The organism is Thermosynechococcus sp., assembly GCF_046299655.1.
Lineage (GTDB): Bacteria > Cyanobacteriota > Cyanobacteriia > Thermosynechococcales > Thermosynechococcaceae > Thermosynechococcus.
The window spans coordinates 53,771-110,103 of sequence record NZ_JBKBHZ010000008.1; the positions used below are offsets into that span (position 1 = coordinate 53,771).

Consider the following 56,333-nt stretch of genomic DNA (forward strand, 5'->3'; position numbering starts at 1 on the left):
GCGTGGAAATGCTGACGATCCTCACCCCCCAGCAGGTGAAGCAACTGCAAGGATCGCCCTAAGCGGAGCAGCTTTTCAGCTAACAAGCCGAACTTTAGGATTGGCTCAAAGCAGAAAATCTTCAGGTGGCTGGTGAGGGGTCACAATTGGTAGCACCTGTTCGAGATTGCCAGCAGGATGGGCAATAATCTGATGGGAAATAATGGCCTGCCCCTTGAGCGATCGCGCTGCTCGAACCGCCGCATTCACATCTGCAACCGCTCCGCGAATCACCACTGTCCAGTAGCCCGCCCCAATCCCCTCACAACTGACGAGGGTGACCTGAGCTGCTTTTACCAATGTATCGGCCACCGCAAGGGCTGCCGGATACCCCAAGACCTGCACCATGCCCACCGCCTCTGCGGCCATCACCATTTCCCTTTCCACGTCTCCCATATTTTAGAAACTAGAAAAGAGTGGTATCCTACTTTAGCTTGCTACAAGCAGAACTAACAGAATTAGTTAACAAAAACTGTCAATTATAGAAATTTACAAATTTACTACATCAATTTACCACATCGAAAAGTGTAATCTCATTCAGAAGTCTCTCCTTTGCCAGTTCTGCATATCGAGGAGCTATTTCAACACCGACGCCTTTTCGTTTATTAGCAAAGGCTTCTACCAGTGTTGTACCACTGCCACAAAAGGGATCGAAGACAGTATCCCCCGGAAAACTGAAGAGTTTGATACATCTTCTCGGTAGCTCCCTTGGAAATGGGGCAGGATGACCAATCTTTTTTTTACTCTCACCGCTAAATGTCCATAGGCCATTTGTCCATTCCATGAACTCTTCTCGCGTGATGTCAGGGTTTTGATTGGATTTGCGCCGCCATTCCTCCTTATACAGCACGACAATTAACTCTACTGGAGCAATCACATAGGGCGCTGAAGGCGACATCCAAGACCCCCAAGCGGTGCGGCGTGAAATATTCCCTTCATTCCAGACAATGGTGGATTGATATTTCCAACCAACCTCTTGGGCTAAAACGGTCAAGTCGGCGCCTACACTGTGCTGCCCGCCTTTGTTCTTATCCAGTGGAATATTGAGACACAATCGCCCGCCTATTTTTGTCCAATTAAAACAGTTTGACATCCAAACTCTACTAAACTCTAGATAATCACTGTAGGGGACATCATCTTTCACTGAATGATATTCAAGACCAACATTATAGGGCGGAGAAGTCACAATTAAGTCAATAAAAGGCTCAGTAAATAAGTCCGAATTAAGGCTATTGTCAAGGAATAACCATATGTCTTTCATTTGGAAAAATGCTTGTTTTTTAGAGATTATTTCCATTGATCTTCCCGTACTAATCTTTCAATATCTGGTATTAAATCTTTGATGGATTTTACTTTGTCAGCTCTATCAAAGTCCTGTTTTGCGATATAAACACCGTCGAGATCATATTCTAGTACAATGCGTGCCTTTCTGGGATTAGATTTTGAAGATATCTCATTGTCTTTATCAGGTGTTACCATTAGCACTTTTATGTGCTTTGTGGTATTAAAACTAGCTAGCTTTAGTTTCCAGTAAGGAGTTTCAGTGTATCTCTCACGAAAAGAATTTTTAACGGAAATAATCACTATTACTCGGCAGTTATTTTTGGAATAGATAACAATATCACTATCTGGTAGTAGTGAGTATTCACCAAAGAAAACTTCTATATTCCTTCTGACTTTTTCTAATTCGAGGGTTTTAGGATTGATTAACTCGCGATCAGAGGTTATTCCTAATCCATGGCTATGACAAAAATCTTGCAAAAGTCTTTTGGTAATGTCTTCTAATGCCCCACCAATAGTTGAAACCCATGCTTGTCTTGCCATTTTATCGTTTTTATAGGAGTGATTGGAATAAAATTGACTTCGCTGTTGATCTAGAAACTCATTTAATTTTTCAAACGCTGCATCCCCATGCTCCTGCAGAAAGGCTTCAAAGCTCTCAAGAATTTTTTCCTTATCCATTTACTCTATTTCAACTCTACTTCAGAACTTTTGATCGTTAGTTTGAAGAGCTAGAAAATAAGGAAAGAGGTATTGCATCCTTGCCTCAAAAGATCAAAACATTGCTCGGTTTATTATTTCATCTTTTGTGGCTATTTTCAAGTCTGTTCTGAAGTGCCTCGGCTCTTGCGGCTGTCCAGTTCTCAATTCGCAGCTGCTCTTCGAGTTCTAGCTGACATATTTTTTCACAATATGGGAGACTTGTTTTATTAGCTTAATTAATCAGAATTTAGCTTGTAGAAAAATAAAACAATACATAGAAAATTTTCAAACCAAGAGTTTCTAGATAATGTATGTGAAGTGAACAGAAGGTGATTGTGTGCGTTAAAAACGCTATGTCAGAAGAGGGTGAAGGGGATCCTGAACTAGAGATACATTGATATAGGCTAGAGAAAAAGTGCCCTAATTTCCTTGAGGAGGAGTGAATTCCATGCAGACTACGGGGGCGATCGCGAAGCCTGCCGTTCAGGCATTCACCGAGCTAGAGGAAGTTCTGACCCACAATGGCATTTCTGCCCAACAAGCCCTCACCCTTTTGACAACCGCTCTTCCCTTAGCCACAAATAATGATCCTCAAGAACCGTTGCCCCCTCTACTCAGGGCACTACAAACGGCTAGCGATCGCCTCCGCCAACAACAGGTGGGGGATACCGTCACCTATGTGATCAACCGCAACATCAACTTCACGAATATCTGTGAGCAACATTGTGGCTTTTGTGCCTTTCGTCGCGATGCCACCGCTGCCGATGCTTACTGGCTTGATATGGATACGATTCTGAACAAAGTGGCTGAGGCCGTAGCTCAAGGGGCAACGGAAATCTGTATGCAGGGCGGACTCAATCCAGCGGCTAAAGTGGGCGGCTCCACCTTGCGCTATTACCAATCCCTTGTGCGGGAAATTAAAAGCGCCTTTCCTGCAATCCATCTCCATGCCTTTTCACCCCAAGAAATTCAATTTATTGCCCGCGAGGATGACCTCTCCTATGCCCAAGTGATTGATGTCCTGCATCAGACGGGGGTGGACTCCATGCCCGGTACAGCTGCCGAGGTGCTCGTGGATCGGGTGCGCTCAAGAATCTGCCCGGAGAAAATTAACACTGCCACTTGGCTGGAGATTGTTGAGACGGCGCATCGTTTGGGGGTCTGGACAACCAGTACAATGCTCTGTGGCCACATTGAAACCCCCGCAGATCAAGTGGCTCACCTGCAACACCTGCAGCAACTTCAGCAAAAAGCCCTAGAGCGCGACTATCCCGCCCGCATTACGGAGTTTATCCTGCTGCCCTACGTGGGGGAACTTGCTCCCAAGGCAATGCGACAATGGGTAGGACACCACCAACCGCAGTTATTACCGACATTGGTGCTGACGGCAGTGGCGCGGCTCTTTTTGGGGCAGTGGATTGTCAACCATCAGCCCAGTTGGGTCAAGCTCGGCTTGGAAGGTGCAACAGTGGCACTGTGTTGGGGCTGTAATGATTTAGGGGGAACACTAATGGAAGAACACATTACCTCCGTGGCCGGCGCCCAAGGAGGCACAAGAGTTGACCCAGCCGATCTGGTGGCAGCCATTCGCTCCCTGGGACGGGTACCTTGTCAACGCACTACTCTTTATGAGCCTGTGGGAGAGCTGTAATGACCACTGAATCTCAGTCTTCTCTGCAATCGCGCCGTCGGTTACGCCCTTGGCTAGTAGGGGGGGTTGCCGTGGTCGTTGTAGGGGCGGCCGCTGCTGCTGGTGTTTTCCTATGGCAACGCTTTGCGCAACGCCCGATCGCCCCAGGGATGGCGATCGCCCCCAATAGTGCCCTATTGACCCTCACCTTACCCACGGATCCCAAGCCTTGGGAAGCCCTTGCCAAAAGTGGCCTGCTGCAAACCCAACCCTGGTTGAACCCCACCTATGATCCACTTTCGCCAGAGGGGGTGAATCTTGCCCAACTGGATTACCTCAAGGATGTGCGTCCCTTTATTGGTGACCAAGCCACGCTGGTGCTCTTGCCCATTACCCCAGAGTCTGTTAGAGAATCGCCGCTGCCACCCCATGTGTGGATTGTGCCGACCCTTAATGTCCCGATGGGGGAGCAACTACTGCAAAGGGTGATGGGTGACCCGATCGCCGACATCAAGGGCGTGAAAATCTTTAAGGCCAAGGGGATTCTACCAGACCCCAATAGCGGCGCGATCGCCCTCCTCAAGCACGCAGACAAAGCCTACATCATCTGGAGTCAGCACCAGAGTGCCCTGCAACAAGTCATTGCCACCGCCCAAGCCAACAACGGCATTGCCAGCCAGCCCACTTATCAACAGGCAGTAAAAGGGTTATCGGATCATCGCCCTTTGGTGGAACTCTATTTGAACTTGCCCGCCTTTTTGGCCAGTCAGATGGCCGCCCCTGAGGGACGTCTGCCTGAACCCCCTCGCGAGCTACAGGGGATGGTGCTCACCGCCGACCTGACCCCTGAGCAGATTGAGCTAGAGGCCGTGACGTGGCGTTCCAAACAGAATCAAGCCTTAGTCAGTGAAGGTCAAAGCCGTGAACTCAGTCGTCTCGTGCCTGAAACCACCCTTGCCTTTTACAGTACAGGCTCCTTCAGGAGTTTGTGGCAGAATGCACCTGCCTCCATTAAAGAGACAATCGCCAACACGGTTCAAGATCTCACTGGCCTCGATTGGCAACAGGCTTTTGTGCCTTGGATAGATGGCGAATTTGCCACTGCTTTGGTGTCTGTTCCTGCGCTGAGAAATGCGCCAAGTTTGCTCTTCCTTGCTCAGACGAGCGATCGCCCCCAAGCTAGTCAAACCCTAAGCCAACTCGATACCCAAATTCGCGATCGCCTGCGGTGGCAAGTGCAGCAAACGACAACAGAACCCCAACCCATCACCACTTGGCGGATTCCCCCCGGCCTCCCTGTGGGACAGCATGGCTGGCTCAATGACAAGACTCTTTATTTGGGACTCGGTCCTTTAACCGATATGAGTCGCCCCCCTGAACGCTCCCTTGCCGACTCTCCCCTTTACCGCGCGGTGCTCCCTGATCCTAAAGGCACACAGTTTTACCTGAATTTGAGTAACCTAGGTTTATTGCAAAATAACTTGCTTTTACCCCAACTCGCACCAGAAGTGGCGCGATCGCTCCAACCCTTTGCTGCTCTAGGGATCACCAGTCAGGTGCGGGAGAATCAATTTACCCACTACATTGCGCGGATTCGCCTAAAGTCTGCTTCACTGCCGTAGATCTAGTCTAGACTCAGCTCAAAAGGGACTCGGCATTGTTCTCTTGTCATCTCAAGGAAGTCACTCAATCCCTGTGGAACCAGATGTTTTGCTGAAACGATATAGTGGTGGCGATCGCGATTTTGCGGGGGCACGCTTGCGCCGCGCTAACCTAAGTCGCTGTATTTTGACAGGGATTAACCTTTCCCGTGCTGACCTCACCGAGGCTGCCCTACAAAGCGCTAACCTGCAGGGGGCGGATCTGCGGGGGGCAATTCTCAGCGGCGTCAATTTGAGCCAAGCGGATCTGCGGGGGGCAGATCTGCGGGGAGTAATTCTCATCAGTGCGGATCTGCGCTGGGTGTCCCTGCGCAACGCCAACCTCACGGGGGCGGATTTAACCCGCGCCAACCTTGCCAATGCCGATCTCAGTGAAGCCAACCTGACCGGTGCCCAACTGAGTGAAGCCATTCTGCGGGATGCCAACTTGACGCTGACAGATCTCACCCTTGCTGAACTGGAGCGGGCAAATCTCATCCGTGCCAATTTGACGGGGGCCTACCTGCGCGGTGCGGATCTAGCCGATGCCATCTTGCGGGAAAGTCAACTTGTGCAGGCTAATTTGCGCGGTGCTAATCTCAGTGCCAGCGATTTACAGCAGGCCAACCTAGAACGGGCAATTTTGATTGGGGCGAATCTGCGTCGTGCCCGCCTAGAGGAAGCCCATCTTCGCGAAGTAGTCTTCAAAGAGGCGAATTTACGCCATGCCTGTTTGGACAACGCTAACCTTGTGGGCGCTGATTTGCGGGGGGTGAGCCTTGCTCAAGCGCTGCTGCGCAAAGCGGATCTGAAGTCAGCGATTCTCATTGGTGCCAACTTAATGGGGGCCAATCTCAGCGGTGCCGATCTGCGGGGCGCCAATCTCATTGAAGCGATTCTTACCGGTGCCAGTCTCAATGGGGTGGATCTCAGTGCTGTGGATATGAGCGAGGCGATTTTACCGGATGGCTATCTTGCGGAATAGTCTCAAGGAAAGACCGTTGCTGGTGTAGAGTAAAAGGTTGGTGAGAGAGAGACAGGCATGGCAACCACGTATCGCATTGCGGTTTTGGCGGGGGACGGAATTGGGCCAGAAATTATGGCTGTTGCCCTCGATGTGTTGCGGGCGATCGCCCCGCGCTTTGACTTAGAATTTGAGTTTGTGCCGGCATTAGTGGGGGGAGCAGCCATTGACGCCGTGGGAGAACCCCTGCCAGCCGCAACCCTCGAAACCTGTCGCCAAAGTGACGCTGTGCTTTTAGCCGCCATTGGTGGCACGCAGTGGGATAGCTTGCCGCGTCATCTGCGCCCGGAAACAGGATTACTGGCTCTGCGCGCTGGTTTAGGATTATTTGCCAACTTACGCCCCGCTAAAGTCTTTCCCCAACTCATTCACGCCTCCTCCCTCAAGCCAGAGGTGATTGCCGGCGTCGATCTGATGGTTGTGCGTGAACTCACCGGTGGCATTTACTTTGGTCAACCACGGGGCATCTTCACCACGGAAACCGGGGAGCAGCGGGGGGTCAATACCATGGCCTACACCGCCACGGAAATCGATCGCATTGGGCGGGTGGCCTTTGAAACTGCGCGTAAACGGCAGGGCAAGCTCTGTTCTGTGGATAAAGCCAATGTTCTTGAAGTTTCCCAATTGTGGCGCGATCGCCTGACGGCCCTCAGCAAGGAATATCCCGATGTGGAACTCACCCATCTCTACGTGGACAATGCCGCCATGCAACTGGTGCGCGCCCCAAAACAATTTGACACGATTGTCACCAGTAACTTGTTTGGCGATATCCTCTCCGACATTGCCGCCATGCTCACAGGCAGTATTGGCATGCTCCCCTCCGCCAGTTTGGGGGAATCGGGGCCGGGGCTGTTTGAGCCGGTTCACGGCTCTGCCCCCGACATTGCCGGCCAAGACAAAGCCAACCCCCTCGCCATGGTGCTCAGTGCTGCCATGATGCTGCGTTATGGCCTCAACCAACCCGCCGCAGCGCAGGCGATCGAAGAGGCAATGACGGCCGTTTTGGATCAAGGCTACCGCACCGGCGATTTGATGTCTGAGGGCTGTACCCTTGTCGGCTGCCGGGAAATGGGCAACCTTTTGATCAAGGCATTGTCCCAATAGATTGAGGGAGATAACAGGCGCTGGGGCGGCCTGACCCGCTAGACACCAATTAGCTTATTGCGGTCAAAATCCTGAAGGAGGCTCAGGGGTTCAATGCGAGCAAACTCTTGACTATGGCGATGCGCCAAGTGCAGTACCCAGGGCAGGCGAGCATGGCTGAAGGCACTCCCCGGATGTAGCTGGGTCAGGTGGTAGGTTTGAATGGCCAGTAGGTCTAGGGAAGTGTCCCCATACTCGTGAACCACCCGCAGAGGTCGAGCACTGCCGAGTTCCTGGCCCCTACTTTTGATGGGTTGGCTGCTAATGAGAATAAATGAGCGCTCTTGGTCCTCAAAAACCACGGTTCCCTTTGGGGCAGAAACATATTCGTGGTTCTCTTTTTGAGCAAGCCGCCCCGCCCCTGATTTGCGCACACTGAGAATATCTACGGCAATTCCTTCTTTCGTGAGTTCCTGGATGGTGGGTTGAAACTCGTCCTCACGTGCCAGGCCATCGCGCAGCAGCAACACTTTGGTGGGGTAGCGATTCTCATATCGGAAAAACTTATCTATGAGCTTGAGGACGGTTTGCCAGATTGCCTCACCACTGATTTTTTCCCCCCGTTGTGCCGTCGGCAGTTCCCAGCCTAGGGATTGACCATTGGCAAATACGGCAAAGGCAGGAGTGCCAAAGTATAGGGAACGATTGGTGCCTGTATCAAAACCGATGATCAGTTCTGCGTGCCCCGGCTTTGAGGGCGGTTGTAGGTGGATGGGTTGCCACTTGGCTTTACACAGAAGTCCTAGAACGATGTTGAGGGCTTTGTATGGGTTGAGGTTTTCAGGAGTAAAAAATTGCGTGGCAATGCCTACTCGCAGGGCTTCATTGCGAATACGCTGCTTTTCTAAAGAGCGAGGCATCATCACAAGGATGGTTTGAATTCCCTCGTCAGCCCATGCCCGCCAAAATTGATGCCGTGCTAGAGCGCTTTCCCCCATCTGGGAGCGGGTGCGAAAGGATTGAATTTCTAGGGATTTGCCGTGGATGCGACTCAAAGCCCTCAGGGGAGTGGTAATTGCAGGCGGGCAGGTGGGTGCTTCTGTGCACAGGTTCAGTAGGCCAAATTTTTCTTCGCCACAGCGGGCGCAGCCTTTGTGCAACACGTCAGCAACCTTTTCCACTTCTTGTCCGTCCTTGCCTAGAAGAACGGCACGGGGCAGGAGATAGGCGGTTTTTTGGACAGGGCCTTGGGGAGGAGCTACTTGGTAATAACTTCGACAAAGCCACTCCACGAAGGGTTGAACCCCTTGCAGCCGCGTCTGCACCGGTAGGCGAATTTTTTGAAACACAGCCTCCACCGCCTGCTTTAACTGGCGATCGCCACTGGCTTGGAGTTCGCTGAGCATCTCCAGGGTCAGGCTGGGGGTAAGGCGACAGGAGAGGTGAGGGATGGGTTTGCCGCTCCGGGAATTTCTGACATAGACCACTTGCGAGTTTTGAATTTCTGCCTCCGTGGCACCTTCAGCACGGTGGTACTCCGCTAAGGTTTTGTTTAACCCCTCTAGCCACACCGTCTCAGGCCGCTCGCCGCTGCCTAGGCCCACAAATTGCCAGCGATAAAATTGGTTATTTTTGCGATAGGTATTGCGCACCCAAGAGAAAGACAACTCTGGATATCGGTCTAACCACTGCTGCAACGTCCATGGGCTGTGGAAATGGTAATGGTAATCCACCTCAATGTAGAGATTGGCCGCTGTGTCCACAATGAGATCAAAACAGTACCCCCTGATAACTTGCCAGCCTGCATGCTCAACTTCTTCTGGATCGCTTTTTTTCCAAAAAAGAATACTGTTATCACTACCCTTTTCGACAACGTGGGCTTGCGATTGGCGAGCACTTCGCTCTAGGGTGCGTCGCAGTCGCGATCGCTGGAGACTTTCAAGCGCCTGTCGCTGGTTAGGGTCACGGCAATCTAAAATTATTTGCTCAGGATTTACTAGCCTCCATGTTTCCCCCTCAAAATGGAGCGGGGGCGTTCTCGCAGCGGATTCCTCAATCAGAATGTAGGTTTGCCAGCGGCTCGCTACTGCCTCTAGGCGATAGCAAATCCGATTAAGTGCTTGGGCTTCTTCGCCAATGTCGGGATGCTCTGTCCACTGGCAGGTATAGCGATAGACCCTTCGCTCAGCCTCACTTAGGTTTTTAATCAAAAAACGATTGAGTCGAACGGTTTGGGAGGGGAGATTCACAGAGCCACTGACAAAAGGAACAACAAGGGGAAAGCATCTAGGCTTCTTTCATCCTAACGCAGAGAGGGCTGAGCAGAGCCTAGTTCAAACTAGTTTTTTTTAGCCAGTAAGGCCTCCACCTGCTCAATGCTGAGGGGTTGTGAGAAGTAATAGCCTTGGGCATAGTCACAGCCAAGTTCCCGCAGTCGTGTCACTTGATAGGGATGCTCTACCCCTTCTGCTACCACTTCCAGATGGAGAGCCTTGGCAAGGCTCACAATGGCATCAATAATGGGGGGCTGTTGTGCGGTTTCGGTGATGAGCTTGACGAAGCTGCGATCTACCTTGAGGCTGTCAAGGGGAAGATTGGCTAGGTAGCACAGAGAAGCATGGCCGGTGCCAAAGTCATCAAGGCTTAGCTTGATCCCTTGCGCCTTGAGTTGCAGCAACCTGTCGCGCACCTGTTCAGGCTGGTCAATGCCCACACTTTGGGTGATTTCGAGGTGCAGACGGTCAGGAGGAATCTGGGTTTGCTCCAACGCCGCCACTACCTGTTCGACAAGGGCAGGGTGCATCAGTTGCCGATTCGATAAATTCACATTCACAGACAACTGCCAGCGGGAGAATTGCTCCTGCCAGTGCTGAAGGTCGCGGCAAGCCCGCCAAATCACCCAATCGCCAACGGGCAAAATCAGTCCCGTTTCCTCAGCCAAGGGAATGAAGCGATCGGGCAATAATAAACCTTGGGTAGGATGTTGCCAGCGAATCAGGGCCTCAAAACCGTAGAGACGGTTATCACTAAGGCGATAGATAGGCTGATAAAGGAGGGTCAATTCCTCTCGCTCAATGGCTTGGCGCAATCCGACTTCAAGGGAGAGGCGATCGCGCGCCATCAAATGCATGTCTTCACTAAAGACTTGATAGCGATTGCCCCCTGCAAGCTTAGCGCGATACATGGCAATGTCGGCATTGCGCAAATAGTCTTCTGCCTTCTCTATGTGGGGCGATCGCGTGGCCACACCAATACTGACCTGTAGCGTAATGAGTTGATCTTTGATCCTAAAAGGCTGGCCGAGGGCAGCGCGAATGCGATCGCAAACCCCCAAGGCATCGCTGTTATTACTAATGTCATCCAGCAAGATGACAAACTCATCGCCACCAATGCGAGCCACCGTGTCATCGGGGCGAACAATGCGGGTGAGGCGATTGGCCAACTCAATGAGAATCACATCTCCGCAACTGTGGCCAAGGCTATCATTGATGACCTTAAAGCGATCAATATCAATAAACAAAATGGCGAACTTATAGTCAGGGCGACGACGAGCATGGCGAGCTGCCTGTTCAATGCGATCAAACAGGAGTGTGCGATTGGCTAAGCCCGTCAATGAATCATGGAGCGGATCATACAGCAAGTGTACCCCTGCCAGTTGATGCTCCGTTAGGTCGGTGAGGGAGCCGGCCAGGCGACAGGCATTGCCATAGGCATCCCGCAGTACCAAACCCCGTGCTAACACCCAGCGATAGGAACCGTTGCGATGCTGAATGCGAAACTCTTGCTGGAAATGGGGCGTTTGCCCACGGATATGGAGCATGAGATTTAACTTCACGCGCTCCACATCTTGGGGGTGAATTCGCTTCAACCAGTCATCAATGTGGTTGCCGATTTCATGCTCCTGATAGCCAAGAATCGTTTTCCAGCGGGAGGAATAAAACGTCTCATTGGTCGTGAGGTTCCAGTCCCAAATGCCATCATTGATGCCACGGGTGAGCAGCGCATAGCGATCGCTTGTCTCCAGTAACGCTGCCTGCGTTAACTTGAGGTCTGTAATGTTGTAGCCACACATCAAACCTCCCCCACTGGGAAACCGCACAAATGCCCAAATTATCTCTAGGACTTGACCATGGGCACTATGAACTGGAATTTCCTGCCAACCCGTGGGGGGATGAACCATCCAGTAGCGAATCTGCCGCTGGGTTCGCGGATCGGGAAAGCAGTGACTCAAGAAGTCGCGCGACAGTAAGTCTCCGGTCTCCCAACTCAACTGGGTGGTCACCTCTTGGTTAATTGAAACGATTCGCCCTTCATTGTCATAAAACACAACGAGGAGCGGTAAACGGGCACAGACACTCTGCAGGAGCTTGTAGGAATCTGCATTTGCTGAAGAATCGAATTCCTGGCCCGCTGGCTTACCCATGACTGGTTGCTCAAAATTTGAAAACGAGGAGAAGGGATGGTGTTCCATAATACTATGCTAGCTGAAGTCTGCATACAGCGGCAGTGGCCGGTCGCTCACCCTGCCAATATTTTGGGCAAAATCGATCTCCCTCCTAGAGTCCTCAATGTAGTCAAAGTGGTTATCAATTTTTACCCGTGTTTGCCTAGGCAGTAACAGACTGCTGCTGGGGGTGCGATGGAGTGTATTTTAGACCTAAAATCCAGAAAATTTGCTGGGTAATTGCTTCATATTGTTCAATGGAAATCAGATCTTTTTTCTGATGTAAAAGAATCAGCCGACTCAATTGTTCAGTAACAGAGGCCAATTCCTCTGGGTCAGGGTAAAGACTCTCCAGTACAGCGTATAAATCTGCTTCTGCATTGGCCACCAGTCCTGCACCCTCATAGATAACAGGCTTGAGAAGTGGCTCGTATTGCCGCAACAGTCGCCGCAGGTAATAGATCATTGAAATTGATAAACCGCGGATTGCCATTGAACCAATCTCCTTAGTTCTAGGTTAGAGAACAGCAAAGTTACTCACTAATCCTTGAGTTGGCAATAATTAAACCTTGCATCTATGGCAAGAGTTGTTATCTCAACTACAATTCGTCAACTGACTCACCAGCTAACTTTGCGCTTAGGGAACCCGTTTTTGGACTGGCCTCGGTAAGTTGTCAATAAAATAGCTTAGGAGTCTTCCACCATTCTGTCAATTAATTTTTGTATCGGGGAATACAAAACCGCTGTACTTTTAGAGAATTTAAGATTTAATCAATGTTTTATAGATGGCTTAATTAATGTTCATCAATTTATTCGAGAAATATCCATTAAAATAATGTAAACAATTAATTTTGAGATGTTTGAATCTTACCTTGAGACTGATGCCCACTGATGACCCCCTCGCTAAAGCATAAATCTACTCTCAACAGGAAATTTATCAATCCAAAGCTAGCTAAAAGAGCGCTTTAACCTTGGAATTGTTTCTAAATGATCCCAGAACCTTGATCCCTCATTCTTCAATGCTGCACAGTCGTTCTTGCTGTTTAATGACTGAACGGTTAAATAGTTCAGAATCATTTAGGCCTCCTAGGAACCTTAACCGTTTTCCTGCTAGAACTCTTCCAGCGCCAAAGAGAGGCCTGAAATTTGGCTAAGACCTAACGGCAAAGTCTGCCGCTCCGGACAGTTTAACCCACTGTAACTTGCAATTGAGAGCCAGAAGAGAAAAGCGTTCTGACGCTTCCGGCTGTATCCATAGCCATTTACGTTAAATTTTGGCAGGGTATACTAGTTTACTAGTGCACAAAAAAGCCCACAATCACTAGCGGGATAAAGAGACTCAGGGTAACAATGAGCAGTAAATTTTCTGGCTCGACGTTAATGATCGTGGGTTGATTGGGTTTCTTTTGGGGGATTGGATCGGTCATGGCAGCATACCCAAGGGATACCCCTAGCCTAACAAACCCTGTCACAGCACTCGTATATGTTGATGAATTGAAAGAATCCGCTATGATACTTTCAGGTGCCCAACGGAGCGGGGATCCCTATGCAGTGTCCCTATTGCCACCACACGGATAGTCGCGTTTTAGAGTCTCGATCGGCAGAAGGGGGTCAAAGTATTCGGCGGCGTCGGGAATGCCTTAACTGTGGCCGTCGCTTTACCACCTATGAGCGGATTGAGTTTGTACCCATTACCGTCATTAAACGCAATGGCGATCGCGAGTCTTTTGATCGCTCCAAGTTGCTGCGGGGGATTATGACCGCCTGTGGCAAAACCAACATTCCCCAGCAAAAAATTGAAGCTCTGGTGGATGATATTGAAGCAGATTTACAGTTGCGATCGCGCCGCGAAGTCACTAGTGCAGAAATTGGGGAAGCAGCACTGCAACGGCTGCGTCATCTGAGCGAAGTGGCCTATGTTCGTTTTGCCTCGGTTTATCGCCAGTTTCAAGGGATCAGTGATTTTGTTGCCGAATTAGCTCATCTGCAAGAGACCCCTGTTTCCCCAGAGTTGGTGACGGCCTCCCACTCCTAGAGGGATTTCATCGGCAAATCAGCATTAATCGTGTCAATGAGGCGCTGCTCCTCGTCATTGATCTGGTCAATGTAGTGCTCAAAAATTTGTGCCAAACGCGGTTCATAAAAGCGGTGCAGGCTGTAGTTGGGAGTGGCTGGGAAGCCCCGTCGTTTTTTATGGCGTCCGCCGGCACCGGGGTCGAAGCGCTGAATGCCGTTGGCGATCGCCCACTCAATGGGTTCGTAGTAGCAGGCATTAAAGTGCAAACAGTCAATTTCGCGAGCACTGCCCCAATAGCGACCGTAAAGATTAGTCCCCTTGGTAATACAAAAGGACATGCCAACAGGACGCTGTGCCTCCCTCGCATAGGCCGCAAAGAGCACGACACGGTGGCGGTAGCGATCGCTGAGGGCTTCAAAAAACTGCCGTGTCAGATACTTGCTGCCCCACCAGCCAAATTTGTCGCAGGTATCGGCATAGAAATCGTACATTTGTCGCAGAAGGCTGCGGCTGACCTCATCCCCCTGATGAACCCGAAACGTCAGATCCGCTTGAGCCACGGCTTTGCGTTCTCGCTTGATATTGCGGCGTTGATTGGCGTTGAAGTCCGCCAGATAGTCGTCGAAGGTCTGATAGTTGCGATTGTGCCAAATGTAACTATGGTGGAGCCATGCCCGATAACCGTAGGCTTCGGCAGCAGGTTGCCATTGGGGATCCACGTAGAGAAAGTGGCAACTGGAAAAGCAGTGACGCTGACAGAGGCGATCAATTTCGTAGAGCATCACCCTCGTCATCATGGCCACATCCACCCCCTCGGCTATGAGAAAGCGATAGCCCACCGCCGGCGTAAAGGGTGCCATCCCCAGCAGCTTCGGATAGTAGCGAATGCCTAAGCGCGCGGCTAAATCGGCCCACTGGTGATCAAAAACAAATTCCCCTTGACTATGCCCCTTCACATAGAGGGGAGCGGCCGCGACCAGTTCCCGCTGACCTTGGCGATCGCGCCAAACTAGCAAATGATGGGGCAGCCACCCCGTTTGGGGTGTAGCGCTGCCGGAGGCTTCAATTTGATGCAGCCATTCCCATTCAAAGAAGGGGGTTTCTAGAGGTAAGGCCAGGGCATCCCACTGCGCTTGGGGCACGCTGGCGATCGCATTGACCCACTGAATCGTTAGCTCTGGTGCCAGTGCCGCTGCAAACTCTGCCATGTTCTTCAGGGAAACTGCGCCTCTGTTGTACTATAGCAAGCGTGTCAAACAAAAACACTGCCATCGGGCATCAGTGCCTCCTCCAGGCAAGCCTCCAACAACACAGCACTACTGAGATCGGCGCGCATCAGGTTAGCTTGACGCAAATTGGCGCCCTTGAGATTCGTGCGGGCGAGGTAGGCATCAATCAGGCGAGCTTCCTGCAAATCAGCCCCTGTTAAATCCGCACGCCGCAAATCCGCCTTATTCAAAACTGCTTCCCGCAGGTTCACCCCTTGAGCTTGGGCATCATCGAGCCGCGCCTCCGAGAGAACCGCTTGACTGAAATCCGCGTGATTGAGAATCGCTCCCCGCAGATCTGCTTGGGCCAGCCGTGACTGCCGTAAGTTGCTGCCCACCAGATTGGTCTCGTAGAGAATGGCCCGGGTGAGAATCACCCCCTGAAGATTGGTATTTTCCAAATTGGCTTGGGCGAGGTTGACACCGTTGAGGTTCGCCTCCTTGAGATTGGCTCCCTTGAGGTTCGCCCGTAATAAATCTGCCCCTGCCAGATTCGTTCCCTGGAGATCCACTTGGCGCAGATCCGCACCCACCAAACTAGCTCCCTCCTGATAGTTCTCTTTGCGAAAATTCGCACTGCGCAAACAAGAGCCGGCCAAAACGATATGACTTAAATTTGCCTGTCGCAAGTCACTACTCAGCAAGTTGCAGTCGCGAAAAACCGCTAACGTGAGATCCGCCCCTTGTAAATTGGCGCGATCAAATACACACCCATGGCATTGGGCCTCATGAAAATGACTCTCCTGAAAAGTTGCTTGGGTAAAGTTACACCCCTCCAGTCGTGCGCCGGTCAACAGGGCATAGCTAAAGTCCGCACGGCCAAAGTGACAAAATTGGAAATGTACCCCCTGCAAACTGGCGCCTCGTAAATCAATGCCAATCAAATCAACACCTACAAGACGAACGCCCGCCAGATTTACCGTTTGAAAATCGGTTTCGCCCTTGGCATAGCGAGCGAGCAACTCTTCAGCGTCCATGTCAATCTAAAGCAGGGAGCAACGCTGTTATTCCAGAAACGCCTATAATTAATATTGCCAGCCACCATGCCGGAGAGCGTAATAGTGCAAAATTTCCTCAAGTCGTATTTGCGTATGTGGCGAAGAAGTGGGGGACACGGTCACGGCAATCCCTTCAATTTGACTCAGATCATAGTCAAAGTGGGAACAGGTTTGGGGTAGCAGCCGCACAGACACCCCCTCCAACAGCTGCAGGTGAGCCGCCAATTCGCGATAGACGGCCAAGGGCATCCGCGGGTTATAGTACACACGTTCACTCATTAGATTGGGTAGGGGGGGTCGGCAGGGCACAACAATTGACATCATTCAAGCACACCTTACCCCACGCCAATGCCCAGCGCACCAGTGCCACTCGATTTTCTGATTTTGTTTTCATGAGAATATTACTAATGTGGTTATCTACCGTGCGCTTGCTGATGTCTAGTTTGGCGGCAATGTCTTGGTTGGTTAACCCCGCCGCCACAAGCTCCAACACCTGTAGCTCACGCTCCGACAGCAGTGAATACTCCAACCGATCGTCTTGCGGTATAGACATCCCTAGACCCGTATAATTACTTAGAGCTTTATACTCTTTATACTAAATTGTAGTTGACGACTTCCCTCCTTGCTGCTCTTTTAGCCCAAAACCATCCCATCCCTTTTCATGTGCCCGGCCATCAACGGGGTCGAGGCATGGAGCCGCTGTTGCGTGCCCTCTGGGGAACCGCCTTAGCTCACGATTTGAGTGAGTTACCCGGCCTTGATCATTTGGCTCAGCCGACAGGGGTCTTGGCGGAGGCACAGGCGACGGTGGCGGCGACGGCAGGGAGCGATCGCGCTTGGTTTCTGGTGAATGGTGCCACCAGTGGTCTTTTAGCGGCACTTTTAGCCACCGTCGGTTCGGGCGATCGCGTTCTGGTGGGTCGCAATGTTCACCGCTCAGTGATTGCGGGACTGGTGTTAACGGGGGCGAAGCCCGTCTATTTGGGGGTGACTGTTGATCCGCAGTGGGGTCTGCCGTTACCTGTTACCTGTGATGCGGTTGCCGCCGGCTTGGCCGCCTACCCCGATGCCAAGGCGGTTGTAGTTGTCAGTCCCACCTATGAAGGCCTCTGCTCACCCTTGGTAGAGATTGCCCAATGCGTCCATGACCACGATTTGCCCCTCATTGTGGATGAAGCCCACGGCAGTCATTTTGCCTATCATCCCGCCTTTCCCGTGGCTGCTTTGGCCGCAGGTGCGGATGTGGTGGTGCAGTCTTGGCACAAAACCCTCGGAACGTTAACCCAAACGGCAGTGCTGCATCTGAAGGGGCAGCGGGTTTCTGCTGAGCGCCTGAGTCAAGCCCTAAACTTGGTACAAACCACCAGTCCCAGCTATTGGTTTCTGGCGGCGCTTGAACGGGCGGGCTATCAGATGGCTGAGCAGGGACGGGAAATTTACGCAAGGCTTCTCCAGTGGGTCAACCGCTATGAATGGTGCCTGCCCCGCTGGCAGCCCACAGGCATCCCTCAGGATCCGCTGCGATTAACCCTAGGAACTTGGCCGCTTGGTCTAACGGGCTTTGAACTAGATGAGCTGTTGCAACCACAGATTATGGCTGAGTTCCCCAGTGGGCGATCGCTCACCTTTTGCCTTGGCCTCGGTACCAGTCAGACAATGCTCGCAATTTTGGGCGATCGCCTGAAAAGTGTTTACACTGAATACTCTCACAACGCGCCGCTGCCGCCACTGGCCATCTCACCCATCCCTGCCCTCCAAGAACCCGCCCTCTCACCACGGGATGCCTACTTTTGCCCACAGGCATCGGTTCCCCTAAAGGCGGCCTTAAATGAGATCAGCGCTGAGACCATCTCCCCCTACCCACCGGGAATTCCCACAGTGATTGCTGGCGAACGGATTACTGAATCAGTGATTGAAACCTTGCAAACCCTCCAAGAGCTGGGGGCAGAAATCGTGGGGGCTGCCGATTCTACGCTACAAACCTTAAAGATCTGTAGGGTCTAGTCTTCCCAGTCCTCCTCTTCAATGAGATGGCTCACCAAATGCTGCTCCAAGAGGGGTTGCAGGTGCTGAAAGTCTTCGGGAGAGAGAAGTTCAGGCTCTTGACCGGGAATAAGACGCGCAACATAAAGGGTGGGACTGAGGGGTGTATAAACGCTGTATTCCCGTGTACCGCAAAAGAAGCTACTGCCGAGGGGTTGATACTCCTCAATGTCATCATCGGCTTCCACCTCCACCCTGAGAACGTCCTCTTCCTCGAGATCAGGGAGGTCACCGGACACGGTTAAGGTCAACGCTGTGCGCTTGAGGGTGAGGTTTTGTTCTTCAAGGATCGCACGGGCCGTATCAAAGACCGCATCAATTTCCTGCTCCTCTAGGGGCACCAAGATTTCTTCCTCGTCGTTTTCAGCCACAACCGCAAAAATTTCTACGGGGTAGTCCACTGGCCGCAGCAGCGCATAGGTTTCCCCTTGGACATTCAGGCGGAACTCGATGTAGCAGTCGAGGAAGCGACCCTCATCATCGTAGAGGCGAAGCTGCTCCATCTCCTCCTCGAAGTCTTCCTCCTCCCAAGGCTGTTCATTACTGTTTTGCTGGTTTTGAGAGTTTGAACCCATGCTGCTTCGCTAAAAACAACTGAGGAAAGATTCCCTATGGCATTGGAGCATACCATGCAGCGGGTGGTCGTGGGGCATGTAGGGGAGGGTCATTTTCTCCAACAATTCAAAATTCAGAGGCTTCGAGGCTCCTAAATAGCGCTGCAACCACTTGGGCGGCTTTCTGATCCAGTTTGTGCCAGTCCACCTCCCCAGCAGGATCAAAGAGACTGAGGTCAGCTTGCACTTCCCCCACCTGAAAGTCATGGATGCCGCTGTAGTCGAGTTGGGGAGTGTACTGTTGAAAACAAATTTGGTAGCACAGCTCCCATAGGTTCACCCGCTCTTGGCGATCGCCCTGCCGTAAATGCAACCAGTAGAGAATTTGGGGTTCTGCGTCCCCGCAGGGAATCTCAACGGTTTCATAGGTACCCTGCCAAGGGGAGGTTTCTAGCGATCGCCGCAGATGATCGAGGAGGCGAATCAGCGCCGGTTGCATGAGTTGTGCCGCTGCATACCACGGCTGATCAGTGTTTACCGTCATGGGATTAAGCAAGGGGTTTTTTGACATTGTAGTCTTCGTGGGAGAGCACGCTGCGGGGTTCGATGCGATCGCCAGTGTCGTAGCAAATGAGACGGTAGTGATAGGTGAGGGGAATACTGATGACACGGCGATCGTGATTGAGGCGCTTGCCCTTGAAGCGGCGATAATCGGCGCCCGCGAGAATCTCGGCAATCACTTGACGTGCCTTAAGCACGATGGACTTGGGCAATCCCTCTAAATCAACCACATCCTGGGCAAAGGAGGCTGCCCATTCCTGTCGTGCTGCGCGCGCTTGCTCGCGAACCGTTGCTTCTAGCGTCTTTGCCTGCAGCTCCTGAGCGCAGCGATGACATGTCTGACCATAGCCTTGGTGACCGCAGGGAAATCGTTTCCGACGACGGGACATAGGGCCTTCCCCCAAAAACAAAATAGGGCAGAGAGTTTCGCCCCCTGCCCTGTTCATCTAATTATATTCTGTGCCTAAAGGGGTACCCTGAGCAAGTTAGCCCAGAAGGGCATTGGCCTTGGCCACCACGTTGTCCACAGTGAAACCAAATTTCTCCATGAGGACATTGCCCGGCGCTGAAGCCCCAAAGCGCTCGATTGAGACTGTGGCATCGGCATAGCGGCACCAACCAAAACTGGTGGCGGCTTCCACTGCAAGCCGCTTAACCCCCGTCGGCAGCACACTGGCTTTGTACTCAGGGGACTGCTCTTCAAAGAGTTCCCAAGAGGGCATGGATACCACTCGCACCTTCTTGCCATTGGCGCGCAGGGCTTCAGCAGCTTTAACACAGAGAGAGACCTCTGAACCGGTGCCAATCAGAATCAAGTCGGGGGTACCTTCGCAATCCACTAGGGTATAGGCCCCCTTGGCCACATTGGCGGCAGAAGTACCGGCCAAGTTAGGCACATTTTGGCGGGTAAGCGCGAGGAGGGTCGGCTGCTTACGCCGTTGGATTGCCACTTGGTAGGCACCCGAAGTTTCATTGCCATCAGCAGGGCGGATCACCAAAAGGTTAGGAATTGCCCGCAGGGAAGCCAAAGTTTCCACGGGTTGGTGGGTGGGGCCATCTTCACCAAGGGCAATGGAATCGTGGGTCATCACGTAGATCACACCCGCTTGGGAGAGCGCTGAGAGACGCAGGGCAGGCCGCAGGTAATCGGCAAAAACCAAGAAGGTGGCGCAGTAGGGAATTAAGCCGGACTGATGCAGGGCAATCCCGTTGCAGATGGCGGCCATGGCATGTTCACGCACCCCAAAGCGAATGTTGCGGTTTTGATACTGCCCTTTTTGAAAGTCACCGGAGCACTTGAGTTCCGTGAGGTTGGAGTGGGTCAGATCCGCAGAACCGCCAATGAGTTCTGGTAGCTTGGGGGCGATCGCGTTCAGGCAAATTTCCGAATGCTTGCGGGTGGCCACGGCCTTGTCTTCGGGCGTATAGCTCGGCAGATTGGCATCCCAATTGGCAGGCAGCTCACCCCGCAGCAGCCGTTCAAATTCGGCAGCCTCCTCAGGATACTTTTGGCGATAGGTGGCAAGGGTTTGGTTCCACTCCGCTTCATAGCGAGCACCGCGCTCAATAGCTTTGCGGAAGTGGTTTAGCACCTCTTCAGGGACCACAAAAGGCTCATAGTTCCAGCCCAGGTTTTCGCGGGTGAGCTGGACTTCGTCAGAGCCAAGAGGGGCGCCGTGTACACCAGCGGTGTTGGCTTTGTTTGGAGAGCCATAGCCAATGGTGGTGGTGATCTTGATCAGGGAAGGCTTGTCTGTGACCGCTTTGGCCGCTTCAATCGCTTTGGCAATGCCCGCGAGATCCGTATTGCCATCGGCCACGTGCTGCACGTGCCAACCGTAGGCCTCAAATCGCTTGCAGACATCCTCTGTAAAGGCAATATCGGTGGAGCCGTCAATGGAAATATGGTTATCGTCGTAGAGGGCAATCAGTTTACCCAGACCCCAGTGACCAGCGAGGGAGCAGGCTTCCCCAGAGATGCCCTCCATATTGCAGCCATCGCCTAGGATGACGTAGGTGTAGTGATCCACCAGTTTGAGATCGGGTTTGTTAAAACGGGCAGCAAGATGCGCTTCCGCCACTGCTAAACCAACGGCGTTACAAATCCCTTGACCCAAAGGGCCTGTGGTCACTTCGACACCAGGGGTTTCAAAGTTTTCGGGGTGACCGGGGGTGTGCGACCCCCATTGGCGAAACTGTTTAATGTCCTCGATAGTGACGCTGTCGTAGCCCGTGAGGTAGAGCAGGGCATACTGCAACATACAGCCATGACCTGCCGAGAGGACAAAGCGATCGCGATTGAACCAACGCGGATTTTTGGGGTTATACCGCATAAACTGGTTCCAGAGCACATAGGCCATAGGAGCAGCCCCCATCGGCAGCCCAGGGTGCCCAGAGTTGGCCTTTTGCACCGCATCGATCGCTAGGAAGCGAATCGCATTGATACAGAGTTCATCAAGGGATTGAGTAACCGCAGGCATTGCTTTCTCTCTCTAGTTGGGTTTGCAGCAGAAGTTAACGATCGGGAGTAAATTTGCGGAAGGCCAACGTCACGTTGTGCCCACCAAAGCCAAAGGAATTGGACAGAGCCACCGTCACCGGACAAGCCCGGCTCTGATGGGGAACATAGTCTAGATCACAGGCGGGATCCGGTTGCTCCAAGTTAATTGTAGGGGGGATGCGATCGTGGGCAACCGCCATCACCGTGGCGATCGCCTCGATACCTCCTGAGCCGCCCAACAGGTGGCCCGTCATGGATTTTGTCGAACTCACGGGAACGCGACGGGCATTCTCCTCGCCAAGGGCACGCTTAATGGCGGCAGTTTCCGTACTGTCGTTGGCAGGGGTACTGGTGCCATGGGCATTGATATAGCTCACCTGATCAGGCGCGATTCCTGCATCCTTGAGGCAAGCTTCAATCGCACGGGCAGCCCCCTCTCCCCCCGGCGAGGGAGCCGTCATGTGGTAGGCATCGCAGGTGAGGCCATAGCCCACCATTTCTGCATAAATGCGTGCGCCGCGCGCAAGGGCAAATTCCAATTCTTCAAGGATTAAGATGCCAGCCCCTTCCCCAAGGACAAAGCCATCGCGGTTGAGGTCAAAGGGACGACTGGCATGCTGGGGGTCATCATTGCGGGTAGAAAGGGCGCGCGCTGCCGCAAAACCGGCCACCGAGAGGGGCGTAATGGCCGCCTCCGTTCCCCCACAGATCATCGCCTTGGCATAACCGTGCTGCACCATGCGGAAGGCATCGCCAATGGCATTGGAACCCGCTGCACAGGCGGTCACCGCACAGGAATTGGGACCTTTGGCACCGGTGTGAATGGCGGTGAGTCCTGCGGCCATATTAGCAATCATCATCGGGATCATAAAGGGACTACAGCGATTGGGACCCTTGGTGAGATAGATCTCCTGCTGATCTTCCATCACCTTGATGCCGCCCACACCTGTACCAATAATGATGCCAATGTCAGTGGCATTGCCCTCATCAATCGTCAATTGGGCATCCGCAAGGGCTTGTTTACTGGCAGCCACGGCAAATTGAGCAAAGCGATCCATGCGCTTGGCATCTTTGCGATCCATGTAGAGGGTGGGATCAAACCCCCGCACCTCACCGGCAATGCGGCAGTCATGACGACTGGCATCAAAGGCTGTAATGTAATCAATGCCGTTGCGACCGGCTATTAACCCTTCCCAATACTCCGCAAGGGTGTTGCCGAGGGGGGTAATCGCCCCCATCCCCGTGACAACGACCCGTTTTTGGTGCGCCTTTGCCATGGATCTATGCAGCTACCTTGTTGTTGATAAAGTCAAGGACATCTTGGACGGTCTTCAGTTTCTCGGCCTCTTCATCGGGGATCTCGATGCCAAAGGCTTCCTCAAGGGCCATGATCAACTCCACGGAGTCAAGGGAGTCAGCGTTGAGATCCTCAGCAAAACTCGCTTCGGGCACAACTTTTTCTGCATCAACACTGAGTTGATCGGCAACAATGGCTTTTACTTTTTCGAGAATTTCAGTTTGATTCATAGATGCCTTAACTGGATGGACAACGATTGAGAAGAGTAATTGATGCGGGCGATCGCCATTCCTCAAATCTAGGACGTTTCGTGCCCAGAATCAACGCGCCCTAATTATAGGACAGATTGGGGATCCCCTAAGACACTGCTGCAACTGTGATAAGCTACACTTTGGATACTTGACGCCAAGAACGCTACATCCACTGTTGCCCTCCCTTCACCGAGTTGCCGATGCATTTTACGATTGCCAGTCTGCTTGCCAACTTTAGCGAAGATAAATTTGTTGCTCCCAAGGTTCTCGAAAAGAAACTCGGCTGTGACGATCCTGAGAGCCAGCGGGAACTGGAAATTGCCCTTGATGCCCTAGAGCGCATTGGCCTGCTCATTAAAGAACGGGGCAAGTATCGCCGCACTAGTGATGAGGGTTTGATTGAAGGGCGGCTGCGCTGCTCTAGCAAAGGCTTTTGCTTTGCCATTCAAGATACCGAGGGTGCCGAAGATATCTTTGTGCGCGAGCATCAGCTCAGTAATGCTTGGAACGGCGATCGCGTGCTGGTGCGGGTGACCCGTGAAGGCCGCCGCAAGAAATCGCCGGAGGGGGAAGTGAAAGTGATTCTTGAGCGGGGCAACCCCTCGGTCATTGCTCGCGTGAAGCAAACGGAAGAGGGGTTTCGGGCCATCCCCCTTGACGATCGCCTGCTCTTTGAGATTGCCCTTGAACCGAATGACTTAGTACCGGATCTATCCACCGTTGTGGATCAACTGGTGCATGTGAACATTCGCCGCTATCCCTTGGGGGGGTACCTGCCCACGGGGGAAATTGGCCAGATTCTCGGCAGGGATGCCCAATCGGCACCGGTTCTTGACTTGATTTGCTGCAAACACAACTTGGTGCGCCAATTCACGCCAGCGGTGCGCACAGCGGCAGCCACCCTGAATGCCCAGTTGGAAGCCTTGGACTTGAGCGATCGCCACGATTTGCGCCAACTGGTCACCATTACCCTTGTTGCCCCCGGCCAAGAACCCCAAGTCGCTTTTTCCCTCGATCCCCTCACGCCGAACCTCTGGCAGTTAGGAATTCACATCAGTGATGTGGGAGGTCTGCTCCCCCGCGATGAATTGCTGGATCGGACGGCACGGCGGCTGGGCATGACCTTGGCAACCCCTGAACTGAGCTTGCCCCTACTCCCCCCAGAACTCCAGATGCTGCGCCTGCTGCCGGGGGGCGATCGCGCGGCGCTCTCCCTGCTGATGCAGGTTGACACAGCGGGTGAAGTCCAGTCCTATACCCTTTACCGCAGTCGTATTCGGGTTGATGCCTGTGTCACCAGTGAGCAGGTGGCGGCCACCCTTGCCCTGGGGGATAGTTCCGGGGATTGGCTGCGTGCCCTGATTCACCTTGCCAATGCCGTGAGTCAGCAGCGACAGGCACGGGGCAGTATTGAAATCACGCCTAGGGAGGCGCTGAGCTTGGCCTATGCCGATGAGGGGATGGCTCCCGCCGTTGCCCTGCCGAAGGTGACCCCTTGGACAAGCCTAGTCATCCTTGCCAATGAACTTCTTGCCCGTCATCTTGCCAAGTTGGGGGTACCCGCCCTCTACCGCAGCCAGCCTGTGCCCGAACTCTATGCGATGCAGGATTTTCTCAAGCTCTGCCAAAATCTGGGCTTGCCCTTGAGCCTAGAGAATCCCTCCCAGGTGACGCCCCGCGACTGTCAGCGCTTTATGGCGCAGTTGGCTTCTACGGAGTTAGCACCCCTGCTGCAGGAACTCTTGCTCGATAAACTCAAACCGGCCACTGATTCTGCCGTGGCGCTGCCCCACTTTAGTTTGGCCACAGGGGAGGGCTATGGCCATTTCTGCTCGCCGCTGCAACGCTACACAGACATTGTCAATCAGCGCATTTTGCATCTTCTGCTCACGGAAGGGCGCGATCGCCGCGGGCCCCGGGCAAAAGAGCGCGTCAATCTTGGCGAGTCCAGTTGCTTGGAGCAGGTGAATTGGACTGTCTTCACCACCGATACCCAACGGGAAGTGGACACTCTCCTTAATGAATTAGTCCCCCACCTCCAAGAGCGGGAGCGGCAAACCTACACAGCTTGGAAGGATTTGGTGGGGCTGCAACGGGTGCGCCAAGTCCAAGCTTGCATCGGCGAAGTGCGTTCGGGCATTATTACCGGCGTGCAATCCTACGGCTTCTTTGTGGAACTGATTGACTTTAATGTTGAGGGCTTAGTCCACGTCAGTTCCCTCAAGGATGACTGGTACGACTACCGCGCCTCTGCCCAAACCTTGACAGGGCGACGTAACCGCTTGCGCTACCGCTTGGGCGATCGCGTTGAAGTGCTGATTAAAAATGTGGATTCCTACCGCCAGCAGGTGGACTTGGCGGTGATGAGTGGTGGCTCCCAAGCAACAGAAGAGGATCTCAACGGCCCTAGCGACAATGGGGAAGCCCTCACTCCTTCTGAGGACGATGCCCCTGAGAATCTCTAGATCAGCAAGGGAGGGCGCAGCGGTTGAAAGTTGTCTATTTTGGCACCCCAGAGTTTGCCCTTGCGCCCCTACAGCAGCTTTTGGAGACAGAGACCTATCAAGTGTTGGGGGTGGTCACCCAGCCCGATCGCCGACGGGGACGAGGCAACCAATTATCACCTTCGCCTGTCAAGGCCTTAGCTCTTCACCACGGGTTACCGGTCTGGCAGCCAGAACGTCTGCGTCGGGATACCGAGTTGCCTGAGGTCTTGCGATCGCTAGCAGCCGATGTCTTTGTGGTGGTGGCCTACGGTCAAATTCTTCCCCAGTCGATCCTTGAGATTCCCCGCTATGGCTGCCTCAATATCCACGGCTCGCTGCTGCCCAAGTATCGCGGTGCGGCTCCCATTCAGTGGGCGCTCTACTACGGCGAAGGGGAAACCGGGGTAACCACAATGCTCATGGATGCTGGCATGGACACTGGCCCAATGCTCTTGAAGCGAAAAGTCGTGATTCATTTAGGGGATAACGCTGCTACCCTCAGTAGGAACCTCAGCCACATCGGTGCCGACCTACTGCTAGAAACCTTGCAGCAACTGCCACAGCTTCACCCCGAACCCCAAAACGACGCTGAGGCTACCTATGCACCGCTCATTCAAAAAAGTGACTATGCCATTGATTGGCAGCGATCGGCCCTCGCTCTCCACAACCAAGTGCGCGCCTTTTATCCCCATGCCTACACCCAGTGGCAAAACACCCCCTTGAAACTGCTGCAAACTTGGCCATTGGTGCCCGAAGTCGCCACCGACTTACCCGAACCTCTACAGTCTTTTGTCTGCGAGCCTGAGACATCATCCGCCCCGGGTACGGTGGTGGAGCTAATTAAGGGGTGGGGGCCTGTGGTAGAGACGGGCAAGGGTCGCCTGCTGCTGAGTCAAGTGCAGTTGAGTGGTCGCAAAGCCCAATCTGGATGGGATTTTGTCAATGGCGTGCGGCTGGCGATCGCCACTCAGTTGGGGACGGCACCATCACTCTTGTAACTGAGTTTTAAGGACAAGGCGCCTAATGTAACTAAATATTACGATTTTGCTGTTTTGACAGCATTTCACCTTGACACCCCTCGGATCGGCTCACTACACTGGCACACATACCTAGGTACGTCTCTAACCCCTATGGAAGATAAGCAAAAGGTTACGTTGTATCTGTCCCCCGATGTGCACCGCCAGCTAAAAATTGCCGCTGTGGTCGAGCAGGAAACAATGTCCACCCTTGCTGAACGTGCCATTGAGTTTCTACTGGCTCACCCAGAAGTCTTGGCGGAATATGCCGCGCAAAAACATGGCAATGTGCATCGGGTCTATCACTGCCCAGAGTGCGCTAGTGCCCTTGTCCTAAGGGGGGATGAGCTAACGGCCTTGGTCAATCAGCCCACGGTGATTGATGACGACAGCCTCAGTGTTCCTTCGCTCCCCGTCGAGTTGGTGTCTGCCCGCTAGACCAGTGGCGGGGGTGTTGGGTCAGCCTTGAAAGAAGGAGGTGATTGCTGTGCAAGAAGAATTAAGTATCCTAATCCAAGCGCAATATCCCTTGATCTACCTCCTGACCTCTGAGGAAGAGCGGGCTGAGCAGGCGATCGCCACCATTGCCCAAACTCAAGTCGGGCCTCAAGGGCGGTCTCCCCGCAAGCTCTACATTTGGACAGTGACCCACGGCATGGTCGAGTATGGCCATCCCCGCAACAACAGTCACCACAACACTGTCTCACCGGAAGCTGCTATTCAATGGGTTGTTCACCAACGGGAACCGGGCATCTACGTCTTCAAAGATTTGCACCCCTTCATTGATTCACCCCCTGTGACTCGTTCCTTACGGGATGCGATCGCCAGCTTCAAAAACAGCCACAAAACCATTATTCTGATGTCACCGGAAGCAGCGCAGCGGATTCCCGTCGAACTGGAAAAAGAAATCGTTGTTGTTGACTATCCCCTACCCAGTATCAACGAACTCGATGAGGTTCTAGGGGAGCAACTAGATCCGCGCAATCGCCGCCTTACTCCCGAAGCCCGCGAAAAACTTGTTAAGGCTACCCTTGGCCTGACGCGAGATGAAGCCGAAAAAGTCTTTCGCAAAGCCAAAGTGACGGCCGGTCGCCTCACCGAAGCTGAGGTGGACATCATCCTCTCTGAGAAAAAGCAGCTCATCCGCCGCAACGGCATCCTCGAATACATGGAAGTGGATGAAACCATTGATTCTGTGGGCGGTTTAGAGGAACTCAAAATTTGGCTGCGCCAACGCGCTAACGCCTTTAGTGAAAAGGCTCGCGAATACGGCCTACCCCAACCCAAGGGGATGTTGATTCTGGGGGTGCCTGGCTGTGGCAAGTCCCTCATTGCCAAGACCACCTCTCGCCTCTGGGGCTTGCCGCTATTGCGCCTCGACATGGGTCGGGTCTATGACGGTTCAATGGTGGGGCGCTCCGAAGCAAATTTGCGGAATGCCCTGAAAACTGCTGAATCCATTTCCCCTGCTATTCTCTTTATTGACGAAATGGACAAGGCCTTTGCGGGGGGGGCAGGTTCCTCAGACTCCGATGGCGGTACCTCTAGCCGTATCTTTGCTTCCTTCCTGACTTGGATGCAGGAGAAGAAGTCTCCCGTTTTTGTCTTGGCAACCGCTAACCGCGTTGAACGGCTGCCGAGTGAATTCTTGCGCAAAGGTCGCTTTGATGAAATTTTCTTTGTAGATTTGCCCAATGCCGAAGAGCGCAAGGAAATCTTTCGGATTCACCTGAGCAAGCGTCGCCGTGATATTGATCGCTTTGATTTAGAGCAACTGGCCAATATCTGTGATGGCTTTTCCGGTGCCGAGATTGAGCAAGCCATCATTGCGGCCATGTACGAAGCCTTTGCTCAAGGGCGTGAGTTTACCCAGTTAGATATTATTGCCGCTAGCCGTGCCACTCAACCCCTTTCCAAGACAATGCAAGAGCAGGTCACGGCACTTCGCGATTGGGCCCGCCAGCGGGCGCGTCCGGCGGCTGCTTCAGTGGCTGAATACCAGCGACTGGAGTTCTGACAAGCTTCCTTCTATCTGCCCTGAGCAGATGGGAGAAAGACCCGACCACAGGGGTTTGGTTCGCCATAAATTGTGGTTCATTCAGTCCAATGTTTCTGTCTCAATCTGGAGGAAATCCACATGTCTCACTTCAGCACCCTGCGTACGAAAATTACCGATGCTGAAATCTTGAAAGCATCCCTGCGGGATCTGGGCATTGCGGTGAAAACCAATGCCGACGTGCGGGGTTACAACGGCCAACGCGTGCGCGCTGACATCGTCGCTGTGCTTGACGGCGAGTATGATCTGGGCTGGTCTCGCAATGCTGATGGCACTTTTGATCTGATCGCTGACCTTTGGGGTGTGGCCAAAAAACACAACCAAACTGAGCTGATCAACTCGATCAACCAAAAATATGCCATCAACAAAACCTTGGCTGAGGTGAAGCGTCCTGGCCTTCAGAACGCCAACGTCAAGCTTGTGGTGCATAGCTAATCCTGTTGCCCATTGCTTTGTACTGTCTAGCGCGCGTTCCCAAGTAATCTGCTGGCTGGCTCCCTAGGGGTCAGCCTCTTTTTTTATCTCAATTCGTATTCATGTTGGATTCATGAACTGGCGATCGCCCGCCTGAGATGATTTTGCAGGGTTTGGCTTGGCAGGCCACTCTCCAGATGCTGCCACGGTAAGATCGTCTCCTCTGGCCAATTGGCAGTGACATAGGTCTCAAAGTCTGGCAACTGTCCCCGCAGTTCCTTAAATACACGGCGATAACTCCCTAGGGAAGTGCCATAGTGGCGCACCCGCTCCAACAGGGGAGCAAGGCGGCGATCGCCCCGCGAAATTAAAGCTTGAATCAACGAATCGTTATAGGATTCGGGGCGAAACTCTACCCCCAATTTCCCCAGTTCTTTTTTCAGAAACTTGAGGCGTTTTTCGGCCACGGGTTGGACGCCCCACCACTGAAAGGGGGTATGGGCTTTGGGCACAAAGGTACTACAGCCTAGGGTGAGTCGCAGTCGCGGCGCTATTTTTTTCAATTGGCGAAAGAGATCTACTGTGGCTGCAACATCGGCATCCGTCTCCGTAGGCAGACCCACCATGCCATAAAACTTCAGCCCCTTGAGACCACCGGCTTGGGCATGGCTTGCTGCCGCCAGAATCTCCTCGGTGTCTAGCTTTTTGTTAATCACTTGGCGCAGGCGGTCAGACCCTGTTTCAATGGCGATTGTCAGCGATTGACTGCCCCGCTGACTCAACAGTCGCGCTAGGGACTCTGTGACCGTATTTGTGCGCACCGAGGCAAGACTCAACCGCACATGATCAAATTGGGGCTGGCCTAGATGCTCAATCAAGGCAGGAAATTCGGGATGTTGGGTAATCGAGGCCCCCAAAAGCCCTAGGCGATCCGTGACCGCTAGCCCCCGCTCGATAGCAGGAATCAGGGTTTCGAGACTTGGTGTGCGAAAGGGCAACGTCAAGTAACTAGCCAAACAAAAGCGGCATAGCTCTGGACAACTGCGCACCACTTCCACCATGTAGATGTTTTCCCAAGCGGCGAGGGGGGTGACCACCGTTGAGGCAGCAAGGGTATTGCCGCGATGGACTTGTTTAGTCACTGTCGCAGATACCGTAGGCTTGAGGGGGTCAATGGCCTGAATTGGCCCAGTGGCACTGCTATAACTGACGGCATAGAGACTGGGGACATAGAGGCCAGGGACTTGGGCTAGGGCTTCCAACTGTTGCGATCGCGGGGCAGTGCGCACCTGCGCCATTGTCGTCAGAAAGGGATCTAAAAGAGGTTCAGCGTCCCCTAACAAAATCACATCAAAAAAGTCGGCAAAGGGTTCGGGATTGGCCGTCAGCACTGGCCCACCGCCAAAGACGAGAGGATGGCCGTCTTGGCGATCGCGCTGCCAAATCGGAATGCCCAACTGCTCCAAGAGCGCCAATAGATTGCCGTAGTCCAACTCCCACGAGAAGGAAAAGCCCACCAACTCCGCATCCCGAGGCAGTGGCTCCCGCACATCGGTAAAGAGGCGACTCACTGCCACATCGGTACGGCTGGCCAGTTGTGCCCACACCAGTTGATACCCCAAGCTGGTAATGCCAACGCTGTAGGTATTGGGAAAGGCATAGATGACGCGCAGAGCCTCCGGGTGGGGGCGTGATCGCTCAAAGAGGAGGGTTTCAGCGGCAAAAGGGGAATTCACCTAGGTTTCCGTTGACTTACGGCGAGTGGTTCTTGTCGTCTTTGTGGCCGTCTTGGCGGTGGCTTTTTTTGTGGTTGATTTTGGTTTCGGGGCAGTGGCCGTTGCGCTGCGGCGGCTTTTCTTTGGGGCTTTTTCCGCCAACAGGGGCAGAGCTTGCTCAAGGGTCATGGTCTCTGGCGTTATCCCCTCTGGCAGTGAGGCATTTATCTTGCCGTGGTTGACATAGGGGCCATAGGGGCCATCAAAGACTTGCACCGGCTCCCCATCCTCTGGGTGATTCCCTAAGACCGCTAGCACCTGTTTCTTGGCACGGCCACGACTGGATTTGGGGGTTGCCAGTAGCTCTAGGGCACGCTCCAGCGTGATTGTATAGACATCATCCTCCCCTTTGAGGGAGCGATAGTCCTTTTCACCCTCAGGGTCATGAACAATGTAGGGGCCAAAGCGACCTTGATTGGCCTGAATCAGCTTGCCGGTTTCGGGATGAACCCCCAATGTGCGGGGCAGCGACAACAGCGTAATCGCCAAGTCTAGGGTGACTTCATCGGGACTGACCCCCTTGGGTAGGGAAGCTCGTTTGGGTTTTGGATTGGCCTCTGTGGCTTCTCCTAACTGCACGTAGGGACCAAAGCGCCCCGTTAGCAAGAAGATCGGTTCCCCAGTCTCAGGATGCACACCCAGCTTGTCGGGGCCCTCTAGTTTTTGGCGAATGAGTTGCTCTACTTGTTCGCGAGTGAGGCTACCGGGGGTGGCGTCTTGGGGCAAGGAGGCCTTAATGGGTGGACTGCCATTGCCATTCTGATAGACTAGGAAAGGTCCAAAACGCCCCACCACCACTTCAGCGTTCAATTCTGGCAGGGCGATCGCCCGTGCTTCTGTGGCCTCAATCGTGCGCTCCCGCTCTTTGACTTGCTGCTCAAGGCCGTTTTCACCCAAGTAGAAGGATTCAAGGTAGGGTCGCCACTCCACTTCCCCTGTGGAAATATCATCAAGGGTTTGCTCCATCCGCGCTGTGAAGTTAATGTCCACCAAGTCGGGGAAGTATTTCTCCAGCAGTGCCGTCACCGCAAAGGCAGTAAAGGTGGGTTCAAGGGCATTGCCCCGCCGAATGGCATACTCGCGGTCTTGGATGGTGCTGATGATGGTGGCGTAGGTGCTGGGACGCCCAATACCGGCTTGCTCGAGGGCTTTAACAAGGCTGGCTTCGGTGTAGCGCGGCGGTGGCTGGGTTTCGTGACCCACACTTTCAAGGGCTTGGCAGCGGAGAATCTCCCCCACCTGCATTTGCGGCAAAATCACCTCTTGACTTTCAAGGGCGGCATCGGGATCATCGGAACCTTCCACATAGGCACGGAAAAAGCCCGGAAAATCAATGCGTTTACCGTGGGCACGGAAGAGGGCATCCCCCGCCGTAATCGAGACCGTTAGCAGGGTCACACGGGCATCGGCCATTTGTGAGGCCACCGTGCGCTTCCAGATCAGTTCATAGAGTTCCAGTTCCCGATCCTTCAGGCCAGTCTCTTGGGGAGTGCGAAACTGGCTACCGGCTGGGCGGATGGCTTCGTGGGCTTCTTGGGCGCCCTTGGTTTTGGTGGTGTATTGGCGCGGCTGGGGTGACAAAAAGGCTTTGCCATACATGGCTTCCACACAACTGCGGGCAGCAGCGATCGCCTGCTCCGACAAATGCACCGAGTCCGTGCGCATATAGGTGATGTAGCCCTCCTCATAGAGCTTTTGGGCAATGCGCATTGTCTCTTGGGCAGAGAGGTGGAGTTTGCGGTTGGCCTCCTGTTGCAGGGTGGAGGTGGTAAAGGGGGGAGCGGGCTTGCGGGTTTGTTGGCGTTCCTCTTGTTCGGTGACCGTCCACGTTTCCGTCAACAGGCGATCGCGCAGGGCGTTGGCCGCCGCCTCATCCAAGAGCAAGACCGCATCAGGGTCGCGCACCTGTCCTGTGGCCGGATCAAAATCATTGCCCGTGGCCAAGCGTTGACCGCCGACACTCACCAAACGAGCTGGAAAAAGGGTTCCCCTCTGATCCAACGTGGCCTTGAGATCCCAAAATTGCCCCTTGCGGAAGGCCAGCCGTTCCCGTTCCCGTTGCACCAATAGGCGCACTGCGACTGACTGCACCCGCCCCGCTGAGAGGTGGGGGGCAATTTTTCGCCATAGCAGGGGCGACAGGGTATAGCCCACCAAGCGGTCGAGAATACGCCGCGTTTCTTGGGCACGCACCAGTTGTTGATTGACATCACGGCAATTGCGCAGTGCCTCTTGAATGGCTTCCTCGGTAATTTCATGGAAGACCATGCGCCGCACCGGCACCTTTGGCTCCAGCAGTTGCAGCAAGTGCCAACTAATACTTTCCCCTTCGCGGTCTTCGTCGGTCGCGAGCAGGAGTTCATCAGCGGTTTTTAGGGCAGTTTTCAAGTCTTTGACAATTTTTTGCTTGTCTTTGGGGACAATGTAGAGGGGTTCAAAGCCGGCAGCGACATTCACCCCGAGGGTTGCCCACTCTTCCCCCTTGAGTTCGGGGGGCACATCAGCGGCGCTGCGGGGCAGATCACGGACATGACCCATCGAGGCTTCCACGCGATAGTCCGGAGGCAGAAATTTACGAATAGTACGGGCTTTTGTCGGGGACTCAACAATGACAAGGGTGGACATAGCAGATGCTGCGGGATGGGTTTTTCGGCACTCTCAAGTTTAGCGATCGATCATAGAATTGTGTTCTCCCACCGTATCATGGGGAGCAAGGAGAAGTACTTCCTTGATTGACCACCCTAGCCTAACGCATTGGCGAGGGGGAGAACTGTTTCGGCAGCATAACGGTTTCTAGGAAGCAGCGATGACTCAGCGTGAGGCAGCCCCAGAAATGGTGATCCAAACTCGCCACCTCAATAAATATTTTGGCGATCGCCATATCCTCAAGGACATTAACTTCAGCGTTGCCAAACAGGAGGTGGTGGCCCTCATTGGCCCTAGCGGTTCCGGCAAAAGCACCTTGCTCCGCTGCTTAAATGGCTTAGAAAGCTACCAGTCAGGAGAGATTGTTATTCTTGGCCAGCCCCTGCCGCCGACACCAACCCCCCAGCAACTGAGGAGAATTCGCCGTGAAGTGGGCATGGTCTTTCAGAGCTTTAACCTCTTTCCCCACATGACCGTTCTGCAAAACATCATTGAGGCACCCATCCTTGTGCGTAAAGTGCCGCGCCGTCTGGCGATTGAAATGGCCGAAGGTTTATTGGCCAAGGTGGGATTATTGGATAGGCGGGACGCCTATCCCCATCAACTCTCTGGGGGTCAGAAACAGCGGGTGGCGATCGCCCGCGCCTTGGCCATGCAACCGCAGATTCTCCTCTTTGACGAACCCACCTCCGCCCTTGATCCGGAACTGGTGGGGGATGTCCTCGCTGTGATGCGACAACTGGCTGAAGAAGCCATGACCATGGTGGTGGTTACCCACGAGATGCAGTTTGCCCGTGAAGTCTCCTGCCGTGTGGTCTTTCTCGCCGATGGCCAAATCCTTGAGGAAGGATCGCCCCAACAACTGTTTCGCCACCCGCAACAGCAGCGAACTCGCCTCTTTTTAGAGCGTGTGCTGGTCAGGTACTAGGCTTTGTAGGCCTTGATGCATTTTTCAACAAGGGGCTGCACCGCATCCGCATCCTGCCAACCGAGAATTTCGGTTACTTTCTTTTGCAGATTTTTGTAAGTGCGGAAGAACTCGGCAATTTCTTCAAGGCGGTGGGGCGCAATGTCCTTGAGGGATTTCACCTCAGCATAGCGAGGGTCGTCAACAGGCACACAGAGAATTTTCTCGTCGCGATCGCCACTGTCAATCATCTCTAGCAGGCCGATGGGACGGGCAGGAATCACGCACCCCGGAAACGTTGGCTCATCCATGATCACTAAGCCATCGAGGGGATCGCCATCGTCTGCCAACGTATTGGGAATGAACCCATAGTCATAGGGATAGGTCACTGCCGAATAGAGCACGCGATCGAGGGCAAAGACATTCATGTCCTTGTTAAATTCATATTTATTGCGGCTACCGCCAGCAATTTCCACCAGCACATTGACCACCCCCGGCTTGGGTTGGGCAGGAATACGGCTTAGGTCAATACCCATAAAATGATATCCACGCAACAAGTCTCCATTTAAGCGATTTCAGAACACTGAAGCAAGCACCCAGTGGGGAGGAGAGACCTAATCTTGCTATAACTACGGAGCTAGGGCGTTTTCCCCAGAAGGACTTGCTGCAAAGAGCAGTGGCCAAAATCCCCAAAGGGCAAAGAAAAGGAACATAAGGCCGTGGCGATGGTATAAGAAACTGAAGTCTAACTTCTGATTGAAAATACTCATCAGAAAAACACCACACACCATCGGTAGAGCTTGAACCACTGCGCAGCAGATCATAAAAGAATGTAGCAAATTGACTTTGGTCACCCTGATCAATTGAAGGGATAGTAAAACTGACGTCAATAGTGTCAAGAGAATTATTCCAGTACTGGCAAATGGTATGAAACCATTGAGTTCACTCAACTTATTGCCGGCAAAAAAGGGCGGAAATGCATTCGGCGAAACAAGATAAAATGGCATGATAATAGATGTAAATGTCAATAGGGAGACAGATAAAAAGGTCAAGGCTGTTTGACCGCTAGTAGAGCGCCAAAAAAGAACGAGTAATAGAGGCAGTAATGTCAGAAAATTACTGCGTGAAGCTAGAGCAATACCTGTGAAAAGACTTGTAGAAGCTTTTGCAATGAGTGAATTGGACGATAAAGCCTTTAGTTGTAGGAATATTGCTGTCAAAACATAGATGCTATTTGCAATTAGATCACCACCTGAAATGTACTCGTATTGAAATGCAGGTGATAAAACCGATAAGAATATGAACATTATAATGGCCGAAACATAACTTTTGAGATATATTGCTGTTAAAAAATTAAATATCGCAAGCCAAAATAAATTTTGATGGGCGCTGTTACCTAATAGGATAAATGGTGAAGCAATAAGTATAGCTCCAGGTAGGGGCGTTATTTTGCCACCGAGATGAGTGGTTTTAGAATAAGGGTATTGTCCCTGTAGAAATTGCCAAAAGGCAATATTCAACGCTTCATCTCGATCACTCCCCCGCCCAAGCAGGCCTGCTGTTTCTAGGGGATAAAGAATCCAAAAGCAAATAATCCCTAAGCCAACAACAAGAATTAGAGTCTTAAAATAAAATCTAGAAACAAAGAAAAAAAATTGAGACTTAAACTTTAGAAGAGACAAAAATGCCAATGTGGTAATAAGAACATAGCTAAAAACACCGATCAAACCAAAATATTTTTGGATTAGTGCCGTTGATGGCAGAGAAAAGAGCAATAAGAAAGTAACTGCTAAGTGACTTTTGGAGTAGTTGGTACTCATTGCACTAAACTGCAGTCAAGTCCTTTTCTAAAATATGCAATACACAAAGGGAAGGCAATTCTTTCTTGAAGTCGCTTGCAGAATTTAAGGGTGAGCCATCCATGGCAAAAGCATTGTACAGGGCTGCAAGGTCATGACTCGTACAACAGATCATAGCTAGCCTACTAGATTGATCCCTTGGGGCGCTTTTCGCTAAGGTTTTGGGGAGTCCCTTGTCGGCTTAGCTCTATGTCTCTAAAGCGGTTGGTGCTTGCGGCCCTCAGTGTGCTGGTGGCTGCTCTAATTACGGTATCATTGGTTGGGAGTTACCTCGAACCCCAAACCCAAGGGCAAATTAACCTTCTACAAACCGATTTATCCTTGCAAGCCCGTGAATGGCAGGGGCTGGGGGATGCGACCACCCGCGATCGCTTGGTGGGGAATGTGCAAGGAGCAATCACCGCCTATGAAGAAGTTCTGGCCACTCCCACGCCCCAAAATCAACCTCTGCGTCTGCAGTTGGGACTTCTCTATGCCGAGGCTGGCCAGCGCGATCGCGCCCTTGACACCTGGCAACGCCTGATCAACGAGGCGCAGGGGGCAACCCGCCGTACCGTAGAAGTGCTGCTGGGGTTGTGGGCCGATCCACCGCAATTGCTGCCCGAGGCGGAACCTTTGATTAAAAATGCTCTCCAAGGCTGGTTTCGAGATCGCGCCCTCAAACGCCTCTATGAACTGCAACAGCGACCCGATGCTCTCACCGCCTTGCTCAGTGCAGAACAAGACCGCGCCCAAGCGGCCTTTTATCGTCTTGTCCTCATTGGCACGACTCCTCTGCTAGGAAGTTTAATTGGTATAGCGCTTTGGATTGTCTGGCTCTATCAACACCTGCGCCGCCGCCACCAAGGAAACACTCTACCACCTCTGACCGCCGTAGCATGGGGCTGGGAAACCCTTTGGGCAGGCATGGTGATTTGGTTTGCCCTCTTTTTTGCCGTTAGTTTGCTGCTCATGCCCTTGGTGCGCTCCCTCATTGGGGTGGTACTGCCGCTGCGCTCTGCCATAGCTCAAACGCTGTATGCTCTGGTCAACTACGGCATGATCATGGCCGCTGGCTTGGGCTGGCTGTGGTACTGCCTGCGGCCTTTTGGTAAGCGCCCTGCCGATTGGCTGTGCTGGCAGGGGGGGCTAGGGGGTGCCGTGCGCTGGGGGGTTGGCGGATATCTGGCTGCCCTGCCCCTTGTGCTCTTGAGTTCACTGATTAGTCAAGCGCTGCTGAAAAACCAAGGGGGCGGCAATCCCCTGCTGGAGATTATTTTGCAAAGCCGCGATTACACCACCTTTGCCCTGCTCTATGTCATGGTGGCAATGATGGCGCCCTTCTTCGAGGAAATTCTCTTTCGGGGCTTCTTCTTTCGTTCGGTGCAATCCTATTTGCCCCTCGGCACCGCAATGGGAATGACCGGTCTCCTCTTTGCCATTGCCCACTTGAACTTGGCGGATCTATTGCCCTTGACGGTTTTGGGAACCGTGCTGAGCTACATCTACTGGCGATCGCAAAACATTGGCGCGGCCATGATCCTCCACAGTCTCTGGAATAGTGGCTCCTTTTTGGGCTTGCTCCTATTGAGCGGGGGGACGGAAGCGGGGTTCTAACTGCTGCACCAACCACTGACGCGGCACCAGCCGACTGGCAAGGGTAAGGAAGCGATTGGCAGGCTGACCGGGAATGATCGTGGCCACATCGGTTGGCAAAGCGGCAAGGGTTTCGGCAACCACCTGTGCGGGGCTATCCTGCTGGGCAATGAGGGCCGGATTGCGGGTCATATCGGCGCGCTCAAAGAAGTTGGTGGCAGTGGGCCCAGGGCAAACCGCCAGCACCCGAATCCCCCAAGGTTTCACTTCCGCCCACAGGGCTTCGCTAAAGTGACGCACAAAGGCTTTGCTGGCGGCATAGACCGCGAGATAGGGCAGCGGCTGAAAGGCGGCAATGGAGCTAATGTTGATGATCGTGCCTTGGCGGCGGGGGCGCATTTCTTGCAGCACCAAATGGGTGAGTTCCACCAGTGCCGTGATGTTCACTTGGAGCATGTCGGTTAATTGCTGGCGATCGCGCTCCCCAAAAGCCCCATAGTCCCCAAAACCAGCATTGTTAATCAGCATATCTACGCTTAGCCCCAAGGCTTGAATCTGCCCATAGAGGCGGCAGGCAGCAGCGGGTTCACTCAAGTCTTGGGGAAGACACACCACCTGCACCTGCTGGCTGAGGCGGGTCTTGAGGGCCTCTAGGCTGTCGAGGGAACGCCCCGTCAGGATCAAATTGTGCTGGCGATCGGCCAAGGCTTGGGCAAAGGCCTGCCCTAATCCCCCCGTTGCCCCCGTAATCAGTGCAGTGGTCATAAAATTGTTACGAAACGTAAAGATCGCTATCTTAAAAGTAATACATTACCCAAAGGAATTGCACAGAATGACCTCGACGCTCACAGCAGCTTTTCCCACTGCCAATTGGCTCTGGCGCGGCCATCGCATTTGCTACAGCGTCAATGGCAGGGGTGCCCCCGTGGTGTTGGTTCATGGCTTTGGTGCCTCAATTGGTCACTGGCGTAAAAATATCCCCGCCCTCACGGCCGCCGGTTACCGTGTCTATGCCCTTGATTTACTGGGGTTTGGTGCCTCGGCAAAGCCAGATTTAACCTATAGCTTGGATCTGTGGGCAGAGCTATTGGCGGACTTCTGGCAAGCCCATATTGCTCAACCCGTAGTTTGGGTGGGAAATTCCATTGGTGGTCTGCTGTGTCTGATGATGGCCGCTCGCTATGGCCACACCTGCCGTGCGGTCAGTGTTCTCAACTGTGCTGGCGGCCTGAATCACCGTCCCAATGAACTGAATTGGCTGCAGAGCCTCTTTACGGCTATCTTTCGGGCTTTGGTTGCCTCTCCCGGCATTGGTCATTTGATCTTTAACCAGATTCGGCAGCCGGAGCGCATCCGTAAAACCCTGACCCAAGTCTATGCCAATCCCGAGGCCATTACCGATGAATTAGTGGAACTGCTGCATCGCCCGGCCATGGATGCCGGTGCTAAGGAAGTCTTTGCCCGCGTGATTTCAGCGCCGCCGGGACCAAAAATTGTGGATTTACTCCCAGAGATTCAAGTGCCGATTCTCGTGCTCTGGGGGGAGGTAGATCCTTGGACACCTGTATCGGGGACAAAACACTTTGAATCCCACCAAGATCGACTACCAATTCGCATTGAGCGGCTACCGAATACAGGGCACTGTCCCCACGACGATCGCCCGGAGCTGGTGAACCCGATCCTCATTGAGTGGTTGCAACAGTTGGGGCACGCCTAACCCAAAAGGCAACCAAGGGCATCGAGGCTTTCAGACAAGGGGGGTAAGAGCATCCGATCCCCCACCATGGCAGCACACAGCAGCATCATGTAGAGAATCGAGAACTTAAAGAGTCTGCGGGCCTGTTCTTTGTCCTCTGGGGCTTGGGTCAACTGCCACGCACGGTAAATAAACCAACTACCCAGGGCGATCGCCACCACACCATAGCCCCAACCCACGACACCGCAAGGGTAGATCAACAGCAGACTGGTGGGCAGCAGTGCCAAGGTGTAAAGAAAAATTTGCTGTGCCGTCAGGCGATCGCCATTGACAACAGGCAGCATCGGCACCCCCACGCGGGCATAGTCCTCTTGGATCAGCATTGCCAACGGCCAAAAATGGGGCGGCGTCCAGATAAAGATAATGGCAAACAGCACCCAAGCCGCCCAACTCAGTTCTCCCGTTACCGCTGCCCAACCCACTAAAGGGGGAATTGCCCCAGCCGCACCGCCAATCACGATATTTTGGGGTGAAGACCGCTTCAGCCAGTGGGTATAGACCCCCACATACACCACAATTCCCGCCATGGCAAGGCAGGCACTCAGGAGATTGGCAAAGACCGCCAAAAGGCTAAAGGCCGTTGTTGCTAAGAGCACTGCCACAAACAGCGCTTCCCAAGGAGCCACCCGACCCGCTGGCAAAGGGCGATGGCGTGTCCGCTCCATGATGGCATCAATATCGCGGTCATAGAGACAGTTGATGGTATTCGCTGCCGCCGCCGCACAAGCACCACTGACAAGGGTAATCAGCAGCAGTTGGGGGGCGACTCGACCTTCGCTGGCCACCTCCATGGCTGCCGCAGTCGTAATCAAAAAGAGCAGAATTAACCGCGGTTTGGTGAGTTGGACATAGTCCAGCAATTTTGTGGAAAAATCCCCCGTCGAGGCGGAAAGTCTGGCTAGGAATGTCATGGGAGCCTCAAGATGCTTCAAATTTTATGCTTCAGGGAATAGAATTGACCCTCGCGCCATGCCAAGGTGGCAATCGCAACCAACAACCCCAAAAGGGTGGCGCCAACCATTTGATGGCCAACGGTGAGTGCCGGCACCTGTAGCTTTAGTTGTAGGGTGCTCCATCCCAAGGCCACTTGCAGAGCCACCACCAGCAGGAGTGAGAAACTCAGTTGCCGCAATAGGGGAGCCAAGGCTGGGCTGCGCCACGCCACAATCACAACCCCTAAAACGCTCAAGGTGGCTGGGACAACACCAAAGAGATGGCTATTGAGCACCCCACACAGGCGATCGCCGTAGAGACACTGATGCACCGCCCACTGCGAAGACACCAAGCCCCCCAACAAACTTTGGCCATAGACACATAGGGCGGCGATCGCTGCGGCAATCCGCAACCAACGGGCGCTCCCCGTGCCGCTAAAGGGAGCCAAGCCAACAGTGATTGCTGTCAAAAGGCAAAAGAAGAGCAGTCCTGTACCTAAGTGAGCCGTAACAATTTCAAAGCGGAGCAACTCAGTCACCGTCAGCCCGCCGAGAATCCCTTGCAAAATTACGAGGCACAGTGCCGCCGCAGCAGCGGAGGGTACCCAAGGGGACAGAGCTTGTCGCCAAGCCACACTCAATCCTACAAAGGCGATCGCCATCAGCCCTAAACTGCTGGCCAGCAGGCGGTGAAACCACTCTAGGAAGATCTGCAAATCCATTTGCGGCACCAGCATGCCAAAGCACAACGGCCAATCGGGACAGGCTAAACCGGCATCCATCACCCGCGTGGCGCTGCCTACCGCCATCAAAAAGAGGGTAAAGACCGTCATCAGCAGCACGAGGCGAAAAATCCACTGGCGACGGACACTGGGATCACTGCCTAGGGTCAAGGGTGAGACATGAAAAGGACCCAGCACGGATTTTTCCTCGACAGCAACAACTTCTTCATGGTAAAGAAGCTAACGGGGGGATCAGGGCTGGTGTGAAAATCTATAGCTTTTCTTTAAGTTTGCGCTAGATTATAAATTTTTCTTGCATTTGATTGCCGAGTTTGAAGACCTAAAACGACGGCTCTCCGGCACTGGGTTGACGCTGCAAAAAGTGGAGAAAGTCTAAGAGTTCTTCATCAGTAAGTTGCTGGCGCGATCGCTTGCCATAGCGCTCCAGTAAACAGGCACGGCCTTGGGCTTCTGTCCATCCCAAGCGTTTCATTTCCACCGTCGTTTGGGCAATTTCATCCGCCAGATCCACGGGTTCGCGCTTGGTGGGAGGCTTCTCGCTGGAGGGTTTGACCGCTGGCTTACTGCGGCGCGGGCTAGGGGGGGTGGTGGGTTCTAGGAGTAGATCAGCATTGCCCGCCTCTGACCAAGGCGCTGCCTCAAGGGCTGCCGGGGGGCGGGGAATGAGTTCTGCTTCTGTTTGCACAGGGAGGTGAATACCCAAAAGTTGCAGGGCACGCTGGCGGGCACTATCTTCCGCCTGTTCTAGGGTCGGTGCAGCAGCCATCCCCGTAGCTAGAATTGTGTCCCCCACAAGGAGGGTCGTTTTGACAATGAACAGACCGTCATGAATTTGCAATAAATCGCTAACAATGCTGCCGGTGGGATAGCGGCGATAGAATTCGTTCATGGGGTGCCGCAACAAAACGACGCATCGAGTTAATCTTATCCTATCCTTGCTGGGGCGCTGGCCTAGAGCAGATTCAGCACTGCCCGGTGAACCGCCGCCGACTGGCAGTAGGGTTGATAGTCAGGCAGGGGGGCTGAAAATGTCTGCTGCCATTGCTGAACCAAGGCAGTGGGGTCAGGAGGCAATGCCGCCAGTTCAACCCCCGCCATACCGGTATCGGCCATGAGGTAACTCACCTTGGGATCGTAGCTGAGGGCAAAACAGCGACAGCCCACACTGGCGGCCATAATCAAGGCATGGAGGCGCATGGCGATCGCCCCTGCCGTTGTTGCCAACAGTCCCTTCATTTCGCGGGGATCCTCACAGGACACGAGTTGCGTCTGCTCAGGCAGCAATGCCCCATAGAGATCCTCAGCCAGGGGCAAATCCTGTTGAGGCTGAAAGGGCAAGAGCAATAGATGCACACCGCTCTGTTCCTGCCATTGATGCAAAGCTGTTTTCAGCAGCTGCCAGCGATCGCCTGTCAGGTGCCGATGGGGACGCAAGCACACCGCAATGGGCGCCTTGTCCTTGGGGGGCAAAACAGAACGTGCTGACATTAGCCAGACGGGATCGGCACCCTGTTGATGGGGAATGCCCCACTGTCGCAGGAGGGCGGCTGACCCGGAATCGCGTACCGTGACTGCGAGGCAACGCCGTAAAAGTACCCGTGTCCACCAACGATAGAGGGGCGATCGCAGAGGGCCAATCCCCTGTGCCCAAGCAATCGTGCGACAGCCAAACCGCTGTGCAAGGGTCATCAAGCCGAGGTAATAGAGAGGGCTGCGCCAACTAGTCACATCCTGAATCAGGCTCCCACCGCCCCAAATGAAGGCTTGGCTCTGTTGTAGGGTGCGCAGCACCTTTTGCCACTGGCGGCGATCGCAGGTAGCAACGCCATAGCGAGCTGCTGTGGCCGTCGGATTGCCGCTGAGGACGACCGGTGAAACGCGGGGCGGCAACTGTTCAAGCAGCGTTGCCAAAAGGGCTTCATCCCCCGCATTGCCGTAGCCGTAGTAGCCACAGAGAAAGACTTGAGTCATCCCACAGGCTCCACCAGCGGCACCGCTTGCAGAATCTGTTGCAGCACGGTGATCAAGGAGGGGGTGGGCTGAATGGCGGGCACCCACGAAATGGAATGATGGGGATACCTAACTTGCAGCCTTGCCACTTGCTGGTGCCCTTGGTTGACGGTTTTGCCGCCAAAGAGAAAGTAGCCATAAATTTTGCTACTGGTATAACCCTGAGCCAGCCGCGCCTCAATGGCATGGTCTAAACTTCCCACTTCGGTCAGCAGGGTTGGGAGTACACCGCAAGCCTGACACAGATTCTCAAACCAAGGGCGGACTTCAGGCCGACGGCTGCCGTGGCCAAGAAGAATGTGGGCGGCTTCATCGGCGATCGCCCGTTGTAACCATGCTTGAAAGAGGGGCTGTCCCCCCAAGAAGGGAAGTAATTGAATAGGCAGCACCGACTTGGCTGCCGCGATCGCTAGGGGTAGATCCACCACCACATGGTTGCCCGGCAATAAAAAGAGGGGCAGAATGACCATCCCGTCGGCCCCCTGAGATTGTGCCTGCCGACTAAATTGGCGAATCTGCTCAGGTAGTGGCGCTCCTTCAAGGGTTCCCCAACCAACGATACCAAGAGGTGTGAGTTGCTGACACAGGAATGCCATTGCCCGCTGCGGCTCAGGGGCAGGACTACCGTGGCTAATGAGAAAGTAGGCCATCATGAGGCAGCAAGGAAGCGCGATCGCCAGCTTTCACTCAAGAGTTCCTGCTGCGGTACCAACACCTGCTCACCGGCGGCCAACCACTTCACCTGTACCGTGCGATCCGTTGCTTCACTCTCGCCAATCACCAGACACACCGTGGCACCAACGCGATCAGCGCGTTTCACCTGTTTGCCAAAGGCACTGCCGCTGAGATCCACTTCTACGGTATAGCCTTGATGCCGCAACTGCTGGGCTAAAATCAGGCCTTGGCGTTCGGCAGCTTCGCCACGGGTCACCATATAAAGGTAGGGTTGATTGCGCGGCGGCAAGGGGCGATCGCGCAGGAGTAAAATCAATCGTTCCAGTCCCATTGCCCAACCAATGGCGGGTGTGGCGGGTCCCCCTAATTCCTCGACAAGGTGATCGTAGCGACCACCCCCACAGACGGTTCCCTCATTGCCCAAACTCAAATCCTGAAATTCAAAGGCGGTGTGGGTATAGTAGTCAAGGCCGCGTACAAGGGCAGGATTAATCTGGTAGGGGATGCCCAGATCCTGCAAGAGGGATTGCACCTGCTCAAAATGGGCGCGCGATCGCGGACTCAAATAATCCAACAGTCGCGGCGCTTCCTTAACAATCGCTTGGGTGCGGGGGTCTTTGCTATCGAGAATGCGCAGCGGGTTGCGTTGCAGACGCTCCTGGGAATCGGGATCTAACTCAGCTTTGTAGGGAGTGAGGTAATCCACCAGGGCTTGGCGGTATGCACTGCGATCCTCGCGATCGCCCACGGAATTCAGCATCAGGGTTAAATCGTTTAGGCCTAGGGCCTGCAGGATATCTAGAGCTACGGCAATCACCTCAGCATCGGCACGGGGATCAGCACTCCCTAAGACTTCCACCCCCAACTGGTGAAACTGGCGATAGCGACCTGCTTGGGGACGCTCATAGCGGAACATTGGCCCAAGATACCACAGGCGTTGGACGCCCCCTTGGCTGTGCAAACCATGCTCGATATAGGCGCGAACCACCCCAGCCGTACCCTCTGGCCGTAGGGTGAGGGACCGTTGAGCGCGATCGCTAAAGGTGTACATTTCCTTACTGACAATATCAGTAGCTTCGCCAATGCCTCGCTCAAAAAGCTGGGTTTGCTCAAAAATCGGGGTGCAAATTTCGCGGTAGGCAGCGCGCTCTAGAATCTGGCGAGCAATGCCTTCTAAATACTGCCAATAGACCCGCTCAGCGGGCAAAATATCACGAGTTCCCCGTGGTGCTTGCAAACCCATGTGTGGTCAATGCGCAAATGAAACAGACGTATTATACCTGCCTAGCTTCCCAGTAACTTCTCCACCCACTCTAGAACCTCGCGAATGTGCTTTAATTTGCCGAGAATTTCCTTGAGAAGATCATTTGTTGGATTAGGGGGTGTGGTTTTTAATTCCACCTAGAGGGTAGTAATGCCCATTCCATCACGGGCAAAGCGAGCTACTTCATTGGGATGAAACAGCAGCGGTTCACGACGGCTTTTGCGATGCTCTGGATTGAGGCGTTGGGGATTAAAGGGAGGATTAATGGTTTCATTATTGGTATTGACATAACGATAATATCGAAGCACGGGAGTGGCGGAGAGTTTGCTGCACTTGATCAGTGGTCATTAACTCATCCCCTCCCGCAGAATAGGAAGAGCGCTGCATTGAGAACGGCCAAACGGTAATGTTACCATCAAACTTATTTGACTGTAAGGATATAGCCATTAAATCGTCAAGTTTTCATGCTCATTCCTTCAGCGTTGGGGGGAAAGGGTCGTTGTTGCTGTGCCAATAGGCCACTGGCAAAGGAGAGTGCCATCGCCGAGCGATCGCCCCCCGCTAAATCCGCAAGGGCTTGGACACGCGCTTCATCGGTTAAGTATTGCACACGAATTGCCGTTGTGGCAGTACTGGGATCAACGTCTTTTTGGACTAAGTAGTGGTGATCCGCCGCTGCCGCAATCAAGAATTGATGGGTAACGCACAACACCTGATGGGTTTGCCCCAAGCAGCTTAAACTCTCGGCGATCGCCCCCGCGACGCGGCCGGAGACCCCGACATCAATTTCATCAAAAATTAGCGTTTTCGGTGTTTGCTGTGTGGTCAAGCAGGTCTCCAGCGCCAGTAAAAATCGACTCATTTCACCGCCAGAGGCAATCTCCCCGAGAGGTTGCAGCGGTTGACCCGGGTTGGCACTCCAGAGGAAGGTAATCTCATCACTGCCGCTACTACTGATTGCCGTGGGCGTCAATTCCACAGCAAAACGGGCTTGGGGGAGTCCAAGGGGTCGCAGGTGGGCAAGGAGGTCTTGTTCTAGGCGTTCGGCTGCCCTTTGCCGCAATTGATGCAGGTGCTCGCTGGCCTGCTCAAGAATTTGCCGCAGTTGGGCAACTTCTGCCTCTAGGTGCTCTTGGCTAGTGGCGGCATCCCTGAGAACAGCTAATTCGGCTTGGATGCGATCGCGATAGGCAATGACACTGGCCAAATCGGGGCCATACTTGCGGCACAGGCGTTGTAATTGGTGAATCCGCTGACCCAGAGCATCCAGTGTCGCTGGATCGGCATCGAGGCAATCGGCATAACTGCGCAGTTGGCGCGCGGCTTCTTCGGTTTGGGCGATCGCCCCCTCTAACAATTCGCTAATAGGCTGAAGCGCTGGATCCCAGTCGGCAATGGATTGCAGTGCCCCTTGGGCTTGCGCCAGCAACGTCACCCCACTGGGTTCCCCTTCGTAGAGGAGGTGATAGGCCCGTTGGCTTTGGCTTTGCAGTTCTTGGACATGGCTGAGGCGTTGGTAGTCCTGTTGCAATTGGGTCAGTTCTTCAGGGTCTTCTAGGGCGGCAGGCAGCAGTTCTTGGAGTTGAAAGTGCAGTAAGTCGAGTCGCTGCAGCCGTTGCTGTTCCTGAGTGGCAAAATCCTGCAATTCCCGTTGCCGTTGCTGCCATGCTCGGTAGGCTTCTGCCACCCGCTGCCGCTGGGTCATCAAGGCCTCGCCCCCATAGCGATCGAGCCAATCCCGCTGTTGAGCAGCGCTGGCCAGTTGCACCGCCTGTCCCTGGGCTGTAAGGTGCACAAGGTGCCGCCGCAGTTCCAGAAGTTGTTGGCGATTTACGAGCACACCATTGACCCGGCTGCGACTGCGAAAGGTCTCCCCTTTGAGACTAAACTCGCGGCTACAGATCACCTCATCCCCTTCAGCATCAATTTCTAGGGTGGCTAGCCACTCTCTGACTGGGGGTGTAATGGTGAAAATGGCCTCAATACAGCCCTGCTCTGTTCCCGATCGCAACTGCCGCGCTGAGAGCTTGCCCCCTAGAAGCGCATCAATGGCATCAAGGAGGATGGACTTGCCTGCCCCGGTTTCCCCCGTGAGGACATTCAAGCCCCGCTGAAAGGTCACCTCTAGCTCTGCGACAAGGGCAAAGTTCTGAATCCGCAGCGTTTGTAGCATTGTGGCTCCACTGGGGCAACGGTTCTAGGGCAATCCTTGGGAAGAGGGTGGTGACCCACTTTTGGGATCGTGCGACTTGATTTTGTACCGCTGATTGGCCTACATAGTAGAAGGTAACATTTTGCAACAATGTGAGGAGCAACCGCGCGGATGATCACGGAGGTAGCCATCCCGGCCACGGTTCCCAAGGAGTTTTTAGGTCCCCCGCTGGGCTTTAATCCCACCTTGGTCATGTTTTTCGCCGCATTTGCGATCGCCATTCTATCCACTTGGGGTCACTTTCAAGGCCACTGGCCAGGCTGGGTCTCATTCGTTGCCAATATGTTGGCCTTGCACCTGATGGGCACCGTCATCCACGATGCCTCCCACAATGTTGCCCATAGTAACCGCATCGTGAATGCAATCATGGGTCATGGCAGCGCTCTACTGCTGGGGTTTGTTTTCCCTGTGTTTACCCGCGTGCACATGCAGCACCATGCCCATGTGAACGATCCTGAAAATGATCCCGACCATTACGTTTCTAAAGGGGGACCCCTGTGGCTAATCGCGCCTCGCTTTTTCTACCATGAGATTTTCTTTTTTAAGCGGCGGCTTTGGCGGAAGTACGAACTCCTAGAGTGGTTTCTCAGTCGTCTGACGCTGGTGGGCATTGTCACCTTTGCCGCACTCAATGGCTATTTAGACTACGTGCTCAACTACTGGTTCTTACCGGCGGGGGTCGTGGGGCTGATGCTGGGGTTATTTTTTGACTATTTTCCGCACCGTCCTCATACGGAGCGCGATCGCTGGCACAATGCGCGGGTCTATCCTAGTCGCCTTCTAAATATCTTAATTTTCGGCCAAAACTATCACCTGATCCATCATCTCTGGCCCAATATTCCCTGGTACAAACTGCAGCCGGCCTACTATGCCGTTAAACCCTTGCTCGATGCCCACGGCTGCAAACAGACCCTTGGTATATTGGAACCAGGCAATTTCTTGCCCTTCCTCTACGATGCTCTAGTGGGGTTGCACTTCCATCGCCCTCATTCCTCCTGAGGTGAATTGGCGCTATGGTCACTGACGCTGTGGGCGATCGCCCCCCCGTGGTGGCGGTTGAGAATTTACGAAAGTCCTATCGCAGCGGCTTCTGGCTGCGCACCGTGCTCACCCCCCTGAAGTCCGTCTCCCTCGAGGTACGTCAAGGAGAAACTTTTGGCCTGCTGGGTCCCAATGGTGCAGGCAAGACCACCTTCCTCAAGATTCTCTTGGGGCTAGTGAAACCCAGTGGCGGTCAGGGCATGCTGCTGGGGCATCCCTTGGGCGATCGCGCTGTGCGGCAGCGGATTGGCTACCTGCCGGAAAACCCCTACTTCTATGACTATCTGACAGCTTGGGAATTCCTAGAATTTACAGCGGGACTCTTTGGCCTGAGTGCCGCCACCTGCCGAGAACGCATTCCCCTGCTTTTGGAGATGGTTGGCCTTAACCTCAAGGATGCTCGCAAAAAGCAAATGCGCCGTTACTCTAAGGGAATGGTGCAGCGGGTGGGATTGGCGCAAGCGCTGATTAATGACCCCGAAGTGGTGTTTCTAGACGAGCCGATGTCTGGCCTGGATCCCCTGGGACGTTACCAGATTCGGGAAATTATTCTTTCTTTGAAAAAACAAGGCAAAACCATCTTCTTCAATAGTCATGTCTTGGCGGATGTGGAGGCCATTTGCGATCGCATTGGCATTTTGGCGCAAGGGGAACTGATTTGCGCTGGCAGTGTGGATGAACTCCTCGGCAGTAGTGAAGCCTACCATGTGGTGGGTAAAGGGGGGCATGTGGATGGCCTGCAGGAATGGCTCTATTCCTTAGAGATTCAGGGCGATCGCTGGCAAGGGGTGATCAAAATTCCCCTGCAACGCTTTCTTGCCCTCGTGGAAGAAATGGGGGGCAAAATTCTGCAACTGCGCCTTGCGCGCCCCACCCTCGAAGAGTTTTTTGTGGAACAATTGCGCCAACAGGGGATTCAAGTAACCCATTAGGGAGGCAATCCCTCTGAAGTCCTCGTCACAACAGGTCATCATCCATGCTGAACTGGCGCCGTTTTCTCTGGTTGAGTTGCCTTGCGGCTTTTTTGGGGGTTGCCTGTGGCACCTCCTTTTCCTCGGGAGCCACCGATGCCCTCAGCCAGAAAATTGAGCAATTGCGACAGGCGCCCCTTACCGTTGTTGTCGAGAATGCCCAGGGTCGTCCGATTCCCAATGCCCGCGTCCAACTAGTGCAGCAAAGCCATGCCTTTCCCTTTGGCGTTGCCCTCGACACCGAGATGTTTCGCCCTAGTCCACCGCCGGCTGCCCCTTGGTACAAGCAGACAGCTCAGGAAAACTTCAACGCGGCGGTTCATGAAAATGCCCTCAAGTGGTATGAATTGGAGCCAGAGCAGGGCAAGCTGGACTTTACACTGGCGGACACCATCTTCAACTGGGCGCAGGCGCAGGGCTGGCCGATGCGAGGGCATACCCTCTTTTGGGAAGTGGAGCAGTTTAATCCCCCTTGGCTGAAAACCCTGCCACCGGAGCAATTGCGCGCAGCGGTGAAAAAACATGCCCTTACCGTCTGTCGCCACTATCGCGGTCGCATCAATGAGTTTGATGTCAATAACGAAATGCTCCATGGCAATTTTTTCCGCAGTCGCCTTGGGGAGGGCATTGTCAAGGAGATGTTTGAATGGTGCCGTGAGGGCAATCCTGAGGCGGTTCTCTATGTCAACGACTACGGCATCATTGAGGGCGATCGCCTGCCTGATTATGTGGCCCAAATTCGCGATCTATTGGCGCAAGGGGTTCCCCTAGGCGGGATTGGCATTCAAGCCCATCTGGAATCTCCCTTGGACGAGGCAAAAATGCAGCATGCCCTTGACACGCTTGCCCAGTTCAATCTGCCCTTGAAAATCACGGAAGTGAGTGTGAGTTTGGCCGACGAGCAGCAGCAAGCCCAGACCCTGCGCCAAATCTATCGCCTTGCTTTTGCCCACCCCGCCGTGAAGGGAGTCTTGCTCTGGGGCTTTTGGGCGGGGAACCATTGGCGTCCTCAAGCGGGACTCTATCGCCAAGACTTTTCCCCTAAGCCAGCGGCGATCGCCTATCGCAAACTCCTCTTTGAGGAGTGGTGGACCAGAGTAACTGGCCGAACCAATGCCCAAGGTCAATGGCAGGGACGCGGCTATTTCGGCCGCTATCGCTTGATTGTCACAGCCCAAGGCCAAACTCGTACACAGGAGTTGACACTGTCCCCAGGGGGGACAACTGTGACTGTGCGGCTGTGAACTCAACCCCGCATCGCTGCTGCCAAGAGGGAGAACCACGCCAAGGGATTGCCAGTGTAAATGTTCATAACCGCCTGCGCCAGTTGGGGTAGGCTACGATGCCCATAGAACCAAGGGGGCGTCACCGGCAACTGGAAGGGAACACGCACTACAGCTTTTTCGGGATAGTCAAACAGGAAGCTATTGTGAACGACGCCCACCCCAGAACCAATGGCCGCTGGTGTATGTCCGGGAAAGGCGCCCCAAGGGGTACAACCCAACCCATAGGCCAAGGAAACCCAAGCATTGATGGCAATCGAGCCGTAGCGCAGTTGGGCGATCGCCTGCTCCAGTGCTTCTGAGTGCGCTGCCTCAGTCCGGGGATCAATGATTAGACTACAACCCAAGGTGCCCCAGAGCCGCTCATTAACAAAGGGCACGGCAGTGGCAAGGTAGGTTGCAGCATCGTTGACGGGCAGGGTCACCTCTGCCAAGAGACCACAAAAAACCTCCTCTTGAAAAATGCGAGGGTTAGCGCTGGGAGGGAGGCCTTCAATCAAGGTCCAGGGGATTGTGCCCTCAACGGCAGGACTGAGCGCCGTGGCTTGGGGATAGTCGGCCAAAAACGATTCATAGCGGGCGATCGCCCCCGGATAGTAGGCAAGGCGCGGTGGAATCGCTTGCAGTTGGGCTTTTAGCGCATTCAGGAATGCCTCCCGCTGCGGCCATCCTGCAGCCGTGACAAGGATTTGCGCCCCAATGCAGTTGAAGCTGGCGTTATGCACCAAGGCACTGGCCACATGGCGGGCTTGGTAGGTGAGTTCTGCCTCGGTCCATTCCCCTGGCACTATCAAGAGGGGCGTGACATTGCCCAATTCCGCCGTTATGGGTTTGGTCAGCTTGCGTTGTTGGCGCGCTTTACGAATCGCCTGCTCAGCCGCTGTTTCACCCCAAACAAGGCGATTGTAGGTGTGGTGGGAACCGGTGATGTGAATGTGCCGTGTCAATGGATGGTGGCAGAGGGCTTCCCCCATCGCCGCATCTCCCTCGACAATTTCTAGGAAACCCGCCTCAATCAGGGGCGCACAGATCTTACGAAAACAGTCCGTCAAGGGCGCCAAGAGGGGATTCATTTTCAGCAGTGCCACGCGATTGGCCGCCACCAGTTGGTAGAGGGCATCCGCCAAGCACAAGGATGTGATATTGCCAGCCCCCAGCACGACAGCGACTCCCGGCGGCGGTGGATTACGGTAGGCACTGCCTTGAGTCGGGGGGCGATGGGGTTGCAGCCAAACTTCCGCCTTGACGCCAAACCACAGCAGGCGCTCTTGCCAATTGCGGGGGAGGATTTCGGCGATCGCCTGACCAGTGGGGGCACTTCGCCAGCGGGGCACTGGGGGGACAGCTTCGTGACGCAGGGCATAGAGATAGTGATCCAGCTTGAGAATCAGTCCCAAAGGGCCTGTTGTCCACTCTTCCCCTGCCCAACCCCCGTGGGGATCAATGCCTTTGATTTGACAGGCCAAGTTCACCCATTCTGAAGCATGGCGACGGGCAAGGCTCTTCATCGCTTGCAAATAGCCCGTGCGCTCTCGCGGTGCAAGGGACTGCCAGCGGCTGGCCTGCTGATGGAGACGTTCAAGTTCGGGAATTGTGGCTGTTGAGAGTGTCATAAAAGGTGGTTAGTTTTCTCCTGTGGGTATAGTTTGACAGCGGTGCCAGTTCTGGGCGTGCTGTTTTCGTCAATACTCCTCTGCCAAGAAACTCAATCGCGATCGCCCTCCTGCTGCGCTACATTAAAAGATTATGAACGATGCAAGGGAGGTAAGGCGTGATTTGTCCCGACAGCGAAGTCATTTTAGAGGTTCGAGAGCTGACCGCTAGGGTGGAGGACACCCCGATTCTCAAAGGCTTGAACCTAACCATTCGCGCGGGAGAAATTCATGCCATTATGGGGCCGAATGGTTCTGGCAAAAGCACCTTCTCCAAAATTCTGGCGGGGCATCCCGACTACACCGTAACGGGTGGTGAAGTGCTCTACAAAGGCAAAAATCTCTTGGACTTGCCCCCTGAAGTGCGCGCCCGCGAGGGGGTCTTTTTGGCGTTTCAATACCCCCTTGAAATTCCGGGGGTAAGCAATCTCGACTTTTTACGGGTGGCCTACAATGCCAAGCGCAAACACCAAGGGCTTGAGGAACTGGATGCCTTTGACTTTGATGATTTAGTGCGGCAGAAAATTGAATTGGTCAAGCTGGATGAGGGCTTTCTCAGTCGCGGCGTGAATGAGGGCTTCTCCGGCGGTGAGAAAAAGCGCAACGAAATTCTGCAAATGGCGCTCTTAGAGCCGACCCTTGCCATTCTTGATGAAACGGACTCTGGTCTTGACATTGATGCCCTCCGCATTGTCGCCAATGGCGTTAATCAACTGACTCGTCCTGATAACTGCATTCTCCTGATTACTCACTATCAACGCTTGCTGGACTACATCGTGCCCGACTATGTGCACGTTATGGAGGGGGGACGAATTGTCCTCACCGGGACGAAGGAACTGGCGTTGGAACTGGAGGCGCGGGGTTATGACTGGGTTCGTGAAGAGGAGGGGGCTGTATCATGACCCTTACAGTCAACGCCAATTCCGATCGAGCGGATCTGCCCAAAGCAAGTCGCGCCAATGAACTCAATGATCTGTTGGCCTTAGCACCGCCCCCGCGCCACGCTGAGCTAGAACCTTTACGCCAAGCCGCCCGCGATCGCCTCCATGAGCAAACCTTACCTACCCCCCGCGATGAGGACTGGCGCTTTACGGATTTGTCCGCCCTACGGGGGCGAGCCTTCCAAGCACCCATTGCTCCCCTCAATCCGGAAATTGTTGCCGAAGTGCGGCATCTGCTGTGTGAACGCAGTTTCCCAACCGTTGCACAAATTGTTCTGATTGATGGCTATTTTTGCGGGGAACTCTCCCGTGTGAATGCTGCTGGGGTTGAGTTATTGTCCCCCTCTCTGCCAGCGATCGCGCCCCCAGAGGTTTTTAGCGATCTCAATACAGCAATGCTCGCTGATCGCGTTTGCCTGCGGCTCACGGGGTCCCTGCCAGAACCTGTGGAAGTGTTTTTTGTCAGTAGTCGGCAGCAGCAGAGCGTTGTTTCACCGCGACTCTCAGTCGAAGTGGCTGCCCACAGTCAAGTCAGCCTGATTGAACGCTTTTTGTCCCTCACCGGCGATCAACAGTTCACCAACAGCGTTACAGAATTTTCCTTGGGGGTCAGTGCCCGCCTGCGCCACGTGCGGATTCAACACCAATCGCCAACCGCCATTCACATTGGCTGTACAGCGGTGTGTCAAGCCCAAGACAGTGACTACGAAGGACACGCCATTGATTTGGGGGGATGTTTGAGCCGCCACAACTGGCAGGTGCAGATCCAAGGCAGTGGCAGCCAGACCATCCTAAAAGGACTGGCGATCGCCATGGATAGCCAAATTATGGACACCCACTCGGCAGTGGTCTTTCATGCGCCCCACAGCAGGAGTGAACAAATTCACAAGTGCATTGTTGGCGATCGCGCCCATGGTATTTTCAATGGCCGCATTGTGGTGCCCCAAGTGGCGCAACTCACCGACGCCAGTCAACTCAATCGCACCCTGCTCCTTTCCGACAAAGCGCGGGTGGACACCAAGCCGCAACTGGAAATTGTGGCTGACAACGTCAAATGTTCCCACGGTGCCACCGTTAGTCAACCGGCTGCAGATGAGCTATTTTACCTCCGCAGTCGCGGCTTAGATGAGCGGCAAGCCAAGACCCTCATTGTCAAAGCCTTTGCCCTTGAGCAGCTGACGGATATTGAGCCGCCGCTTCTGCGACAGCAGCTAGAAGAGGCATTGCTGGCCAAATTACATTAAATCTACTGAATCTACCGCTGAGACTCTCTTGCGTCGCCCTTTGAAAAGCATATTCACGCCCGTCCAACTGAGGAGGCCAACCCCTATTCCCAACAGCAAAACATACACGGGTCTGAGGGCGCGTCCTAAAAACCCCCCTTGGTGGAGCATCATTAAAATATCGGCCACCTCTTCGGGCAGGCCTAGGTAATAGTAACCAATATGGAACAGCACCCCTGTGGCCGCCGTCACTGCCAAAGGTATCAAAATAACCCCACTCAGCAAGTGGTGCACCATCCGATGATCAAAGCGTTTAACTCGTTGGGGGCGCATCAGAATTTTCCGCTGTATAAGGGTCAGTCCACTAAAGGCGAGGAAAATTACCCCTAACCCAACCACTACCACGTAAATCAACTCCCCTTTTTCCCCTAGAAATGCGGCAGTGTGCACTTTCAGGATGATTTTAGCAAAGTCTTTTGATAAGCCAAACCAACTGTGGCCAAGACGATAGGCCACACCTGTTGCGGTCGTCAGCAGCAGTGGCAAAACAAGCAGCAGTGAGAGCTGGCGGTGTTGCTTGCGGGTATTCATAGCTCATGCCTCAGGTGAAATTAAGGATTGCCTTTTCTGTTTGCAACAAGGGGGCTGACTACCTCAAACCTCTACCCACTTGCGCAACAAATTGGCATAGACCTTGCACAGCAGATCAAACTCCTCGGTCTTGCCGTATTTCTCAAAGAGGGAATGGCGAACCGTATCCAGTTCAAAGAGGAGTTCTCGCTCTAGGGGATCGCGGACTCGACTCTGAACCCACGTCACGGCCACAAGGCGCACCCCTTGGGTAACGGGGGCTACACGGTGCAAAAAAATCGTAGGATAAACCACCATTGACCCGGCGGCCAATTTGAAGGATTGCTCTCCCCAAGTGGTGTCTAAGCGTAGTTCCCCCCCCTCATAGGTGTGCGGGTCACTCAGAAACAGGGTTAGGGAGAGATCGCAGCGGGTTAAATCCTCCCCCCTCCCCATAAGGGTGTTATCCATGTGAGTGCCGTAGCCCATTCCCTCTTGATAGCGGCTAAAGAGAATCGGCCGAATGGCTAAGGGTTGAGCAAAGGCTTCAAAGAGTATATTCCTACGCAGGGCAGCAAGGACAATTTCACTGGCTCTCTCGTAAGCTTCACTGTCCCCTTGGAGCTGTTGATTTTCCTTGACGGCCTTGGCATAGGTGCCAGCGGTGAGCTTGCCATCCACAAAGGGCGCTGCTTGAAAGAGGCAGTGCAACTGCTTGAGTTCCTCGGGTGTCAGCACCTGATCAATTCGTAGGAACATACTCTTCTCCTAGCGCTTCAAAGGGTCAAAGGGGGCTGCTTTACCACCACCAGCGACGCCGCCGTTTGCCGTATTCTCCCCGCTCACCGTAGCCACCTTCTTCACCGCCTTCTTCTGACCCCGCCAGCAAAAGACGGGCCTGTCCATTGCCAGTAATCTGAGTGAGTGCCTCAGACCCAAGGGCAGTGGTTTTGACTTCGGGCAGTTGCGGGGTTGGATCGGAAGCAGCCCCAGC

At 53.8% G+C, this 56,333-nt stretch carries 54 protein-coding genes (2 of these 54 running past the window's edge); 20 read left to right on the forward strand and 34 right to left on the reverse strand.

Annotated features, from left to right (window positions below):
- Positions 1–62 carry the 3' portion of a hypothetical protein gene (locus ACK4HN_RS07095; protein WP_409868420.1) on the forward strand. It extends 334 nt beyond the left edge of the window, so the window shows 62 of its 396 coding nt (coding positions 335–396); its start codon lies off the left edge, out of view; the stop codon is at positions 60–62.
- A gap of 43 nt (positions 63–105) precedes the next feature.
- Here ACK4HN_RS07095 and ACK4HN_RS07100 read toward each other — a convergent pair whose 3' ends face one another.
- The 3 genes from ACK4HN_RS07100 to ACK4HN_RS07110 form a co-directional block, all read right to left on the reverse strand.
- Complete coding sequence (locus ACK4HN_RS07100; protein WP_409868421.1) at positions 106–435, reverse strand: carbon dioxide-concentrating mechanism protein CcmK; 330 nt, start codon at positions 433–435, stop codon at positions 106–108.
- Between the two features lie 109 nt (positions 436–544).
- Positions 545–1,336 carry a DNA-methyltransferase gene (locus ACK4HN_RS07105; RefSeq protein ID WP_409868422.1) on the reverse strand — a complete coding sequence of 264 codons (792 nt, stop codon included), beginning with the start codon at positions 1,334–1,336 and terminating at the stop codon, positions 545–547.
- Positions 1,327–2,001: a BsaWI family type II restriction enzyme gene (locus ACK4HN_RS07110; protein WP_409868423.1), complete on the reverse strand. Its 675-nt coding sequence runs from the start codon at positions 1,999–2,001 to the stop codon at positions 1,327–1,329. The genes ACK4HN_RS07105 and ACK4HN_RS07110 overlap by 10 nt, the downstream gene beginning before the upstream one ends.
- Positions 2,002–2,470: 469 nt before the next feature.
- Between ACK4HN_RS07110 and cofH the strand changes: the two genes are divergently transcribed.
- The 4 genes from cofH to leuB all read left to right on the forward strand — a co-directional run bounded on the left by cofH (position 2,471) and on the right by leuB (position 7,420).
- Positions 2,471–3,673, forward strand: a complete 1,203-nt coding sequence (gene cofH / locus ACK4HN_RS07115) for a 7,8-didemethyl-8-hydroxy-5-deazariboflavin synthase subunit CofH (protein WP_409868424.1) — start codon at positions 2,471–2,473, stop codon at positions 3,671–3,673.
- Positions 3,673–5,274: a DUF3352 domain-containing protein gene (locus tag ACK4HN_RS07120; protein ID WP_409877402.1), complete on the forward strand. Its 1,602-nt coding sequence runs from the start codon at positions 3,673–3,675 to the stop codon at positions 5,272–5,274. Before cofH ends, ACK4HN_RS07120 begins: the two co-directional genes overlap by 1 nt.
- Positions 5,275–5,362: 88 nt before the next feature.
- Positions 5,363–6,277, forward strand: coding sequence for a pentapeptide repeat-containing protein (locus ACK4HN_RS07125; protein ID WP_409877403.1), 915 nt, complete (start codon positions 5,363–5,365; stop codon positions 6,275–6,277).
- Between the two features lie 57 nt (positions 6,278–6,334).
- Entirely contained in the window at positions 6,335–7,420 is a 1,086-nt protein-coding gene (gene leuB, locus ACK4HN_RS07130; protein WP_409877404.1) for a 3-isopropylmalate dehydrogenase, read from the forward strand.
- A gap of 38 nt (positions 7,421–7,458) precedes the next feature.
- On the opposite strand, the gene ACK4HN_RS07135 is transcribed toward leuB, so the two are convergent.
- From ACK4HN_RS07135 to ACK4HN_RS07150, 4 genes are all read right to left on the reverse strand, one after another.
- The gene (locus ACK4HN_RS07135; protein WP_409868428.1) at positions 7,459–9,648 is read right to left on the reverse strand and encodes an argonaute PAZ domain-containing protein; all 2,190 of its coding nucleotides are present in this window, start codon (positions 9,646–9,648) and stop codon (positions 7,459–7,461) included.
- An 89-nt stretch (positions 9,649–9,737) separates the two neighbouring features.
- Positions 9,738–11,822, reverse strand: coding sequence for a putative bifunctional diguanylate cyclase/phosphodiesterase (locus ACK4HN_RS07140; protein WP_409877405.1), 2,085 nt, complete (start codon positions 11,820–11,822; stop codon positions 9,738–9,740).
- Positions 11,823–12,006: 184 nt separating this feature from the next.
- Complete coding sequence (locus tag ACK4HN_RS07145) at positions 12,007–12,336, reverse strand: hypothetical protein (protein ID WP_409868430.1); 330 nt, start codon at positions 12,334–12,336, stop codon at positions 12,007–12,009.
- Between the two features lie 802 nt (positions 12,337–13,138).
- Positions 13,139–13,270 carry a hypothetical protein gene (locus ACK4HN_RS07150; protein WP_409868431.1) on the reverse strand — a complete coding sequence of 44 codons (132 nt, stop codon included), beginning with the start codon at positions 13,268–13,270 and terminating at the stop codon, positions 13,139–13,141.
- Between the two features lie 119 nt (positions 13,271–13,389).
- Here ACK4HN_RS07150 and nrdR point away from each other — a divergent pair, with 119 nt between their 5' ends.
- Positions 13,390–13,878 carry a transcriptional regulator NrdR gene (gene nrdR / locus ACK4HN_RS07155; RefSeq protein ID WP_409868432.1) on the forward strand — a complete coding sequence of 163 codons (489 nt, stop codon included), beginning with the start codon at positions 13,390–13,392 and terminating at the stop codon, positions 13,876–13,878.
- On the opposite strand, the gene ACK4HN_RS07160 is transcribed toward nrdR, so the two are convergent.
- Genes ACK4HN_RS07160 through ACK4HN_RS07175 form a run of 4 tightly spaced genes read right to left on the reverse strand, consistent with a single transcriptional unit; the run spans position 13,875 to position 16,679 of the window.
- Positions 13,875–15,068, reverse strand: a complete 1,194-nt coding sequence (locus tag ACK4HN_RS07160; RefSeq protein ID WP_409877406.1) for a GNAT family N-acetyltransferase — start codon at positions 15,066–15,068, stop codon at positions 13,875–13,877. The two genes, nrdR and ACK4HN_RS07160, sit on opposite strands and share 4 nt — an antisense overlap.
- 44 nt (positions 15,069–15,112) lie before the next feature.
- Entirely contained in the window at positions 15,113–16,105 is a 993-nt protein-coding gene (locus tag ACK4HN_RS07165) for a pentapeptide repeat-containing protein (RefSeq protein ID WP_409868434.1), read from the reverse strand.
- A 48-nt stretch (positions 16,106–16,153) separates the two neighbouring features.
- Positions 16,154–16,405 (reverse strand): hypothetical protein, encoded by a 252-nt coding sequence (locus ACK4HN_RS07170; RefSeq protein ID WP_409868435.1) that lies wholly within the window; start codon positions 16,403–16,405, stop codon positions 16,154–16,156.
- Entirely contained in the window at positions 16,398–16,679 is a 282-nt protein-coding gene (locus ACK4HN_RS07175; RefSeq protein WP_181496738.1) for a helix-turn-helix domain-containing protein, read from the reverse strand. The genes ACK4HN_RS07170 and ACK4HN_RS07175 overlap by 8 nt, the downstream gene beginning before the upstream one ends.
- 53 nt (positions 16,680–16,732) lie before the next feature.
- Between ACK4HN_RS07175 and ACK4HN_RS07180 the strand changes: the two genes are divergently transcribed.
- Positions 16,733–18,130, forward strand: coding sequence for an aminotransferase class I/II-fold pyridoxal phosphate-dependent enzyme (locus ACK4HN_RS07180; RefSeq protein ID WP_409868436.1), 1,398 nt, complete (start codon positions 16,733–16,735; stop codon positions 18,128–18,130).
- On the opposite strand, the gene ACK4HN_RS07185 is transcribed toward ACK4HN_RS07180, so the two are convergent.
- From ACK4HN_RS07185 to acpP, 6 genes are all read right to left on the reverse strand, one after another.
- Positions 18,127–18,744 carry a DUF3727 domain-containing protein gene (locus ACK4HN_RS07185; RefSeq protein ID WP_409868437.1) on the reverse strand — a complete coding sequence of 206 codons (618 nt, stop codon included), beginning with the start codon at positions 18,742–18,744 and terminating at the stop codon, positions 18,127–18,129. The two genes, ACK4HN_RS07180 and ACK4HN_RS07185, sit on opposite strands and share 4 nt — an antisense overlap.
- 106 nt (positions 18,745–18,850) lie before the next feature.
- Positions 18,851–19,294 (reverse strand): hypothetical protein, encoded by a 444-nt coding sequence (locus ACK4HN_RS07190; RefSeq protein WP_409877407.1) that lies wholly within the window; start codon positions 19,292–19,294, stop codon positions 18,851–18,853.
- Positions 19,272–19,673, reverse strand: a complete 402-nt coding sequence (locus tag ACK4HN_RS07195; RefSeq protein ID WP_409868439.1) for a hypothetical protein — start codon at positions 19,671–19,673, stop codon at positions 19,272–19,274. Before ACK4HN_RS07195 ends, ACK4HN_RS07190 begins: the two co-directional genes overlap by 23 nt.
- A 96-nt stretch (positions 19,674–19,769) precedes the next feature.
- Positions 19,770–21,764, reverse strand: coding sequence for a transketolase (tkt, locus tag ACK4HN_RS07200; RefSeq protein ID WP_409868440.1), 1,995 nt, complete (start codon positions 21,762–21,764; stop codon positions 19,770–19,772).
- A 34-nt stretch (positions 21,765–21,798) separates the two neighbouring features.
- Positions 21,799–23,061 carry a beta-ketoacyl-ACP synthase II gene (fabF, locus tag ACK4HN_RS07205; RefSeq protein WP_409868441.1) on the reverse strand — a complete coding sequence of 421 codons (1,263 nt, stop codon included), beginning with the start codon at positions 23,059–23,061 and terminating at the stop codon, positions 21,799–21,801.
- 4 nt (positions 23,062–23,065) lie between these two features.
- A complete protein-coding gene (gene acpP / locus ACK4HN_RS07210) occupies positions 23,066–23,311 on the reverse strand; it encodes an acyl carrier protein (RefSeq protein ID WP_409850083.1) in 246 nt (81 codons plus the stop codon).
- A gap of 221 nt (positions 23,312–23,532) precedes the next feature.
- Between acpP and ACK4HN_RS07215 the strand changes: the two genes are divergently transcribed.
- From ACK4HN_RS07215 to ACK4HN_RS07235, 5 genes are all read left to right on the forward strand, one after another.
- Positions 23,533–25,797 carry a ribonuclease R family protein gene (locus ACK4HN_RS07215; protein ID WP_409868442.1) on the forward strand — a complete coding sequence of 755 codons (2,265 nt, stop codon included), beginning with the start codon at positions 23,533–23,535 and terminating at the stop codon, positions 25,795–25,797.
- A 23-nt stretch (positions 25,798–25,820) separates the two neighbouring features.
- The gene (fmt, locus tag ACK4HN_RS07220) at positions 25,821–26,816 is read left to right on the forward strand and encodes a methionyl-tRNA formyltransferase (RefSeq protein WP_409868443.1); all 996 of its coding nucleotides are present in this window, start codon (positions 25,821–25,823) and stop codon (positions 26,814–26,816) included.
- 132 nt (positions 26,817–26,948) lie between these two features.
- On the forward strand, positions 26,949–27,272 hold the full coding sequence (locus tag ACK4HN_RS07225; protein ID WP_409868444.1) for a ribbon-helix-helix domain-containing protein: 324 nt from the start codon (positions 26,949–26,951) through the stop codon (positions 27,270–27,272).
- A gap of 49 nt (positions 27,273–27,321) precedes the next feature.
- Positions 27,322–28,851, forward strand: coding sequence for an AAA family ATPase (locus ACK4HN_RS07230; RefSeq protein ID WP_409868464.1), 1,530 nt, complete (start codon positions 27,322–27,324; stop codon positions 28,849–28,851).
- A gap of 120 nt (positions 28,852–28,971) precedes the next feature.
- Positions 28,972–29,325, forward strand: coding sequence for a DUF1257 domain-containing protein (locus ACK4HN_RS07235; protein ID WP_300876089.1), 354 nt, complete (start codon positions 28,972–28,974; stop codon positions 29,323–29,325).
- 110 nt (positions 29,326–29,435) lie between these two features.
- Here the strand turns inward: ACK4HN_RS07235 and ACK4HN_RS07240 are convergent, their stop codons facing one another.
- Entirely contained in the window at positions 29,436–31,040 is a 1,605-nt protein-coding gene (locus ACK4HN_RS07240; RefSeq protein ID WP_409877408.1) for a B12-binding domain-containing radical SAM protein, read from the reverse strand.
- The gene (gene topA / locus ACK4HN_RS07245) at positions 31,041–33,704 is read right to left on the reverse strand and encodes a type I DNA topoisomerase (RefSeq protein WP_409868446.1); all 2,664 of its coding nucleotides are present in this window, start codon (positions 33,702–33,704) and stop codon (positions 31,041–31,043) included.
- Positions 33,705–33,885: 181 nt separating this feature from the next.
- Between topA and ACK4HN_RS07250 the strand changes: the two genes are divergently transcribed.
- Positions 33,886–34,653, forward strand: a complete 768-nt coding sequence (locus tag ACK4HN_RS07250; RefSeq protein WP_409868447.1) for an amino acid ABC transporter ATP-binding protein — start codon at positions 33,886–33,888, stop codon at positions 34,651–34,653.
- Here the strand turns inward: ACK4HN_RS07250 and ACK4HN_RS07255 are convergent.
- Together ACK4HN_RS07255 and ACK4HN_RS07260 are read right to left on the reverse strand one after the other, a co-directional pair.
- Entirely contained in the window at positions 34,650–35,162 is a 513-nt protein-coding gene (locus ACK4HN_RS07255; protein WP_409850104.1) for an inorganic diphosphatase, read from the reverse strand. The two genes, ACK4HN_RS07250 and ACK4HN_RS07255, sit on opposite strands and share 4 nt — an antisense overlap.
- Before the next feature lie 99 nt (positions 35,163–35,261).
- Entirely contained in the window at positions 35,262–36,452 is a 1,191-nt protein-coding gene (locus tag ACK4HN_RS07260; RefSeq protein WP_409868448.1) for a hypothetical protein, read from the reverse strand.
- A 228-nt stretch (positions 36,453–36,680) separates the two neighbouring features.
- Here ACK4HN_RS07260 and ACK4HN_RS07265 point away from each other — a divergent pair, with 228 nt between their 5' ends.
- On the forward strand, positions 36,681–38,087 hold the full coding sequence (locus tag ACK4HN_RS07265; RefSeq protein WP_409868449.1) for a type II CAAX prenyl endopeptidase Rce1 family protein: 1,407 nt from the start codon (positions 36,681–36,683) through the stop codon (positions 38,085–38,087).
- Here the strand turns inward: ACK4HN_RS07265 and ACK4HN_RS07270 are convergent.
- Positions 38,055–38,831: an SDR family NAD(P)-dependent oxidoreductase gene (locus ACK4HN_RS07270; RefSeq protein ID WP_409868450.1), complete on the reverse strand. Its 777-nt coding sequence runs from the start codon at positions 38,829–38,831 to the stop codon at positions 38,055–38,057. The two genes, ACK4HN_RS07265 and ACK4HN_RS07270, sit on opposite strands and share 33 nt — an antisense overlap.
- A 67-nt stretch (positions 38,832–38,898) precedes the next feature.
- Between ACK4HN_RS07270 and ACK4HN_RS07275 the strand changes: the two genes are divergently transcribed.
- The gene (locus ACK4HN_RS07275; protein WP_409868451.1) at positions 38,899–39,783 is read left to right on the forward strand and encodes an alpha/beta fold hydrolase; all 885 of its coding nucleotides are present in this window, start codon (positions 38,899–38,901) and stop codon (positions 39,781–39,783) included.
- Here ACK4HN_RS07275 and ACK4HN_RS07280 read toward each other — a convergent pair.
- From ACK4HN_RS07280 to recN, 8 genes are all read right to left on the reverse strand, one after another.
- Positions 39,780–40,733, reverse strand: coding sequence for a heme o synthase (locus tag ACK4HN_RS07280; protein WP_409868452.1), 954 nt, complete (start codon positions 40,731–40,733; stop codon positions 39,780–39,782). The two genes, ACK4HN_RS07275 and ACK4HN_RS07280, sit on opposite strands and share 4 nt — an antisense overlap.
- A gap of 17 nt (positions 40,734–40,750) precedes the next feature.
- Positions 40,751–41,674, reverse strand: a complete 924-nt coding sequence (locus ACK4HN_RS07285) for a COX15/CtaA family protein (RefSeq protein ID WP_409868453.1) — start codon at positions 41,672–41,674, stop codon at positions 40,751–40,753.
- 142 nt (positions 41,675–41,816) lie between these two features.
- Positions 41,817–42,386 (reverse strand): hypothetical protein, encoded by a 570-nt coding sequence (locus ACK4HN_RS07290; RefSeq protein WP_409850653.1) that lies wholly within the window; start codon positions 42,384–42,386, stop codon positions 41,817–41,819.
- Between the two features lie 62 nt (positions 42,387–42,448).
- On the reverse strand, positions 42,449–43,468 hold the full coding sequence (gene csaB / locus ACK4HN_RS07295) for a polysaccharide pyruvyl transferase CsaB (RefSeq protein ID WP_409868454.1): 1,020 nt from the start codon (positions 43,466–43,468) through the stop codon (positions 42,449–42,451).
- Positions 43,465–44,160, reverse strand: coding sequence for a sirohydrochlorin chelatase (locus tag ACK4HN_RS07300; protein ID WP_409868455.1), 696 nt, complete (start codon positions 44,158–44,160; stop codon positions 43,465–43,467). Before ACK4HN_RS07300 ends, csaB begins: the two co-directional genes overlap by 4 nt.
- Positions 44,157–45,425 (reverse strand): histidine--tRNA ligase, encoded by a 1,269-nt coding sequence (hisS, locus tag ACK4HN_RS07305; RefSeq protein ID WP_409868456.1) that lies wholly within the window; start codon positions 45,423–45,425, stop codon positions 44,157–44,159. The genes ACK4HN_RS07300 and hisS overlap by 4 nt, the downstream gene beginning before the upstream one ends.
- Before the next feature lie 158 nt (positions 45,426–45,583).
- Positions 45,584–45,754: a hypothetical protein gene (locus tag ACK4HN_RS07310; RefSeq protein ID WP_409868457.1), complete on the reverse strand. Its 171-nt coding sequence runs from the start codon at positions 45,752–45,754 to the stop codon at positions 45,584–45,586.
- Positions 45,755–45,900: 146 nt separating this feature from the next.
- A complete protein-coding gene (gene recN / locus ACK4HN_RS07315; protein WP_409868458.1) occupies positions 45,901–47,619 on the reverse strand; it encodes a DNA repair protein RecN in 1,719 nt (572 codons plus the stop codon).
- A gap of 150 nt (positions 47,620–47,769) precedes the next feature.
- Between recN and crtR the strand changes: the two genes are divergently transcribed.
- Genes crtR through ACK4HN_RS07330 form a run of 3 tightly spaced genes read left to right on the forward strand, consistent with a single transcriptional unit; the run spans position 47,770 to position 50,914 of the window.
- Positions 47,770–48,657 carry a beta-carotene hydroxylase gene (gene crtR, locus ACK4HN_RS07320; protein WP_409868459.1) on the forward strand — a complete coding sequence of 296 codons (888 nt, stop codon included), beginning with the start codon at positions 47,770–47,772 and terminating at the stop codon, positions 48,655–48,657.
- Between the two features lie 14 nt (positions 48,658–48,671).
- The gene (locus ACK4HN_RS07325; protein ID WP_409877409.1) at positions 48,672–49,631 is read left to right on the forward strand and encodes an ABC transporter ATP-binding protein; all 960 of its coding nucleotides are present in this window, start codon (positions 48,672–48,674) and stop codon (positions 49,629–49,631) included.
- Between the two features lie 44 nt (positions 49,632–49,675).
- Complete coding sequence (locus ACK4HN_RS07330; RefSeq protein WP_409877410.1) at positions 49,676–50,914, forward strand: endo-1,4-beta-xylanase; 1,239 nt, start codon at positions 49,676–49,678, stop codon at positions 50,912–50,914.
- A gap of 2 nt (positions 50,915–50,916) precedes the next feature.
- Here ACK4HN_RS07330 and ACK4HN_RS07335 read toward each other — a convergent pair whose 3' ends face one another.
- Positions 50,917–52,566: an aldehyde dehydrogenase family protein gene (locus ACK4HN_RS07335; RefSeq protein ID WP_409870334.1), complete on the reverse strand. Its 1,650-nt coding sequence runs from the start codon at positions 52,564–52,566 to the stop codon at positions 50,917–50,919.
- A gap of 158 nt (positions 52,567–52,724) precedes the next feature.
- Between ACK4HN_RS07335 and sufC the strand changes: the two genes are divergently transcribed.
- The gene (sufC, locus tag ACK4HN_RS07340; protein WP_409870332.1) at positions 52,725–53,507 is read left to right on the forward strand and encodes a Fe-S cluster assembly ATPase SufC; all 783 of its coding nucleotides are present in this window, start codon (positions 52,725–52,727) and stop codon (positions 53,505–53,507) included.
- Entirely contained in the window at positions 53,504–54,790 is a 1,287-nt protein-coding gene (gene sufD / locus ACK4HN_RS07345) for a Fe-S cluster assembly protein SufD (protein ID WP_409870330.1), read from the forward strand. The genes sufC and sufD overlap by 4 nt, the downstream gene beginning before the upstream one ends.
- On the opposite strand, the gene ACK4HN_RS07350 is transcribed toward sufD, so the two are convergent.
- The 3 genes from ACK4HN_RS07350 to ACK4HN_RS07360 form a co-directional block, all read right to left on the reverse strand.
- Complete coding sequence (locus tag ACK4HN_RS07350; protein ID WP_409870328.1) at positions 54,782–55,360, reverse strand: PepSY domain-containing protein; 579 nt, start codon at positions 55,358–55,360, stop codon at positions 54,782–54,784. The two genes, sufD and ACK4HN_RS07350, sit on opposite strands and share 9 nt — an antisense overlap.
- A gap of 63 nt (positions 55,361–55,423) precedes the next feature.
- A complete protein-coding gene (locus ACK4HN_RS07355; RefSeq protein ID WP_409877411.1) occupies positions 55,424–56,098 on the reverse strand; it encodes a Fe2+-dependent dioxygenase in 675 nt (224 codons plus the stop codon).
- Positions 56,099–56,138: 40 nt separating this feature from the next.
- A protein-coding gene (locus ACK4HN_RS07360) for a hypothetical protein (protein WP_409877412.1) crosses the window boundary here: on the reverse strand, positions 56,139–56,333 show its 3' portion. Its footprint extends 75 nt past the window's final position; the window shows 195 of its 270 coding nt (coding positions 76–270); its start codon lies off the right edge, out of view; the stop codon is at positions 56,139–56,141.

Bases quoted from the DNA above. Each gene is read 5' to 3' on its own strand.
- recN (WP_409868458.1), bottom strand. From the start codon at position 47,619: ATGCTACAAACGCTGCGGATTCAGAACTTTGCCCTTGTCGCAGAGCTA.
- fabF (WP_409868441.1), bottom strand. From the start codon at position 23,061: ATGGCAAAGGCGCACCAAAAACGGGTCGTTGTCACGGGGATGGGGGCG.
- ACK4HN_RS07260 (WP_409868448.1), bottom strand. From the start codon at position 36,452: ATGAGTACCAACTACTCCAAAAGTCACTTAGCAGTTACTTTCTTATTG.
- ACK4HN_RS07270 (WP_409868450.1), bottom strand. From the start codon at position 38,831: ATGACCACTGCACTGATTACGGGGGCAACGGGGGGATTAGGGCAGGCC.
- ACK4HN_RS07275 (WP_409868451.1), top strand. From the start codon at position 38,899: ATGACCTCGACGCTCACAGCAGCTTTTCCCACTGCCAATTGGCTCTGG.
- ACK4HN_RS07110 (WP_409868423.1), bottom strand. From the start codon at position 2,001: ATGGATAAGGAAAAAATTCTTGAGAGCTTTGAAGCCTTTCTGCAGGAG.
- ACK4HN_RS07150 (WP_409868431.1), bottom strand. From the start codon at position 13,270: ATGACCGATCCAATCCCCCAAAAGAAACCCAATCAACCCACGATCATT.
- ACK4HN_RS07185 (WP_409868437.1), bottom strand. From the start codon at position 18,744: ATGGGTTCAAACTCTCAAAACCAGCAAAACAGTAATGAACAGCCTTGG.
- ACK4HN_RS07120 (WP_409877402.1), top strand. From the start codon at position 3,673: ATGACCACTGAATCTCAGTCTTCTCTGCAATCGCGCCGTCGGTTACGC.
- ACK4HN_RS07100 (WP_409868421.1), bottom strand. From the start codon at position 435: ATGGGAGACGTGGAAAGGGAAATGGTGATGGCCGCAGAGGCGGTGGGC.
- ACK4HN_RS07325 (WP_409877409.1), top strand. From the start codon at position 48,672: ATGGTCACTGACGCTGTGGGCGATCGCCCCCCCGTGGTGGCGGTTGAG.
- ACK4HN_RS07330 (WP_409877410.1), top strand. From the start codon at position 49,676: ATGCTGAACTGGCGCCGTTTTCTCTGGTTGAGTTGCCTTGCGGCTTTT.
- ACK4HN_RS07225 (WP_409868444.1), top strand. From the start codon at position 26,949: ATGGAAGATAAGCAAAAGGTTACGTTGTATCTGTCCCCCGATGTGCAC.
- ACK4HN_RS07350 (WP_409870328.1), bottom strand. From the start codon at position 55,360: ATGAATACCCGCAAGCAACACCGCCAGCTCTCACTGCTGCTTGTTTTG.
- ACK4HN_RS07105 (WP_409868422.1), bottom strand. From the start codon at position 1,336: ATGGAAATAATCTCTAAAAAACAAGCATTTTTCCAAATGAAAGACATA.
- ACK4HN_RS07160 (WP_409877406.1), bottom strand. From the start codon at position 15,068: ATGGCAGAGTTTGCAGCGGCACTGGCACCAGAGCTAACGATTCAGTGG.
- ACK4HN_RS07235 (WP_300876089.1), top strand. From the start codon at position 28,972: ATGTCTCACTTCAGCACCCTGCGTACGAAAATTACCGATGCTGAAATC.
- ACK4HN_RS07355 (WP_409877411.1), bottom strand. From the start codon at position 56,098: ATGTTCCTACGAATTGATCAGGTGCTGACACCCGAGGAACTCAAGCAG.
- ACK4HN_RS07190 (WP_409877407.1), bottom strand. From the start codon at position 19,294: ATGTCAAAAAACCCCTTGCTTAATCCCATGACGGTAAACACTGATCAG.
- topA (WP_409868446.1), bottom strand. From the start codon at position 33,704: ATGTCCACCCTTGTCATTGTTGAGTCCCCGACAAAAGCCCGTACTATT.
- ACK4HN_RS07335 (WP_409870334.1), bottom strand. From the start codon at position 52,566: ATGACACTCTCAACAGCCACAATTCCCGAACTTGAACGTCTCCATCAG.
- cofH (WP_409868424.1), top strand. From the start codon at position 2,471: ATGCAGACTACGGGGGCGATCGCGAAGCCTGCCGTTCAGGCATTCACC.
- ACK4HN_RS07250 (WP_409868447.1), top strand. From the start codon at position 33,886: ATGACTCAGCGTGAGGCAGCCCCAGAAATGGTGATCCAAACTCGCCAC.
- ACK4HN_RS07140 (WP_409877405.1), bottom strand. From the start codon at position 11,822: ATGGGTAAGCCAGCGGGCCAGGAATTCGATTCTTCAGCAAATGCAGAT.
- ACK4HN_RS07215 (WP_409868442.1), top strand. From the start codon at position 23,533: ATGCATTTTACGATTGCCAGTCTGCTTGCCAACTTTAGCGAAGATAAA.
- leuB (WP_409877404.1), top strand. From the start codon at position 6,335: ATGGCAACCACGTATCGCATTGCGGTTTTGGCGGGGGACGGAATTGGG.
- crtR (WP_409868459.1), top strand. From the start codon at position 47,770: ATGATCACGGAGGTAGCCATCCCGGCCACGGTTCCCAAGGAGTTTTTA.
- ACK4HN_RS07280 (WP_409868452.1), bottom strand. From the start codon at position 40,733: ATGACATTCCTAGCCAGACTTTCCGCCTCGACGGGGGATTTTTCCACA.
- sufD (WP_409870330.1), top strand. From the start codon at position 53,504: ATGACCCTTACAGTCAACGCCAATTCCGATCGAGCGGATCTGCCCAAA.
- ACK4HN_RS07195 (WP_409868439.1), bottom strand. From the start codon at position 19,673: ATGTCCCGTCGTCGGAAACGATTTCCCTGCGGTCACCAAGGCTATGGT.
- csaB (WP_409868454.1), bottom strand. From the start codon at position 43,468: ATGACTCAAGTCTTTCTCTGTGGCTACTACGGCTACGGCAATGCGGGG.
- acpP (WP_409850083.1), bottom strand. From the start codon at position 23,311: ATGAATCAAACTGAAATTCTCGAAAAAGTAAAAGCCATTGTTGCCGAT.
- ACK4HN_RS07175 (WP_181496738.1), bottom strand. From the start codon at position 16,679: ATGTCTATACCGCAAGACGATCGGTTGGAGTATTCACTGCTGTCGGAG.
- ACK4HN_RS07165 (WP_409868434.1), bottom strand. From the start codon at position 16,105: ATGGACGCTGAAGAGTTGCTCGCTCGCTATGCCAAGGGCGAAACCGAT.
- ACK4HN_RS07265 (WP_409868449.1), top strand. From the start codon at position 36,681: ATGTCTCTAAAGCGGTTGGTGCTTGCGGCCCTCAGTGTGCTGGTGGCT.
- hisS (WP_409868456.1), bottom strand. From the start codon at position 45,425: ATGGGTTTGCAAGCACCACGGGGAACTCGTGATATTTTGCCCGCTGAG.
- tkt (WP_409868440.1), bottom strand. From the start codon at position 21,764: ATGCCTGCGGTTACTCAATCCCTTGATGAACTCTGTATCAATGCGATT.
- ACK4HN_RS07290 (WP_409850653.1), bottom strand. From the start codon at position 42,386: ATGAACGAATTCTATCGCCGCTATCCCACCGGCAGCATTGTTAGCGAT.
- ACK4HN_RS07145 (WP_409868430.1), bottom strand. From the start codon at position 12,336: ATGGCAATCCGCGGTTTATCAATTTCAATGATCTATTACCTGCGGCGA.
- ACK4HN_RS07300 (WP_409868455.1), bottom strand. From the start codon at position 44,160: ATGATGGCCTACTTTCTCATTAGCCACGGTAGTCCTGCCCCTGAGCCG.
- nrdR (WP_409868432.1), top strand. From the start codon at position 13,390: ATGCAGTGTCCCTATTGCCACCACACGGATAGTCGCGTTTTAGAGTCT.
- ACK4HN_RS07170 (WP_409868435.1), bottom strand. From the start codon at position 16,405: ATGAGTGAACGTGTGTACTATAACCCGCGGATGCCCTTGGCCGTCTAT.